This window comes from Jannaschia faecimaris, assembly GCF_900107415.1.
GTDB lineage: Bacteria > Pseudomonadota > Alphaproteobacteria > Rhodobacterales > Rhodobacteraceae > Jannaschia > Jannaschia faecimaris.
In genome coordinates this window covers 111,863-167,259 of record NZ_FNPX01000002.1, presented here as the reverse complement: position 1 = coordinate 167,259, position 55,397 = coordinate 111,863, and the positions used below count along the sequence as shown (strand labels likewise).

The window sequence follows — 55,397 nt, the reverse complement described above, 5'->3', positions numbered from 1 at the left end:
ACGATGAACTTCCACGCCGAAGCCGTGATCGCGCAGGAATTTCAGACTTTCCTGATGAACGGGCTGGTCTACCAAGGGTCCAAGCCCGTGATGTGGTCGCCAGTCGAGAAGACCGCGCTGGCCGAGGCGGAGGTGGAGTATCACGACCGTCAGGTGGATGCGATCTGGGTGAAGTTTCCGGTGGTTGATGCGTCCGCTCTTCCGATGCTCAACCGCGAAAGCAGCAAGGTGCGAATGGGATCGGATCATGCGAGTGGTCCTGCGGCGCTGGAGGAGGCTGGGTTATCTGGTGCTAGAGTCATCATCTGGACGACGACTCCTTGGACCATCCCGCAGAACCGCGGGATCTGCTTTGGTCCCGGCATTTCTTATGGTCTTTACAAAGTCACGGGAACGCCGGACGAATGCTGGACCTCGGTTGGAGACACCTTCCTGATCGCCGATGCCCTCGCCGAACAGACGTTCACCGCCGCGCGTCTGGAAACCGGGATGTGGACGCGTGTGCGCACCGTCCAGACCGACGAACTTGCCGGTCTGACCTGCGCCCATCCCCTGCGCGGCGTGGCCGAGGGCAATGGCGAATGGGACTTCGACGTCCCCCTCCTTCCCGGCGATCACGTCACCGATGACGCGGGCACAGGGTTCGTCCACACCGCCCCCAGCCATGGTGACGACGACTACCAGATCGCCATCAAGTATCGGGATCGCTTCGAAGGCGACCCAATGACCTACAACATCGAGGCCGACGGCTCCTATCGCACTGACCTGCCGCTGTTTGGCGGAGAGCAGATCCTGAAACCGAACGGCAAGCCGGGGGGTGCCAACAAGGCCGTCATTGGCGCGCTGGTCGGTGTCAGTGCCCTGCTGGCGCGGTCGCGCATCACCATCAGCGACGCGCATTCCTGGCGCTCCAAGGCTCCGGTCATCCGGCTGAACCGGCCCCAGTGGTTCGCCGCGATCGACAAGCCGGTGGGCGACGGCAAGGACACCTATGGCGATACGGTGCGCGCGCGCGCCCTGACCTCCATCGACGAGTTGGTGACCTGGACGCCGAAAACGGGCCGCAACCGCCTGTTCTCCATGATCGAGAACCGCCCCGACTGGGTTCTGTCGCGACAGCGTGCCTGGGGCGTGCCGCTCACCTGTTTCACCCGGGTCGGGGCCAAGGCCGCGGACGAAGATTTCATCCTGCGCGACCCGGCGGTCAACGCCCGCATCATCGAAGCCTTCGAGACCGAAGGGGCCGATGCATGGTACAAGGAGGGGGCCAAGGCGCGCTTCCTGGGCAGCGATCACAACCCCGATGAGTGGGAGCAGGTGTTCGACATCCTCGACGTCTGGTTCGACTCCGGCTCCACCCACGCATTCGTGCTGCGCGACCGAGAAGACGGCACCGATGACGGCGTCGCCGATGTCTACCTGGAAGGCACGGACCAGCATCGTGGCTGGTTCCATTCGTCGATGCTGCAAGGCTGCGGCACGATGGGGCGCGCGCCCTATCGCGCCGTCGTCACGCATGGGTTCACCTTGGACGAGAAGGGCGTGAAGATGTCCAAGTCCCTGGGCAACATCATCGCGCCGCAGACGATCGTGGACCAGTACGGTGCCGACATCCTGCGCCTTTGGGTGGCGCAGGTCGATTATACCAACGACCACCGTATCGGTCAGGAAATCCTGAAGGGTGTTGCCGACAGCTATCGCCGGTTGCGCAATACGATGCGGTTCATGCTTGGGTCGATGACCGACGACGCGCCGGTCGATCCGCTGGAAATGCCGGAACTGGAGCGTTGGGTCCTGCACCGCTTGTCGGAGTTGGATGACAAGGTACGCGACGCCTACGCGCGGTATGACTTCGCAGAAGTTTTCCAGACCATCTTTCAGTTTGCGACGCTGGATTTGTCGGCCTTCTATTTCGATATCCGCAAGGACGCGCTCTACTGCGATGGCGACACGATGCGCCGAAGGGCTGCGCGCACGGTGCTCGGCCTGATCCACGAGCGCCTGACGACGTGGCTGGCCCCGATCCTGCCGTTCACGATGGAGGAAGTCTGGTTGGAGGTGCATCCGGGCGAGGAGTCGTCTGTTCACCTGATGGATTTCCCCGCCCCACGGCCCGGCTGGCGGGACGACGCGCTGGTGGCCAAGTGGTCGCGTATTCGCGCGGTGCGGCGCGTGGTTTTGGGTGCGCTGGAAGCGGCACGGCGCGACAAGGTCATCGGGGCATCGCTGGAAGCGGCCCCGACGGTTCATGTCGACGCAGATACGGTGACCCTTTTGGAGGACGTTGCGTTCGAAGATGTCTGCATCACCAGCCGCATCGCCGTCAGCAGCGAACCCGCCCCGGCGGACGCCTTCACACTTGATGACGCGCCCGGCACCGCGGTCGTCTTCGCACAGGCCGAAGGCGGGAAATGCCAGCGTTGCTGGAAAATCCTGCCGGATGTCGGCCACTTTGGTCATGACGGGGTTTGCGGTCGGTGTGACGGCGCGCTTTCCTAACAGGCAAGGGCGCGGCTTGGACGTCGCGCCTTGCCTTCGGGTGCCGTCCAGTCTGCCGCCCATTTCAGGGGGCGGGCAAACTGACGCATGGCCTGTCAAACATCGCAGCGCTGACGTAAGTTCGGTCTTCCTTATCCAATTATCAACCGGATGATTGACACTCATGTGTACCGATGACGCCCGGGCAATCGACGCCGTGATCACTTGGGTCGATGGCAAGGCACCCGAACATCTGATGAAACGGGCGCAATATGTGTCTGCGGCGATCGCCCCCTTGCACGAGAATGCAGTCAATCCGCATCGCTGGGCCGATAGCGACGAGATTTTCTACTGCCTGCAATCGATCGAGAACAACGCCCCCTGGATCCGCACGATCTGGATCGTCGCCGACGGTCGTGGCCCTGATCTGTCACGCCTGTCACGCGATCTGCGCGCGAGGATCCGGGTCGTGGATCACCGCGAGATATTCAAAGGGTTCGAGGCCGCGTTACCGACCTTTAACTCCCTCGCCATCGAGAGCCTGATTTGGCGGATCGAGGGTCTGAGCGAATATTTTCTATATTTTAACGATGACGTCTTCCTGACTGCGCCACTGTCGCCCGAAGATGTTTTTCGCGGGAACAAGCCCGTTCTTCGCGGCAAGTGGGTCGACAATAGCCATTTGACCGGCGATGCCGTCGCGCGCAGTGACCCGGCACTTTTCAACCGCTTTATGCAAATGAACGCCGCGCAGATGCTCGGGGTCGATCCTTGCCGGATTTTTGCGGCGGCGCATGTCGTTCATCCGATGCGCAGGTCCGTGATGGCCGATCTGTTCGCGCATTACCCGCAGGCCTTCGCAGAAAATATCGGTCACCGCTTTCGCGATATCCGACAGTTCCTGCCAATGGGGCTACATAATCACGCGTGCATAAACCGGCAGGGCGCGGTGATGCACCCACATGGCGACCACCTCCACATTCGCAGCGGGCAGGGTCTCGATCAGGATCCGCAGATCACGGCCCTCCTGTTGCAGGGTATCGCCGATACGCAGATCAAGTTTCTTTGCGTGAATGATCTGCCGCAATTGGAGCAGGTCGTACCTGACGCCCGAATGCGGATTGCCGGTGCAATCGGCGGCACGCCGTCGGTGCCGCCTGCTTAGAACCTCGGTCAGAAGATTTCCGACGCTATTGCCATTGTAACGCGCGGTTCGGAGCTGCTTTACCCATTGGCAAAAATTAAAATTCCACGCCGGCCTGCGCCTTGACGCCTGAACGGAACGGATGCTTGAGCAGCTCCATCTCGGTCGCCAGGTCCGCCAGTTCGATAAGTTCATCCTTGGCATTTCGTCCCGTCAAAACGACGTGGGTCATCGGCGGCTTTTCCTCGCGCAGAAACGAAATCACTTCGGCCACGTCCAGATAATCATAGCGCAGTGCGATGTTGATCTCGTCCAGCAGGACCATGCGGTTCGCCGGGTCGCGGATCAGCTCCTTGGCCTTGGCCCAGGCGGCCTGCGCCATTTCGATGTCGCGCGACTTGTCCTGCGTCTCCCAGGTGAAGCCTTCGCCCATCGTATGAAATTCGCACAGGTCACTGAAGTTGTTGACGATCAGGTCGCGCTCTCCGGTGCCCATACCGCCCTTGATGAACTGTACGACGGCGCAGGGCATGTCGTGTGCGATGCAGCGGAAGATCATGCCGAAAGCCGAGGACGACTTGCCCTTGCCCTTGCCCGTGTGGACGATCACCAGGCCCTTTTCCTCGGTCTTGGTCGCCATGATCTTGTCGCGGGCGGCCTTCTTCTTGGCCATCTTGGAGTTGTGGCGGTCGGTGTCGTCAGGGGTAGCTGGATTGGTCATGCGGGCGTCTCCGGGGGCAACTCGGCTGGACCATCTTGGGAAACCGGGCCCGCGTCAAGGCGGGGCGGGGCGAGCGGAATTCGGGGGGTGATCCGCGTCGGACCCACGTCGGATATGCGTCCGACGTAACAGGGGCACGTCTATTAAGTGTATGTTAACTAATGCGAAGGCCATAATCGGGCAATGGATATCCGATTCCTGCTTCTCGTCCCGATCTCGTTGACGGCCTGCAACATGGCGCACCCGCTCGACGGTCTTGACCGCAGCGGCACCGCCAGTGCGGGCGGGCATGACTTCCGGGTGAATTATAACCTTGAAACCGCACAGGCGACACGCACCAATCCGACATGGCGTCCCGAATTGGCGGAGGTGATGCTGGCCGCGATGCAGGCCACCGAGGAGGTGACCGGCTGTGCCGTAAAACCCGGCACTGCATTGGGCGACATCGCGCTGGTGAACATGTCTTTGGATTGCCGCGTGAAGTGAAGGGCATGAAGTGAAGGGGCCGCGTCAGGCCCAGTGTCCGACCTCCGGTTCTGCGCGAACCATCTGGATTTCGCCAAAGGCCGGTGCGCGCAGCAGTCTTTTCTTCCAGGGCATATAAAGGGCCAGCGTCAACCCCGTCCGATGTTCGGCCAGAACCTTGATCGCAGGCTCTTGGTTCGCGCCGATGAAGACGCTCTCGCTGACGGCAACGGCGCGGGTGGCGGCGACGGCCGTGGATTGCCGGAGACCCTCGTGCAGAAGCGGCAAAACCTCTTCCGAAGTGGTCATGTCGTTTGCGGGCATCCCGCCCACGAGTTTGACGTCTCCTTCTGCGCCGAGCGTCGCGCCATGGGGCAGGAAACCTCCGGACTTCGTGACAAACTCGACCGAGACGTCGAAGAGCGCGTTGATGAGCGGATGCATCTCGGTCAGGGTCTGCTTTTCTTCTTCGGTCATGATCTCTCTTGATTGATCCGCGGTTGCGCGGTCAGAAGTCGGTTTAAATTGAAAAATTTAGACGTCAAGCACATGATTCTGTGCTCTCGGAGGCCCGGGATTGATCGCTGGATAAGGGCAACAACCCGGGTGACAGGACCAATGGAAAACGGGTAGGGGTGAGCCATGAAACAGGTACCCAAGAAGACGACCGACGACGATCTGATCCAAGCGTTCCTGAAGAAGGGCGGCGAGGTCAAGAAGGGCAAGACGAAGCCTCCCAAGCCCGAGCTGGGCCTGAGCAACAACGCCTGGAACGCGAAGCTGACCAAGGAAGAGAAAGCCGCGCGCGACAAGAAGTGATGGCGGGATGCGGTCCTAGGGCCGTCTGAGCCGCTCCACCAACCCGCGCATGGAATTGGACCGTGGTGTCCAAAGGCCGCGGTCGATGGCTTCCTGCAACCGGTCCGCGATATCGGCGAGGGCCGGGGCGTTGGCCTCGGCGATGAATTCCCGCGTATCTTCATCCTCCAGCACGGCCTGCGCCACGAGGTCGAAATGGTGGTCGCGGACGGCACCGGTCGTGGCGGCGAAGGCAAACAGGTAGTCGACCGTGGCGGCGATTTCGAACGCCCCTTTGTAGCCGTGGCGTTTGACGCCTTCGATCCATTTGGGGTTCACAACGCGCGACCGGACCACGCGGCCGATCTCGTCCTCCAGCGTGCGAATGACGGGGCGTTCGGGGCGGGAGTGGTCGTTGTGATACACGGGGCGCTTGGCACCCTGAAGCATCTCGACTGCGGCGGCGGCCCCGCCTTCGAATTGGTAGTAGTCATCCGAGTCGAGCAGGTCATGTTCGCGGTTGTCCTGGTTCTGGACAATGGCATCCACTTGACCCAGACGCTGGCGCAACCCGTCGTGGTCAGCGGTGCCTTCGCCAGCACCGTAGGCATACCCACCCCATTCCACATAGGCGCGCCCCAGATCGGCGGTGTCGGCCCAGAGCTTCTCGTCGATCATTGCTTGCAGTCCTGCGCCATAGGCACCCGGCTTGGAGCCATAGACGCGGGAGGGGTTTTCACCGGCGCGGAAACGGTCCGCTGCGGGATTTTCCGCCGTCGTCTCGTCCAGCGCCTGAACGGCACGGGCTGCCGCGTCGACCAACGCCATCTGCTGCGGAAAGGCGTCGCGGAAAAACCCGGAGACGCGCAGGGTCACGTCCACGCGGGGGCGGCCCAACGCGGTGGAGGGAATGATCTCGAACCCCACAACACGGCGGTTGGCTGCATCCCATCGTGGTTTCACGCCCATCAGCGCCAGCGCTTGGGCGATATCGTCGCCGCCGGTTCGCATGTTGGCGGTGCCCCAGGCGGTGACCAGCATCGTGCGGGGCCAGTCGCCATGGTCCTGAAGGTGCCGGTCGATCAGGAGCGACGCGCTCTTCCAGCCGAGTTTCCAGGCGGTGGGCGTGGGGACGGCGCGGCTGTCGATGGAGTAGAAGTTGCGCCCGGTTGGCAAGACATCGGGCCGGCCCCGCGTCGGCGCGCCGGAGGGCGCAGGGGCGACGAAGCGGCCCGCGAGGCCGGTGAGGAGGCCCTTTCCCTCTGCTGGGCCGCAGGCGCGCAGACTGGGCAGGATTTCTGCGTGGACCGCCTTCAGCACGGGGGCGGTGTGGTTCATGTGTGCGGGAGTCTCGGCCCATTGGACGGCAAGGACGGCCAGCGCCTCCAACCGCTCGACCGTGTCGCCGTTGCTGCGCCATGGATCGGCGCTGACGGCGTTCAGGAACTTGTGGCGTGGCCCGGAGTAGGGTGCCGCCATGTCGCAATCAAGCGGGTCGATGTCGACACCGCAATCCATCGCCAGGGCCCGGATCAGGGAGGCTTGACCGGGGGCATCGCCGCGCGGCAGGCGGGTCAGGGCGATCAGCAGGTTCCGCTCCAACTCGCCAGCGGGCGATTGGCCGAAGATATGCAGACCGTCGCGGATCTGCGCCTCCTTCAGGTCGCAGAGGTAGGCGTCGAGCTTGGCCAGGTCGCTTTCATCGCCAGAAAAGCCCGCGTCGATGTCGAGGCCGGTGACCGAGGCGAGCGACAGGATCTCCTGTCGCAGCAGGTCGATGCGGCGCGGGTCGACGCCGGCGGCCTCGTAGTATTCATCGACCAGCGCCTCCAGGTCGCGCATGGGGCCATAGGATTCGGCGCGCGTCAGGGGCGGGGTCAGATGGTCGATGATGACGGCCTGCGCCCGACGCTTGGCCTGCGTGCCCTCGCCCGGATCGTTGACGATGAACGGGTAGAGATGCGGCAGCGGGCCAAGCGCGATTTCGGGCCAGTCGGTGTCACCCAGGGCCACGGCGCGGCCCGGCAGCCATTCCAGGTTGCCGTGCTTGCCCATGTGGACGACCGCATTTGCGCCCCAGCCGCGCAGCCAAGCGTAGAAGGCCAGGTAATTGTGCGGCGGCACGAGGTCCGGGGAATGGTAGCTGTCGGTCGGATCGACGTTGTAGCCGCGCGCCGGTTGCAGCGCGACGACGACATTGCCGAAGCGATGGATCGAAAGAGCAAAGGCACCGCCGTTCCCGGCGGAGGAATCGAGTATTTGGGAAGCAGAGAAGAACGGGTCATCCGTGGGCTGGCCCCAGCGGTCTTCGATCTGCTGTCGGGCCTTGAGCGGGAGGGTCGCGTAGAAGGCGGTGTAGTCGGCAAGCGAGAGGCGTTCGCCACCCTTGCGGTCTGCCCGGTCGGTCAGCCAGTTCGTCGGCCCCGCCATCATCTGCGCCATGAGGGCCGCGCTGTCTGCGGGAGGCGTCGTATCATAACCCGCGTCCTGCAACAGGCTTAGCACGTGGACGGTTGCGGCGGGGGTATCGAGACCCACGCCGTTGGCCAGCCGCCCGTCGCGATTGGGGTAATTGGCGAGGACGATTGCGACGCGACGCGCGGATTCGGGCGCACGGCGCAGGGCGCACCAATTGGCCATCAGGTCGGCGACAAAGGCGATGCGGTCGCCTGCCGCCTTCCATGTGGCGATGGGGCATTCTGTGGCATCGTCGAAAAAAGCCTCGCCCTTGAAGCCCACGGCGCGGGTCAGGACACGGCCGTCGAGTTCGGGCAGCGAGACGTTCATCGCGATGTCGCGCGCCGACAGCCCGGTCAGCCCCTCGTCCCACGCCTGTTCGGTGCCGCCCGACAGCACGGCCTGGAACACCGGGGCCCCATTGGCGAAGGACGCGGCAAGCGGGTTTGCCGGAGGGTCGCCGACCGCGAAGGAAGTGAGGTTCACGATCGCTTCTGGCGGGGCATCGGTAAACAGGCTTTCCAGCGTGGCCTGACTGACCGGATCCTTGAGCGAGGCGACGAAGACGGGCATCGGGTTAAGACCCTTGCGTAGCAGCGCCTTGACCATGCGGTTCACCGGGTTGAGCCCGGCCCCTTGCAACAGCGCGCGATAGAAGATGACGGGAACGGTGGGAGCCCCGTCGGTCCACTCGTGCCGCATATCGGTCAGTGTCGTTTCAGTTTGACCGGGCCAGTAGAGCCCCGCACGCAGCAGGGGGCGGGCGGGGGCCGGGCGGTCGGTGCCATCAATCATCGCGCGGGCATGCGCCATGAATGTGGTTGCGTTCTGCGGCCCGCCTTCGACGAGGCAGGACCAAAGCGCGTCGTAGTCGGCATCCGGCACGGTCGAGAGTTCGCGCAGTTCGGCGTCCGGCTTGTCGTCGCCGGGCAGGGCGGCAAAGGGCACGCCGGCTTCGTGCAGGCGGGCGGCGTATTGTTCCAGCCCATAGGTCCAGTAGCCGCGCCCTCCTAGGATGCGCGCGACGACGAGTTTCGATTTCGTGGCGCAGGCATCAAGGTGCAGATCGACCGACATCGGGTGACGCAGGTGCATCAGGCTGGCCAGCCGCAGGGTCGGGGGGGTGCCCATCGTACCGCGCGCCTGCGACAAGGCCGCAAGTTCCGTATCGGCGGCGGTGATGACCACGAGGTCCGCCGGGGTCTGGCCCAGATCGACGGGTTCGCCGTCGTCGATGGCACCGGGCTGGGCGGCGAGCAGATGCATGGGCGGTCTCCTTCTTCGGGGGGTTTGCGGGAGGCAGGCAATGGGTGCAAGAGGGGCGCGAAATCACCGAAGAGGAAGACCGGGATGAGCGACGTGCTGATGAGTGACGAGGTGGCCACCGCGCTGGCGCAGGGACGCGCCGTCGTCGCGCTGGAATCGACGATCATCAGCCATGGGATGCCCTGGCCCCGGAATGCCGAGGTGGCCTTGCAGGTGGAGCGGGCCGTGCGCGATCAGGGCGCGGTGCCCGCCACGATCGCGGTGATTGACGGGCGGCTCTGCGCCGGGCTGACGCCGGACCAAGTTGAGCATCTGGCCAAGGATACGGCGGTGGTGAAGGCGGCCTCGCGCGATTTGGGGGCCTGCATGGTCAAGGGGCTGACGGCGGGGACGACCGTTTCGGCGACGATGCGGATCGCGGCGTTGGCGGGAATCGGGGTGTTTGCGACGGGCGGTATCGGCGGCGTGCACCGCGGCGACGGCATGGACGTGAGCGCGGATCTGACGGAATTGGCGATGACGGATGTGCTGGTGGTTTGCGCTGGGGTGAAGTCGATCCTCGACATTCCGCGCACGATCGAGGTGCTGGAGACGTTGCGGGTGCCTGTTGCGGTCTTGGGCGCGGATGAATTTCCTGCCTTCTACACGCCCCGGTCGGGTGTCATGGCCGGGGAGCGGTTCGACGATGCGCGGGCCATCGCTGCCACCTGGGCGGCGAACCGTTCCGTTGGTCTGGGGGCCGGAATGCTGGTGGCGAATCCGATTCCGGCGGCCCATGCGCTGGATGCAGGAGAAATCGGCGCGACGATCGACGCGGCGCTGGCGGCGGCGGAGGCCGAGGGAGTGTCGGGCAAGGACGTCACGCCGTTCCTGCTGGGCCGGTTGAACGCGGTGACGGAAGGCCGTGCCCTTGGTGCGAATATCGAGCTGGTGCTGAACAATGCGCGGCTGGCCGGTCAGATCGCCGTGGCGGCGGCGGGCTAGGGCCGGCGCGGGAGTCTTTTGAGCATTTACGAAGCAGAAAAGCTGCCCTCGGAGCGTTCGAAAAAGAGGCTGTGGGGGCTGTCGACGTAGTCGCCGAAGGGGCCGCATTCGGTGAAGCCGTGGCGGCGGTAGAGGCGGTGCGCGGCGTCGAGGCCGGTGCCCGTTTCCAGACGCAGGTTAGGCACGCCCTCGTGGATTGCCAGGTCGATCAGGTGGCGCAGGATGGCATCGGCGATGCCCTGACCCCGTGAGTCGGGGGCGGTAAACATAGATTTGACTTCGGAATAGCCGTTGCGGAGCGCGATTGCTCCGGTACCCAGCGTCCGGTCCCCGTCGGTCGCGTTGACGAACCGGATGTCCGACGCCGCGAGCGCTGCCGTGTCGAGGTAGTGGTTCGCCTCGGCCGGGAAGAGGCTTTCCAACAGCGCATAGCTTTGCGCCAGAAGGTCGGCAGGGCCCGCCGCACGAGGGTCGGCGGGCCCGATCTTCATTGCAGCGCCTGAGTGATGGCGGCGCGGTCAAGTCCCGCCTGACCGATCACCACGAGGCGCGATCCGCGCGCGTCCTCGCCCAGCGGTCGGTCGAAATAGTGATCCACGCGGGGGCCGACAGCCTGCACCGTCAGGCGCATTGGTTTGCCTTCGACCGACGCGAAGCCCTTGAGGCGCAGGATGTCGTGGCTGCGGATGACATCCGCGACCTTACTGGCGAAGGCCGCCGGGTCGGTCACTTCGGGGGCATCGACGACGAAGCTCTCGAAGGCGTCATGGCCATGTTCATGGTGGTGATCCTCGTCATGGTCTTCGTCGTCATCGTGGTGATGGTGGTGGTGATGCACTTCGTGGCGGGCGGAGATATCGTCTTCCGCACCCTGGCCTCGACCCAGCAGGACATCCGCCGGCAGCGCCCCCTGCGTGGCGGAGATGACCTGGACGCCGCCGCGGGCCTCCCCCCGTAGGCGGGCAACCAGAGCAGCGGTGGCGTTGCCCAGCAGATCGGCCTTGTTAACTACGATCATGTCGGCGCAGGCGACTTGATCGGCATAGAGCTCGGACAGGGGCGTTTCGTGGTCCAGCCCGTCATCGGCGGCGCGCTGGGCGTCGACCGCCTCGACATTCGTGGCGAAGGTGCCAGCGGCCACGGCGGGCCCGTCAAGGACCGTCACTACGCCATCGACGGTGACCTTCGTCTTGAGGCCGGGCCAGTTGAAGGCGCGGACCAGCGGTTGCGGCAGGGCTAGGCCCGACGTTTCGATCACGATGTGATCGGGTGGTGTTTCGCGCGCCAGCAGCGCCTCCATCGTGGGGATGAAGTCGTCGGCGACGGTGCAGCAGATGCAGCCGTTCGAGAGCTCCACCACGTCGTCGTCGGAGCAGGATTCGATCCCGCATCCCTTGAGGATGCCGCCATCGACGCCCAGGTCGCCGAATTCGTTGATGATGAGCGCGATGCGTCGCCCGTCGGCATTTTGTAGCAGGTGGCGGATAAGCGTGGTTTTGCCGGCCCCGAGGAAACCGGTGACGATGGTGGCGGGAATCTTGGCCATGGGGCCTCCGATAGAAAAAGGGCCGCCGCGAGAAATCGCGACGGCCCGGAACGGGTGAGGTGATCAACCGGCGAGTGCGGCGACGATGGGACCTTCCAGGATTTCGAGGCTCAGGAAAATGCCGACACCGGCGACCATGGCACCGGCCAGGCGCGCGTTGATCGACGCGGCCCCCGGCGCGGCGAGGACGCGGCGCATGGTGAACCCGGCGACGATCGCGATTGCGTACTGGATCATGGCGAGGCCGATCAGGTAGCCCGCGAAGACCGCGCCGCCGACGCCGCCTTCCTGACCCGCGATGGTGCCGCCGAAAGCGGAGCCGTGGAACAGGCCGAAGCCCGCGAACAGTGCGATGGCCATGGTCGGCGACAGCGCACGGCCCGAGGCGACGAGGAACCCGAGAACCAGCAGGGATGCGACGATCACGGTTTCAGCCATGGGCAGCGCGACACCGGCGGCCATCAGGGCGCAACCGGCAAGCATGGCCCCGACATAGGCCAGCGGAGCCCTGAGCGCCTGCCCGGTGTAAATGGCGGCAATGCCCATCAGGGCGACGAAGAACAGGTGGTCAAACCCCAGAACCGGATGACCGACACCCGAGAGCAGACCTTCGGAGAATGTCGTCATGGGAAGGCCGCCCAGCGGGTGATGGGCAAGGGCGGGCGTGGCGGCGAGCGCGGCACCGGCGGCGATCAGAAAACGTTTCATATGTGGTCCCCTTCAAGGTCCTGTCTGAAGGGGCTGTGGCGGGGAAGGCATGTGCGCGGCGGCACCTGGCTCACCCGGTCACGGAACACCCCGTCCGTTGCATCGGTCCGCCATGATGGCGGTGCAGGGCTGGTCTCCTGGCTCGCGGGTCGTGGCTTGGTGCCGCCTTCCCGGGTCCGCATGTCGGATCCAGTGGCTGTTGGCACCGCGCTCACCGCTTACAGTCGCGGGGGCGGCTGCGGCATCGGGTCCCTGTTTGGGTCCCCCTCACCGCATTCCCATTTCGTCCCCCGTTTGTGCTTTGAGCCGGAGGAACCTTGCGCCACTTTGATGCGCCCGGATGTCGCAGCGGTCAAGCGCGATTCCGCCGGGTTGCCGCCCGGTTACGACATCGGCGGGGACGTCGCCCCGCCCGTGCAACGTTTGGCAAGGATGGGGTGCGGAAACGACGCGCGCGTCGTGAATCTGGCAATATGTTGTGGATAAATGCCTGTGATGCGCCAGATACTGCGCGTGGCGCTTGACCTGTGCGGTGGGGCGGCGACACTCACCAAATGCGGTTTTCGCGCCTACGCCTGCAAGGGTTCAAATCCTTCGTGGACCCCACCGACCTTGTCATTGCTGACGGGCTGACGGGGGTCGTGGGGCCGAATGGTTGCGGCAAGTCCAACCTGCTGGAGGCGCTGCGCTGGGTCATGGGCGAGAACCGCCCGACCGCGATGCGCGGCGGCGGGATGGAGGACGTGATATTCGCCGGAGCGTCATCCCGGCCGGCGCGCAATTTCGCGGAGGTCACGCTGGCGCTCGACAACACGGAGCGGACAGCTCCTGCTGCTTTCAACGATGCGGACGCGCTGGACGTGGTGCGGCGGATCACGCGGGATGCCGGCTCGGCCTACAAGTTGAATGGCAAGGACGTGCGGGCGCGGGATGTTCAGATGCTGTTCGCCGACGCCTCGACCGGGGCGCATTCGCCCGCGCTGGTGCGGCAGGGGCAGATTTCTGAGCTTATCAATGCCAAGCCACAGAAACGGCGGCGTATTCTGGAGGAAGCGGCGGGGATATCCGGCTTGTACCAGCGGCGGCACGAGGCGGAGCTGAAGCTGAACGCGACGACAGCCAACCTCACGCGGGTCGATGACGTGGTGGAGCAGTTGGCGGCGCAACTGTCCACGCTGGCGCGACAGGCCCGGCAGGCCGCGCGGTACCGCGAGATCGGGGCGCAGTTGCGCCATGCAGAGGGCCTGCTGCTGTATCGGCGGTGGCGCGAGGCAGAAGAAGCGCGGGCGGCGGCGGCGGCTACGTTGCAGGCCCGTCTGACCGAAGCGGCGACGGCGGAGCGTGCGGCGGTGCAGGCCGAACAGGCGCGGGTCCGGGCCGAAGAGGCAATGCCCCCTCTGCGCGAGGAAGAGGCCGTCGCGGGTGCGGTGTTGCAGCGTCTGACGGTGCAGAGAGATACCTTGGCTGAGCGCGAAGCGCAGGCGCGGGATGCGATTCGTGCGCTGGAATCACGAATTGCCCAGCTTGCCGCCGATGCGGAGCGGGAAGAGACGCTCAATCGTGATGCGGGTGACACGATCGCGCGGCTGTCTGCGGAACAGGTGGAACTGACGGCGGCAAACGCAGGACAGGATGCGGCGCTGGCCGAAGCGCAGGCGGCGGCGCTGGAGGCGGCATCGGTTTTGGCGACACGGGAGGAGGAACTCTCGACGTTGACCGAGGATCTGGCGCGCCTGTCCGCGCGGCATCAGTCGGTCCTGCGGATGGCGCAGGATGCGGACGCACGTCTGACCAAGGTCCAGGCGCAGGCCGCTGCGGCCCGCGATCAGGTCGAGACTGCGCGCCGCACCCTTGCGGAAGTGGACGCGCAAGCGGCGGAGGCCACGGCCGCGCAGGCCCGTGCGCAGGACGCGGCGACAGCGGCGGAGGCGGCGACCGTCGCAGCGGAAGCGGCGCGGGAGGAGGCGCAGGACGCAGAGGGGCGTGCGCGGACCGAACGGGCCGAGGCCGAGGGTGTCGCGAATACGCTGGGCGCGGAGGCGACGGCGCTGGCCAAGCTGCTGACCCGTGACACGGGCGAAGGGGAACCCCTGCTGGACCGCGTGACCGTTGCACCGGGGTTCGAGGCGGCGCTGGGTGCGGCCTACGGCGACGACCTGCGCGCCTCCGAAGTGGGTGTGTCCGAGACGGAGGAGACCGGCTGGGCGCAGATGCCGCCCTATGACCGCAGTCAGGGTTTGCCGGATGGGATCGACCCGCTGGCCCCCTTCGTCGAGGCACCCGAAGTGATGGGCCGGAAACTGGGTCAGATCGGGTTGGTGGACCCCGAGCAGGCCGCGCAGATGCAGCCGCGATTGCTTCCGGGACAGGTCTTGGTGTCGACCGACGGCGACCTTTGGCGTTGGGACGGGTATCGCGTCTCGGCGGATGCCGCGCCTTCGTCCGCCGCGTTGCGCCTTCAGCAGGTGAACCGACTGGCCTCGCTCCGGCAGGACCTGGAGGAGGCATCCGCGAGGGCGGAGGGGACAAAGGCGGCGCATGAGGCGCTGCTGCTAACCCTGTCGCGGCGCAAGGCGGCGGAAGCCGAGGCGCGCGAGGCGCGGCGGGACGCGGACCGCGCGTTGACCGAGGCGGGGCGTGCCTTGGCGCGGGCCGAGGGCACCAAGGGCTCGGCGGCGTCGCGGCTGGAGTCGGCGCGGATGTCCGTGTCGCGGCTTGAGGCCGAGATGCTGGAGGCGCGCGAGGCCCAGCGGGAGGCCGAGACGGCCCGGCGCGCGCTGGCCCCGATTGACGACGCGCGAGCCGCTTTGGAGACGATCCGCACCACGGTCGAAGCCGCGCGGATGGCGATGATGGCACGGCGCGCCCAAGCCGACGAGGTCAAGCGGGACGCGGAGGCCCGGACCCGGCGCATGACGCAGGTGGACAAGGATCTGACGTCATGGCGGCAGCGTCTGGACAGTGCAGGCAAGCGGCTGCGTGAGTTGACGGAGCGGCGCGGCGCGTCCGAGTCGGAGTTGGAGACGGCCGGGGCGGTTCCTGAGGAGCTGGCCCAGCAGCGCGAAGACCTTACCGGAGAAATCAACCGCGCCGAGACGCGGCGGGCCAAGGCATCGGATGCGTTGGCCGAGGGGGAGACGGCGCTGCGCGCGGCAATGCAGGCCACGCGCGACGCGGAACGGCTGGCGGGGGAAGCGCGGGAGGCCCGCGCACGGGCCGAGGCGCGGATGGACGCGGCGAAGGAGACGCTCGCCTATGCCGAGGAGCGCATAGACGAGGCGCTGGAGTGCACGCCGGCGCAGCTTCTGGATGTGCTTGATCTCGATCCGGATGCGTTGCCCCCGGTTGAAAAGATCGAGGGGCAGGTGAATGCGCTGAAACGGCAGCGGGACGCGCTAGGCGCGGTAAACCTGCGCGCGGAAGAAGACGCGGCGGAGGTGCAGGGCGAGCATGACCTTCTGGTTGCCGAGAAAGCCGACCTCGAGCAGGCCGTGAGCGAGTTGCGTGCAGGCATCGCGACGCTCAACAAGGAGGGGCGGCAGCGGCTGCTGGATGCCTTTGAGACGGTGAACGACAATTTCTCGACTCTGTTCCGGCACTTGTTCCAGGGCGGGGAGGCGAAGCTGGAGCTGGTGGAGTCGGATGACCCGCTGGAGGCCGGGTTGGAGATCATGTGCCAGCCGCCGGGCAAGAAGCTCTCCACGCTCAGCCTGTTGTCAGGTGGGGAGCAGACGCTGACGGCGCTGGCGCTGATCTTTGCCGTGTTCTTGGCGAACCCAGCGCCGATCTGCGTGCTGGACGAGGTGGATGCCCCGCTGGACGACGCGAACGTCACGCGTTTCTGCGACATGCTGGACGAGATGACGCGCCGCACGAACACGCGCTTCCTGATCATCACACACCACGCCGTCACCATGGCGCGGATGGATCGCCTGTTCGGCGTGACGATGGTGGAGCAGGGCGTCAGTCAGCTGGTGTCGGTGGACCTCAAGAAGGCTGCGGCCCTTGTCGCTTGAAGCGGAGCCGAGGGCCTGGAAAACATACCGGAAGCGGTTGACCCGAAAGGGGGTGCCGGGCCACGCTGGGCCATCACGAACGGGGGTATTCTCATGAAACGCATTGTTCTCGCCGCCGTCCTGGCATGTACCGCTCAGGCCGCGATGGCGCAGGACAACGTTTCCGCGGCCGACCCCGAAGGCGTGATGCGCGCCATGCAGGAGGAGGGCTACCTGACCAAGATGGGCCTGGATGACGTGGGCGATCCGAAGATCAGCTCCAAGGTGTTAGAGTCGAATTTCTCGGTCTTCTTTTACGGGTGCAACAACGGCACGCAGTGCACCTCGGTTCAGTTTTCGTCCGGCTATGATCTTGATATCCCGATGAACGCGAAGCGGATCAACGACTGGAACCGGGAAAACCGCTTTGCCCGCGCCTTCGTCGACGACGAGGGCGATCCGTTCATCCGCATGGACGTCGTTCTGGCGGGGGACGGAAACAGCGTCGGCAGCTTTTCCTACAACCTGGATTTCTGGCGGTTGCTGATCGAGGATTTCGAGGATTTCATCGACTGGTAATCCCGGTTGGTCTTGCCGTGCCGATCGACTATGGGTCCGGCATGGAATTGAATATTCAAACACACCTTTCGTACGACTTCGCCCAACCCACCGATGTGATCTTGCAGATCGAGTTGGCACGCATTGCGGGGCAAGATATTGAAGAAGATGCTCTTTTTACCACTCCGGTAAAGGATTTCAGCCGAATTCCAGGGGAGCATGCGATCGGCGCGCGGGCCCGGATGCAGGCCGAGGGTCTGGTCGACATCACCTATCGCGCGAAGGTGGATGTCACGCGCCCCGACCCTGATCTTGCGGTTCTGACAGCCGGCGTGCCGCGCGGTCTGACGGCCGAGGCGACGTCTTTCCTGATGCCATCGCGGTATTGCCCCTCGGACGAGTTTCAGGCCTTCGTGTATGCCGAGTTCCAAGGGCTGGCAGGCGGCCCGCTGATTGCCGCGATGCGTGACTGGATCGAGGAGAACTTCACTTATGATTCCGGGGCCAGCACCGCATCCACCACGGCGCGCGAAAGCTTCGTGCAGCGGCAAGGCGTGTGCCGCGACTACGCCCACGTGATGATCACGTTCGCGCGCGCCGCAGGCATACCGGCACGGATGGCATCGGGCTATGCCCCCGACGTCGATCCGCCCGATTTTCACGCGGTGGCGGAGGTCTGGCTCTCCGATGCATGGCACTTTGTTGACGCGACAGGCATGGCCAAGGCCAGCGAAATCGCAGTCATCGGTGTGGGGCGCGACGCGGCGGATGTGTCGTTCCTGGCGTCTTTCGGGTTGGCCGAATTGAATGCGCAGTCCGTCAAGGTGACCCTAAGTTAAAGCGCGTCCAGCAGCGCGCGGGTTGGCCAGGCATCTGCGGGCAGGCCGAGGCGCACCTGTTCCGCTTGCACCGCGCGGCGGGTGTTGCGGCCAAGGATGCCGTCCACGGCACCCACGTCATGACCCCGGTCTGCCAACTTCTGTTGCAGGGTTTTCATTTGCGCCTCGGTCAGAGTCGCCGGGGGCGGGCCTGCGTCAAAAACCGGCGCACCCGAAAGCCGGGTCGCAAAGTAGGCGGCGGTTGTGACGTAGACGAAGCTCTGGTTCCAGTCGAACAGGATTTCGTAGTTGTGGAACGCGAGAAACGCAGGGCCACCGCGCCCCTGGGGCAGGATGAGTGACGCGGGCAGGTCCGCCGCCGCCGCGCCACCGCGCAGCGTCACGCCATCGGCCAGCCAGTCGGAGACAGGACGCTTGGTATCAAGTCCGGATTGCGCCCAGTTCAGCGTGGCCGGCACTTCCACTTCGACCAGCCAGGGCTCACCGGCGCGCCAGCCGATATCGCGAAGGAACCGCGCGCCGGAATGCAGGGCGTCCGCTTCCGAGGTCTTGAGCGTGACGCGCCCGTCGCCGTCGGCATCTACACCACGTTCCAGTATATCGACGGGCAGCATCTGGACCATCCCGATCTCGCCCGCCCAAGCTCCGGTGGTGTCCAAGTCGAAGCCGCCCTGCTCGTAGAGTTCGACCGCCGCCAGAACCTGCGGGCGAAAGAGGTCGGGCCTGCGGCAGTCATAAGCCAGCGTCACCAGCGAGTTGCGCGTGTTGAAATCGCCCTGCACCGCTCCGAAGTCCGTCTCCAGCGCCCAGAAGGCCAGCAGCACGCCGCGCGGCACGCCGTATCGTTCCTCTACCGTGTCGAAAATCGAATCGCGGGAGCGGGCAAGATCGGCCCCTTTCCGCAGGCGCGCGCCGGAGATGACGCGGCGCGCAAACTCCACGAATTCCAGCCGGAAGACACCTTGATTGCGGTCGGCGCGTAAGGTTCGGTTGTCTTGGCGCACGCCGCGAAAGAAGCGATCAGTGACAACAGGGTCGCGCCCTTGCGCCATGGCCTCAGTGCGCAACCCGTCGACGAAACTGCCGAAGTTGCCGCCGCAACTGGCCTGGGCGATGGCGGGCAGGAGAAGGGCGACTGCGAGGGCGAGGGTGCGGAGCATGTATAGTCCTTTCAGAACAGGAAAACTGCGGCAAGACCGGCAAGCAGTAGGGGCAACATGTCGATCACGACCGCCAACAGCAGCGCCCCGAACCAGGTCCGCCAGAGGACACCGCAGGCCCGGTCGATATCGTCCGGTCCCGCGTCCTTGCGACCCATGGGGTTCACCCATTGGAAGTCGGTCATCTGCCCGTCGTAGGAGCGCGGCCCGGCAAGCGACAGGTCCAGCAGGGGCGCGATCGCCGCTTCGGGCCAGCCGGCGTTCGGAGAGCGGTGCTGGCGCGCATCGTTGGGCACGCGGTGCCAGTGGTACAACGCGAAATGCGTCGCCAGTATCAGCAGGGCCGTCAGCCGTGCAGGGACCCAGTTGAGCACATCGTCCAACCTTGCCGCGCCCCAGCCGAAAGCCTCGTACCGTTTGGTGCGGTAGCCGATCATGCTGTCCGCCGTGCTGACCACCTTGTAGGCCAGCATCGCGGGCAGGCCGCCGATGGCGAACCAGAATGCGGGCGCGATGACACCGTCGGACAGATTTTCGGCCGCGCTTTCGATTGCGGCGCGGGACACCCGTGGCGTGTCCATCGCGGCCGTATCGCGGCCCACGATCATAGCGACAGCAGCGCGCCCGTCCGGCAGCGACCGGCGCAGGGCATCGGCCACGGCGCGGACGTGATCGACCAGGCTGCGCTGCGCTAGCAAGATCGCGGCAAAGATGATTTCCAACAAACCGAAATCAGGGATCCACGCGATGACCCGACCGACCACCAGTGCGACCGCGACCAGTGCGACAATCAGTGCGATACCCTTGGCGCGGCGGAGGGGGCCGTTGTTGAACCGAACGTCCAGTGCGGCGATAGCATTGCCAATGACGACGGCGGGGTGTTTGACCCGTGACCAGAGCCAGTCGGGTTCGCCCAGTACGGCATCCAGGATCATGGCGAAGGGCAGAATCATCCCAGTGCCTCCTCCAGTTGGGGCCAGCGATCTGGATGTGGCAGGCCCAGCCGCAACCAGCGGTCGGAATAAGGGAAGATACGGCTCCAGATGCGGGCTTGTCCCAATCGGTCCTGCATCGCGGCGGCGTAGGTGACGTCATACAGGCGAAACAGGTCGGTGCCGCCAACGAGGCGGCCATGCGGTTCCATCAACCTGTCGAGGCGACGGGCATCTGCGGCCAGCCGTATTCGGGTTTCGACAGCCCATTCCCGGTCGGTCAGGGCCAGCGTTCCGACGCGCAGGGCCGGTCCGCTGACGGACCATGGGCCCATCGCTTCGCGCAGCGGGGCGAGCGTGTCGGTGTGACCGATCGCAAAGCCGAGGCGCAGACCGGCGAGGCCCCAGAACTTGCCGAAACTCTTGAGCACGATGACATGCTTTTCCCGCGCGAGGCTTTCCATCGTCCGGTCCGGCGTGACGTCGCCGAAACTTTCGTCGATGACGGTCAGGCCGGGCGTCACATCGCCCCGCGACCAGAGGCGTCCATCGGGGTTGTTGGGGTGCACCAGGACCCGGGTCGCGCCGCCGGGGCCGATGTCGCGGCCCGCCGCGCGGAAGGCCGCCGCGTACTCGTTGTAGGTTGGTGCGGGAATATCCACCGGACCGGGCGGCGCGATGACCGGCAGGCGGGCGATCAGGGCCGATGCCCCGTGCACAGCCAGGATTTCGGCCCCGTCAGGTACGCGCCAAAAAGCACGGGCAGCATCCAGCAGTGCGGATTGCGCATCGCGGTCGGGCAGGGCCGTCCAATCGCGCATCGTGATGGAGGGCAGCGGGTAGGGCACCGGGTTGATGCCCGTCGACAGGTCCAGCCAGTCGTCCAGGGCCCCGCCCCAGCGGGCGCGCGCAGCGTCTATACCGCCCCCATGATCGCGCGCGGCCATCGCGTCAGTCGGCCAGTGGCGGGTGACGGGTCACGAAGTGGCCCTTGATCGGCACCGGCCATTCCCGGTACGGCACGACGCCGGTTTCGGTGGCGGCATGTTTGGTCGCGTAGTCGACGATGCCCTGCGCGGCCTCCTCGGTCGCGTCGAACCGGCCCAGCGTATAGGACATCTTGCCCTGCGCCTGAAGCGTCACGTTGCACGCATTTGAGCACCCCATCAGGCACGAATGCCGCCGCGTCATCACACCCTCGGTCATGTCAGCGGCGGCTTCGATCAGGGTGGCCAGCCTTTCCCCGTCGGTTGCACCGGTCGTGCTGTCCCAATCGTCGCGCTTGCAGGTGTCGCAGATGGTGATCGTGGTGGTCATCGGGCCTCCGCCGGGGATAGATCTGGTCTGTCCAAGCGATAGACCGACACCCCCCGAGGGGCAATCGGTGGAAAACCGCAGGCGCTTGAGCTGCGTGCCGAAATTTAGAATTTATTAGGATTTTGGCGCTTGGTTGGACGCGGGAGGGGGCTCCTACGGGGTTCTTGCGAAAGGCAACATGATGATCCGTCCCGAGCCCATCGTGCTGGTCGTCGGCCAGTGCTTCGAGACAAAGAATGACTATGACATGGCGCGCAAGACCCTGTCGCGGGAGGGGATAGAAATGCTTCGAGCCGCAGATCAGCATGGAGCGGCCCTGCGGATTTGCGAGGCCGATCCGGCCGTCGTCCTGATCGACCTGACCTTAAAAGACGGCAGCCCGCTGGCTGTCGCCGATTTCTGCAACTATCGCCGCCCTGACACACGCGTCATTCTGTTGCGCGGCGGCAACCTGATGGCTGACGGATCGCTGTTCGCTCACGTGGGCAACGCCGCGGCACTGGTCTCCGATCAGATACCGACCGGCGATCTGATGGCGCTTGTCGCGTTCCATGCAGGTCGGCGTCTTACGCCCGCCTGACGCCAGGTCAGGCTGCGCTGGCGGGTGATTTTGAACCGCGCCCGTGCGGGGCGAACCAGTCGATAATCGGGTTGATCGGAATGATCCGGTTCGGGTTTATCGTATCGTGGCTGTAGTGATAGTGCCGCACGATGTGTTCCATCCCCACCGTTTCGGCGACGCCGGGCACCTGGAACAGCTCCCGCGTATGGCCCCAGAGATTGGGGTAATCGATCAGACGTTTGCGGTTGCACTTGAAGTGCAGGTGATAGACCGGGTCGAAGCGCACCATCGTGGTGAAGAGCCGCCAGTCAGCTTCGGTCAGGCGTTCCCCCGCAAGATAACGACGCTGGCCCAGCAGGTCCTCCAGCCACTCCAATGCGTCGAACAGGGTAGTGACGGCATCGTCATAGGCCTCTTGGGTGGTGGCGAAACCAGATTTGTATACGCCGTTGTTCACCTCGTCATAAACGCGGGCGTTGATTCGGTCGATTTCGGAGCGCATGTCTTCGGGATAGAAATCCTGCCGATCGCCGGTCAGCCCGTCGAAGGCCGAGTTGAACATGCGTATGATCTCGGAGGATTCGTTGGAGACGATCATGCCCTGCTCCTTGTCCCACAGAACGGGCACCGTCACCCGGCCCGAAACGTCGGGTTTCGCGCGGGTATAGATGTCGCGCATGAAGGGCAGGCCGAACAGCTTGTCACCGGTGGCACCGTGGTCGTCGGTCTCAAACGTCCAGCCGTCATTCAGCATGTCCGGATGGACCACGGAGATGTCGATCACATCCTCCAGCCCCTTGAGTTTGCGAAAAATCAGGGACCGATGCGCCCAAGGGCAAGCCAGTGAGACATAGAGGTGATATCGCCCCGCTTCAGCCTTGAAGCCGCCTTCGCCGGTCGGCCCGGCCGCGCCATCAGGCGTCACCCAGTTGCGGAAACCGGCAGTTGATCGAACGAACTTGCCGCCCGAAGATTTGGTATCATACCAGGTGTCGTGCCATGTGCCGTCGATGAGCTGTCCCATGGGGATCTCCGCATTTGATTACCTTGCGAACAAAATAAGGAGCGTGACGTGTGCATAAACTGTGGTGATCGCGCAGGGTCTGCGCGATGTCGCGCAGCTGTCTCAGTCGAACGTGCCCGCCACACGCGCACAGAGCATAAAAGCACGCGCCGTTCGGGTGTTCGCGAAAGCCGTCAGTTCCCCGTCGGTCGCCGTAGCCGCAAAGCCTGCGAAGACCTGATCGAAGGTTCGCAGGAAGTGGTGGATCGCATCGCGGAAAACGGGATCATCCTTCATGCGTCCCGATGTCAGCGCCAGGGAGGACCGATCGCGGATGCCGCCCAGGGCCGCCACATCCGCGCCGTGGGTGCCGTCGGCGAATGCGCGCCAGAGCACGGGGTCGGCGCGGTGCACGCTCAGGTCGTCCATATAGATGCCATCTTGCGCCAAAAGCGTCAGCAGATCCTGTGCCGCGGTCACGAGGCGGGCGGTATCGTGATGCTTGAGCGCGCGGCGCAGCACGTCGAAGCCTTCCTGGTCGCGCTCGTTCTCGGGAAAGTTCAATGCGCGGATGAAGTCTTCGGTCGGGAGCGGGTCGGCTTCGGGTTCGGTTTCCAGCGCCAGTGCCGGTTGCTGGGGGAGAACGAGGGGGGGCCGGGCAGGTGCAGCAAGTTCCGCGGAGGTCTCCGGCTTTTGCAGCGCGGCAAGTTCCGCGCCGAGTACAGCCTGCGCGTGGCTCACTTGTTCCAGGCGCGCGTCGATATCGCGCTTCAGGGCGTCGCTGTTCTGTTGCAGGTTGGAGATGTAGGTGGCGCGCATCGTCTCCATCGCGGCACGCATGCGGGCGCTTTCGTCGCGCATCGTCTGTGCCGTGCGCGCGGCCGATGCGGCGACCCAGACAAGGGCCAGAGGCAGAAACGCGCCCAGAATCGTGGTCACCAAGCCCATCGAATTGCCCAGTGTTGTCCGCGACTGGTCTTCGGGCAGGCCCAGGAAGAACCAAACCACCACCCCCAGCCAAATCAGCGTGAAAACGAGCGCCCCGATTTCGATCAACGTCAGGCCCGAGGAGGAAATACGGCCCATGAAGCCACCGGATCCAACGGACGTACCGTTGTCCACGGGTTGAATGGGCCGCGATTGTGCTGGGCGCAGATGCAGCCGGCTGCCCTTGGCCGGTGCCTCCACGTCGCGGAGGGGGGCGGATAGGCGACCGGTGCCTTGGGGGGGGCGGACTGGGGCGGGCACCGGGCTACTTGTAATCGACTTTTGCGACTTCATAGTCGCGGGTTCCGCCGGGGGTGCGCACCTCGACCGAGTCGCCCTCCTCCTTGCCGATCAGTGCGCGGGCCAGCGGCGACTTGATGTTAAGCAGGCCATTTTCGATATCAGCCTCCTGCTCGCCCACGATCTGGTAGGTTTTTTCTTCCTCGGTGTCCTCGTCAATCAGGGTCACGGTCGCGCCGAACTTGATGGAGCCCGACATCTTCGCCGGATCGATCACGTCGGCCAGCGAGATCAGGCCCTCAAGCTCCTTGATGCGGCCTTCGATGAAAGACTGTTTTTCGCGCGCTGAGTGGTATTCGGCGTTCTCCGACAGGTCGCCATGTTCGCGCGCCTCCGCGATGGCGCGGATGATCGCCGGGCGTTCCACCGACTTTAGCTGTTTCAGTTCCTTCTGCAGGGCTGTCAGGCCCCGCGGCGTCATGGGAAACTTTTCCATGGGTATTCTCCTGTCGGGCGTCGGTTTCCGCCCGATGCTCTGGTTGTTGACGAGAGTATCATCGGCGCGCACGGGCGCAATGGGTGCGGACCCATCCGACGCGTGACGCAACGAAGTATTGCATCCGCGTCTCAGGGCACCGGGCCTGCCGACACGGCTCAGAAGGTGCGACTGATGCCCATTTCGACGCTGCCGGAAAGGGATACACCCGTCTGTGCCGCCGCTTCGGCCTCGGCCTCTGACGGGGGCACGGGCGCGCCCTCGACGCCACAGGCGGCCAGCAGCAGAATGACGGGCAGTATTCGGATCATGCGAGTGTCTCCTTCCAGCGGGCGACCTGCGCGCGGACGTTGGCGGGGGCCGTGCCGCCGTAGGACGTACGGGATGCGACGGAATTATGCACACCCAGGACGTCGAAGACGCCTGCGGTGATCTGGTCGCTGACCGATTGCATCTGCGCCAGTGTCAAATCCGGCAAGTCGATCCCTGCATCCTCGGCCATCTTGACCAGCGCGCCGGTGGCATGGTGCGCATCGCGGAATGGCAATCCGGCCTCGCGCACGAGCCAGTCGGCCAAGTCGGTCGCCGTCGAGAAACCCGAGGAGGCGGCGGCCTCCAGGTTGTCCTTCTGGCCCGCCATGTCGCCGACCATTCCGGTCATCGCGGCCAGCGCCAGCATCAGGGAGTCGGCGGCGTCGAACACCTGTTCCTTGTCCTCCTGCATGTCCTTGGAATAGGTCAGCGGCAGGCCTTTCATCACCATCAACAGGGCCGTCTGCGCCCCGAAGATGCGCCCGATCTTGGCGCGCAGAAGTTCGGCCGCGTCGGGGTTGCGCTTTTGCGGCATGATGCTGGAGCCGGTGGACCAGCGGTCCGACAGGCGAACAAAGCGGAACTGCGCCGAGGACCAGATCACCAACTCCTCCGCCAGCCGTGACAGGTGCATCGCGCAGATTGATGCGGCCGAAAGAAATTCCAGCGCGAAATCCCGATCCGACACCGCGTCGAGCGAGTTGGCGGCGGGCCGGTCGAAGCCGAGAGTCCGGGCCGTCATGTCCCGGTCGATCGGGAAGCCGGTACCGGCCAGTGCGGCGGTGCCCAACGGGCATTCGTTCATGCGTGTGCGGGCATCCCGGAACCGGGACAGATCGCGGGCGAACATCTCGGTATAGGCCAGCATGTGGTGGCCCCAGGTGACGGGCTGCGCGGTTTGCAGGTGGGTAAAGCCGGGCATTACCCAGTCGGCCCCGATCTCGGCCTGTGCGACCAGCGCCTGCATCAGGCGGGGCAGGGCGTCGATCGCCGCGTCGCATTGATCGCGCACCCACATGCGAAAATCGAGCGCCACCTGGTCGTTGCGCGACCGCGCCGTATGCAATCGACCTGCGGCGGGGCCGACGATCTCGGTCAGGCGGGCCTCCACGTTCATGTGGATATCCTCCAACGCGGTCGAGAAGTTGAACGTCCCGTCTTCGATTTCTGACAAGACCGTGAGAAGGCCTTCCCGGATCGCCTTTGCATCCGTATCGGTAATGATACCCTGCGCGGCCAGCATCGCGGCGTGGGCCCGGCTTCCTTCGATGTCCTGCTTGGCCATGCGACGGTCGAATCCGATCGAGGCGTTGATCGCCTCCATGATCGCATCCGGGCCTTCCGCAAAACGGCCGCCCCACATCTTGTTCGAGCTGGATTCGGACGACGTCGACATGGAGTGCCTCTTGCTGCGTAAACTTGTCCCGACCCTATACGGCCTGGCCTTCGCGCTCGCCACCCCCGCCCTTGCCGAGGTGGAGCCGGGTCTGTTCACCGGCACGATGGCCAAGATGGAGCCACTGGAGGCCTATACCCCGGCGATCACGACCTTCGTAGGTGCGGATGGTCAGTTGGCAGATCTGTCGATGTATCACGGTCAGGTCGTCGTCCTGAACTTCTGGGCGACCTGGTGCGCACCCTGCCGGGAGGAAATGCCGTCGCTTCAGGCGCTTCAGGAGGCAATGGGGGATCGGGACCTGGAGGTTGTGACCGTGGCCTTTGGACGCCACAACCCGGTCGCGATGGAGAAATTCTGGGCCGACACGGGCATAACCAGCCTGCCGCTGCATATCGATCCGGCGTCTGAAATGGCGCGTGGGTTGGGGGTGCGCGGGCTGCCGCATACGTTCATTCTGGACCGCGATGGCCGCATTTTGGCGCAGTTGATCGGGGAGGCGGACTGGGACGCACAGGAAACGCTTGCCCTGCTGGAGGCGTACCTGGAGCAATGACGGACTGACCCCCGTCGCGACTTTTCGCTGGCAGACGCAAGACTTCGCATACTTTTTCATGCAGGCAACGCAGGGCGCTTGTTCCGGGATGCTGGCCACCCGATCTACCGGGGATCCGGGATACGCCTGACCGGAATCGATCATTTTGGCGCGGGGATCTTTCTGGGATGGATATCTGGTTTGTGGGCCTTGGCCTGCTCGCATTGGTTGCGGGCGGCGGCGCGTTGGTGTCCGGGGCCGTTGCGCTGGCGCAGCGATGGGGTCTGTCACCGCTGGTGATCGGTGTGACGCTGGTTGGGATGGGAACGTCCCTGCCGGAGCTTTTGACATCGCTTCGGGCGGCGATGTCCGGTGCCCCCGGCTTGGCAATGGGCAACGTGGTCGGGTCGAATACGGCGAACGTCCTGCTTATTCTCGGGATCGCGGCGGTGTTGCGTCCCATATCAGTCGACCGGGCCACGTGGCGCAGTGACGGTCTTGTCCTGCTGGCGGTTTCCGTTGTTGGCGCGGTCGTGATCGCGTTTTCCGCCGGGGTGGACCGCACGGGGGCCATTGTCTTCCTGCTGGGTTTCGCCGCCTGGCTTATCTGGCAATTACGCACCGGTCGGGTAGAGACAGCGGAGGAGAAGTGCGGTCTATCCCTGACCCGAGCCGTTGTCTTCCTGCTGCTTGGATTTATCGGCGTGCTGGCGGGGGCCGAGTCGCTGGTGCGCGGCGCGACCGGCCTGGCGCGGGGCATGGGCGTCTCCGAAGCGGTGATCGGCCTGACGATCGTGGCTGTCGGCACATCGTTGCCGGAACTGGCGACCAGCGCGATTGCCGCGTGGAAGGGCCGCGGCGACGTTGCATTGGGAAACGTCCTGGGGTCAAATATATTCAACCTGCTGGGAATTCTGGGTGTCACCGGCCTGGTGGCCCCGATGGCGATCGGTCCTCGTTTTGCGCAGATCGACCTGCCGGTTATGGTCGGTGCGGTTGTCCTGTTCCTGGTGTTGGCGCTGCGCGGTAGTCTTGGGCGTATCGGTGGTTCTGTTCTGCTGACTGGCTATGGCCTCTACCTGATGACGACGCTTGCCTAAGGCGAAAACCGCCAGATGCCGCAGTGCAGCGGTTGCACATCCATGGGACACATTGTAGCGATCAGCCAATTGCGTTGCGCAACTTTATGACCCGGAGAATTCAATGAGCTTCCGCCTGCAGCCTACACCCGTCGCGCGCCCGAATCGCTGTCAGCTGTTTGGGCCTGGCTCCAACACCAAGCTATTCGAAAAGATGGCGGCCTCGGCGGCGGATGTCATCAACCTCGACCTTGAGGATTCGGTCGCCCCCTCGGACAAGGACGCCGCGCGGGCCAACGTGATCGAGGCGATCGGCGCGGTGAACTGGGGCAAGAAGGTCCTGTCGGTTCGGATCAATGGCCTCGACACCCCGTTTTGGTACCGCGACGTTGTCGACCTGTTGGAGCAGGCGGGTGACCGGCTGGACCAGATCATGATCCCGAAGGTGGGCTGTGCTGCCGATATCTATGCGGTGGATGCGCTGGTCACGGCGATCGAGACGGCGAAGGGCCGGTCCAGGAAAGTAACTTTCGAAGTCATTATCGAGAGCGCGGCTGGGCTGGCTCATGTCGAGGAGATCGCCGCCTCGTCACCCCGACTGGTGGCCATGTCGTTGGGTGCGGCGGATTTCGCGGCCTCCATGGGAATGCAGACGACCGGGATCGGCGGCACGCAGGAGGATTACTACATGCTGACCGGAGCAGGGGAGCGGAATTGGTCCGACCCGTGGCACTGGGCGCAGGCAGCCATCGTCGCCGCCTGTCGGACTCACGGGGTCCTGCCTGTGGACGGCCCATTCGGTGATTTCAGCGATGACGAAGGTTACCGCGCGCAGGCCCGCCGGTCTGCGGTGTTGGGCATGGTCGGAAAATGGGCCATTCACCCCAAACAGATCGCGCTTGCCAACGAAGTCTTCACGCCTTCGGACGACAAGGTCGCCGAGGCACGTGAAATCCTGTCTGCGATGGAAGATGCCAAGGCGGCCGGTGCTGGTGCCACCGTCTACAAAGGGCGCTTGGTCGACATCGCTTCGATCAAGCAGGCCGAGGTCATCGTGCGTCAGTCGGAGATGATTGTCGGCAATTGAATCGTTTCAGACCGCAGACTTAGCCTCCGATTGAGGCCTCTTCTTCAAAGCCAGTTTGCATGGGTGGGAAGTTCTGAGATGTTGGACGTTGCACGGTCATCAACTTTCCGGTTCGCTTTCGATCTTGGGGATGTTGGCTGCGGTCTATGGCGGGCTTTATCGACTGCTGCCTGATAAACATCGACTGCTCCCTGATAAACGGTTCTTCGGGCATGTTCGGGGGGGCTCTTCGGGCTCCGTGACGTTCGTGCAGATGCACAAACCCGTCGAGCCCCATCCCGGCGTGCTCGTAGATAGGCAAAAAGTGCCAATCGTTCTTGCTGTGGCGTTTCTGGGCGCGCGCGGCTTGCTTCCCTGTTTCTTGATCGCACTGCTCACCCGCCTTGGGATCGGTGGCGTCGGCACCTTGGCGGGGATTGTAGCCTTGTCACGTCCGGGGGGATCGGCCCGACCTAGATATACGTGACACACGGGACCAATCGCCGGGGGCTTTCGCTCGCTTTGCTCGGTCTCGCGATTTCGGTTCGTACGTGGGCGATTGTGTTCTTGCCGTTCGACCGTGCCAATCTGATGTTGGTACGGCAAGCCTTACCTGTGCTCGTGCTGATGAACCTGGCTCCTGTCTTCCTTGTCGGCACACTTCTGAACCGGGAGCGGCGGCAGTTCGAGCGAGAAAAGACGCTGACCCGAAACACGGACTTCACGCTAGGAAATCGCCTGATGGGGCGTGGGGCACTTGATTGGTCCCTGACGCAGGCCGCGGCAACCGGATCGTTGCGCGATGGGGCGTCGATCGTGGTTGTGCCGATCCGCTTTCTAGGGGCGCTGGCCCGCCTCTTGGGGAACGATGACGATCACCACGCGATCAAGATTTTGCACAACCGCCTGGCGTTCATCATGCCGGTAGGGGGTGTCGTCGGCTGGGCCAGGACGGATTCTGTCCGATTCGTCAGGGACAGTCTTGCCAGACCCTGCAATAAAGTCGGGGCCGTTCACAGCGCGCGCCCGTCGGACGGACTTGGCTGGATCGGCAGGTGTGGCTGTCCAAGGGCCAGTTCGTCGGGCATGGCGGCGATCTCTTCTCGACGCTTAACAAGTTGCGGGACGCAGATTTCGGCACGTGATGACGTGCAAGGGCCTTGGTTTTGACGGGCCGCTCCAGAACCGGGCGCGATGGCGGTATCGGTTATTTGGCTCGCCGCCATCTGCCGTTGATCGCAACAACTGGTGGGCTGCTGCGCCGGGGCGATGATCCAATGGCACCATTTGCTGGTGTTGCTTTCGTCATGCGCCAAACCATCCTGATTTTGGCGGTTGCCGGGCCGGGTTGCCCCGTTAGAGCGGCCAACCCGTGGTTCCGGCGATGTTGCATCGCCGGAGCAGGAGCGTCATATCGGTGCGAACTGACGTGGGGACATCGAGATGACGCAATACCTGGATTTTGAGAAGCCCCTTTCGGAGATTGAGGGTAAGGCCGAGGAATTGCGCGCCATTGCCCGGGCCGACGAAAAGGTCGACGTCGAAAAGGAGGCCAAGCAGTTGGACGCGAAGGCGCGCGAAATGCTCGCGAACCTCTACCGGGGACTGACGCCTTGGCAGAAGGCGCAGGTTGCCCGTCATGCCGACCGGCCCCACTGCAAGGATTACATCGAGGCGCTGTTCACCGACTGGACGCCGCTGGCCGGGGATCGGAACTTTGCGGACGATCACGCAGTCATGGGCGGGCTGGCCCGTCTGGACGGACGAGCGGTCATGGTGATCGGGCACGAGAAAGGTCACGACACCCGGACCCGCATCGAGCGAAACTTTGGCATGGCCCGACCCGAGGGGTATCGCAAGGCGATCCGCCTGATGGAACTTGCCGACCGGTTCGGCCTGCCGGTCATCACGTTGATCGACACGCCCGGCGCGTATCCCGGCAAGGGCGCGGAAGAACGCGGCCAGTCCGAGGCTATCGCCCGTTCAACGCAAGCGTGCCTGCGGTTGGGCGTGCCGTTGGTCTCGCTGATCGTTGGGGAAGGCGGATCGGGCGGGGCCGTGGCCTTTGCGACGGCCAACCGCGTCGCCATGCTGGAACATTCGATCTATTCCGTAATCTCTCCTGAAGGCTGTGCCTCGATTCTTTGGAAAGACGCGGAAAAGATGCGCGAAGCGGCAGAAGCCCTTCGCCTCACCGCGCAGGATCTGTTCAAGCTGTCGGTGATCGACCGCATCGTGGAAGAACCGATGGGTGGGGCCCACCGTGACCGGGCCGCGACGATCGCGAAAGTCGGCGCGGCGCTTTCGGCGATGCTGAGCGAATTCGATGGCAAGTCAACCGATGACATTCGTGCCGCGCGCAGGACCAAGTTCCTCGGCATGGGATCCAAGGGGCTCGCGGCCTGAGGCGCCGCGTTTCCTAGTTAGTTTTTCACCGACGATAGACGCCCTCGGGAAGGTTCAGGGCCGTCGCCAGATCCTGCAATTGCCCCATCGTCAGCGTTACGCTGACGGGGGTTCCATCGCGTGGGTCGGGCTGCGTGAGGGTCACGCAATCCTCGAATGCGGCAACGACGACGTCTTCGGCGGGCGGTCGGTCGTCCTCACCTTCGTCCACAAGAGTGATGACCGTGGCGTCGAAATCATGCTCGATCGAGAACAATGGCAAATCTCCGCAATTGGGGGCGGCCGGCGCACAAGGCACTGACATCCGTGTCCCGGGGGCTATAACAACGTCAGAGTATCGAACGATCAGGAAAATTCCATGCGGTCACCCATCATTGCCCTCGCCACTGCGGCCCTTTTGTCGGCCTGCGTGGTCGTGGAGCCGGCACCCACGTCTTCGGGTCAGTCCGTCCCGCCGCCGACGGCCGCAGGAGAGCCAGCGCGCCTGTCCAACTCGACTGCAAGCGCGAATTTCGCGACCGCAGTGCGGCGGGTCGAACCGGTTGCTGAAAGCCTGTGCCGACGTCGCGCGCCCAACCTGAATTGCGATTTCAAGATCTTGGTCGATCCCAATCGCAATGCGCCGCCAAACGCATTTCAGTCGCTGGACCGGTCGGGGCGCCCCGTCCTGACGTTTACGCAAGCCTTGATCGCGGATGCGCGCAACGCGGACGAGATAGCCTTCGTCATTGGTCACGAATCGGCGCACCATATTGAAGAGCATATCGCCCGTCAGCGTGAAGCCGCGACGACCGGTGCGCTGGTCGGCGGGTTGATCGCCAGCGTCGCAGGTGCCAATGCCACGACGGCGCAGGAGATCAGCCGGATAAGCGCGGGCGTCGGTGCGCGCCGGTTTTCCAAGGATCACGAATTGGAGGCCGACGCGCTGGGCACGGTCATCACCGCACGGGCGGGTTACGATCCGGTGCGCGGTGCGGCATTCTTTACACGTATTCCCGACCCAGGTGACCGGTTTCTGGGGACCCATCCGCCCAATTCGGCCCGGATCGACATCGTTCGTCGGACCGCCGCGGGTCTTTGACGCGCTTGTGACTGGCCGGGCCAGCCGCCGTCGTGCAGGAATCGGGACATGAGAATTCTAACGTTCCTTATCCTGGCCATCCTGTCGCTTGCGGCACCAGCCGCCGCGTGCACGGGGACCGAAAAATGCCCCCTTGGCGACCGCGGATACCATGTGCGTGAACCGGTCGGGTGGGACGGGCAAAGCCCGTTGCCGGTGCAGCTTCACTTTCACGGCTGGGGGCGTCAGGGGCAGGTCCCGATTCAGAGCCCGCGGACCGGCGGGGCGGCGTCCGAAGCGGGTATACTTTTCGTGGCACCCGACGGGTTGGGGCGGACGTGGGATTTCCGCCGCGCCGGATCACGCGACACCGATTTTGCGCTGGCCGTCCTGGCCGAAGTGGCGCGGCGCTACCCGGTCGCGGGCCAGCCGCTGATCGTGTCGGGGTACAGTTGGGGCGCGCTCATGGCGGCGCGCTTCACCTGTGATGGCGGGGCGGAGATCGACGCGCTGCTCCTGATTGCCGGGGCTTTCCAGCCGGGTATCGACTGCACCGGTCGCCCTGGCCGCGTCAGCCATGTGCACGGGACCACTGATACAGTGCTGGACTTCCCCTATGGCCCGGACGGCGATCCAACGCAGGCCGTTGCAATCTGGAAAACGCAGTTGGGGTGCGGGCCACAGATACGGCAGTTTGACTGGAAGAGCGTGCCTTATCTGACGCAGGATCGCCGGGAGTGGGATTGCGAGGCGGGCCTTCTGACGATGGACATCCATTCGGCCAGTCATCTGATCCCGCGGAATTGGGTGGCCCGGCATCTGGCTGAAATCCTGAATTGACGAATCCGTGGTGCGTGGTGGATCATCGTCGTCAGCGTAGGCACGGCTAGCGTCGCGGGTGCCAAAGCAGGGAGAGGCCAATGACCCATCGCCCGCAGCCCCTTGGCGATATGCGCCTCCATCTGACCCTGACGCGGGGTATGGCCGACGCGACGGGAACAGACGCGGCGGGTGCGTTTGCCGATGGACGCCTTGATAACGCCGAGTGGGCGGATGCGCTTATGACGTGTCGGGAGTGCAGTCAGGTTTTGGCCTGCCGCCGGTGGCAGGGCCAACGGGTTGAAGGGCCGCGCGCCATTCCGAAAATGTGCGGCAATCACGCGTTCTTCAAACGTTTGAAAGGCGGTCAATGGCCCCCCTAGGCGGGATCAATTTCCACGCCGGACTATAATCATCGCACGACTTGTCCCCAGAGGTCATATTCAGAGGCTTCGTCGACCTCGACAGTCACGATGTCGCCGGGTGCCAAGGCCTCGACTCCCTCATCGATGAACAGGTTGCCGTCGATTTCGGGCGCGTCCGCCTTGGTGCGGCAGGTTGCGCCGTCTGCGTCGATGCCGTCCACGATGACATCCATCCGTGTGCCAACCTTGGCTTCCAGCTTGGCGGCGGAGATCGCCTGCGCCCTTTCCATGAAACGGTCGAAACGGTCCTGCTTGACGTCATCCGGAACGTGATCGGGCAGGGCGTTCGACCGGGCCCCGGCAACGTTTTCGTATTGGAAGGCACCGACGCGATCCAGCTGCGCCTCGTCCAGCCAGTCAAGCAGGGTCTGGAATTCAGCTTCCGTCTCGCCGGGATAGCCGACGATGAAGGTCGACCGCAGGGTGATGTCGGGGCAGATGCCGCGCCACTCGGCGATGCGGTCCAGTGTCTTTTCCGCATGCGCGGGCCGCGCCATACGCCGCAGCGTGTCGGGGTGCGCGTGTTGAAACGGTACATCCAGATACGGCAAGATCGTGCCCTCGGCCATCAGCGGCACCAAGTCGCGCACGAAGGGGTAGGGGTAAACGTAGTGCAGCCGAACCCATGCGCCGAGCGATCCCAGATCGCGCGCCAGGTTCACGATGTGCGACCCTGCCCCTGCGCGATCCTTCCAGTCGGTGCCATAGGCGGACGTATCCTGACTGATCACCAGAAGTTCTTTAACACCAGCATCGACCAGTCTTTCCGCCTCGCGCAGAACCGCCTTGGCCGGGCGTGAGGCCAGTTTTCCGCGCATGTCAGGAATAATGCAGAACTTGCACTTGTGATTGCAGCCTTCGGAAATCTTCAGATAGCTGAAGTGCCGGGGCGTCAGGGACACGCCGCTGGCCGGCAGCAGATCGATGAACGGGTCGGGTGCCGGCGGGGCAACGGCGTGGACGGCGTCGAGAACCTGTTCGTATTGCTGCGGCCCTGTCACGGCCAGAACCTTGGGGTGCGCACCGGTGATGTAGTCAGCATCGGCCCCCAGGCATCCGGTCACGATGACCTTTCCGTTTTCGCGCAGCGCCTCGCCGATGGCGTCCAGGCTCTCGGCCTTGGCGCTGTCGAGGAAACCGCAGGTGTTGACGATGACGGCTTCGGCCCCGGCGTAATCCGGGCTGATGGCATACCCTTCGGCGCGCAGGCGGGTCAGGATACGCTCGCTATCGACAAGTGCCTTGGGACAGCCGAGCGAGACCATACCGATCCTGGGCTGGCCCGGACGGGCGTCGCCGGGCAGCGTTGCACGGGGGGCAAGGTCGGGGCGAACGTTCGGCGGGTTCTGGGACATGAGCGCCACATAAGCCGCCGTTTCGTGTTGCGGAACCCCTTGCGATAGATCCCTGCGCGATTCATCCTGAGGTCGGGCAGGGAGTTTTGCGCATGAAGTGGCTTTTTCGAAGCGCGGCGACGTTGATAACACTGGTTCTCTTGGCGGTTCTGGTGCTGATCCTGGTGCCGACCGAGCGGGTTGCGCAGCTGGCCGCCGATCGGTTCGCGGACACAACGGGCCGCGCGCTGACCTTTGGGGGGCCGGTGAAGGCGACGCTCTGGCCGCATCTGGGCGTGCGGGCTCAGGATATCGAAGTGGCCAACGCCGAATGGTCGGACGAAGGACCGATGCTCACGGCGCAAACGCTGGAGGTCGGCATTGCCCTTGGCTCCTTATTTGGAGGGGACATTCAGGTCGAGAGCCTGCGCATCGACGATGCAAGACTGCTACTTGAGCGACAGGCCGATGGTCGCGCCAACTGGGAGTTCGCGGCCCGGACCGGCGCGAACACGGTGTCGGCACCCGGCACGCCTGCGGTGCAGCGAAGTCTGTCGATTGATCAGGCAGTATTGACGGGCGCGGAGGTCACATGGATCGACCGCGGCACCGACACGCGGGTGCAATTGCGGGCCGTTGACCTTGAAACCCGGATTCAGGATCTGGACAGCCCGGTGCGCCTGACCGGCTCGGCCTTACTGGACGGGCAGGCGATCAGCCTGGAAATGTCGACCGAAGCCGCCCGTCCGCTGCTGGACGGGGCTCTTACACCCGTCGCGGTGACCCTTCGAGCGGGCGAAACCGCCCTGCGATTGGATGGCCGCGCCGATCTTGACCCGCTGTCGTTCGAGGGCCGGATCGAGGCGACATCCTCCGACCGGTTTCGCGTTGCACGCATTTTTGACGTCATCGTACCCGAACTTCCCGAAGGACTGGGCCGGGGCCTGATCGCACTGAAGGCAGCGATAACGCTGGCCCCCGGAAAAACGCTGCACCTGCGGGACATGGTGATTGACCTGGACCGCAACCGCTTCAACGGCGCGCTGGACATAGACCCGAACGGCGAACGCCCCCGGATCGTTGGCAATCTTGCCGCCGAGCAGTTGGATCTCACATCGCTCAGCCAGAAAGAACAGGGTGGGGAGACGGTATTGGTGTCGGATACCGGCTGGGGCCGGGAGGAGATCGACGTCTCGGGGCTTTTTGCAGCCGATGGCGAACTGACATTGTCGTCGGGTCAGATCACGCTGGGCGACGCCAGGCTGGACGAGGTGCGGGCCAGGATCACGGTCGATCAGGGGCGAATGGTCGCCACACTGCAACCCTTGCTGGCGTACGGCGGTACGGTCACGGGGGACATAATTCTCAACGCACGCGGCGGGCTGTCTTCGCGTGTGGATCTGCAACTTTCTGGCCTTCAGATGCAGCCGTTCCTGACCGATTTTGCCGATTTCGACCGGTTGGTCGGGCAGGCAGATGTGGCTGTCAACGTGCTGGGCGTCGGCCAGACAACGCAGGCGCTTATCGAAAGCCTGGATGGTACGGCTTCCTTCAAGTTCGGGCGTGGAGAAATTCTGGGCCTGGATATCGGCGGCATGGTCCGGACGCTTGACCTCGGCTTCCGGGGCGAGGGGCAGAAAACTGTCTTCGACACCTTCTCGGCCAGCTTCGACATTACTGATGGCGTGGCGCGGGGTGAGGATCTGTCGCTGACCGCGCAGTACCTCGTCGTACGAGGGGCCGGACGTATCGAGTTGGGCCCCCAGACCATCCGCTATCGTTTACTGCCGACCTTGCGGCGGGGCGAAGACAGCGAGGGTATCACCGTGCCCTTGCTGATTGAGGGGCCCTGGGCCGATCCGCGGATCCGACCCGACATGGAATACCTCGCCCGCCAGCGTCTTGAAGTCGAACGGGACGAGCTTGAGGCCCGCGCCCGTGCCGAGGCCGACGAGGCTCGCGCCCGCGCCGAGGAATCCGCCCGCAGGCGGATCGCCGAGGAATTGGATGTGAACCCCGAGACGCTCGACAGTCGGGGCGCGGTGGAGGAGGCCATCAAGGAGCGGGTAGAAGAACAACTGTTGGAGCTGCTCCTCGGTCGCTGACCTGACAGCACAAGCCGGGCAACACTCCGGCTCGCTGGACGCTTGGCGTCAGGCGCGCTATCTGGCGCGCTAACAAAGGAGCACCCCATGAGCGTCAGCCTCGTCGGAACAGTCGTCAAGCCGATCCATCCGGAGGGCCGCAAGTTCATTGCGATCTTTGCCGCCGTCACGCTGGTTTTGTGGTTGGTGTGGGCACCGCTGGGCGTGATCGGGACCGCGTTGACCATCTGGTGCTACTACTTTTTCCGCGACCCGATCCGGACCGTGCCGATGGAGGAGGGGCAGATCGTGTCCCCCGCCGACGGCGTCGTGTCCCTGATCGGGCCGGCTGTTCCACCGGCGGAACTGGGCTTGGGCGAGGCACCGCTGGTGCGCGTTTCGGTCTTCATGTCCGTGTTCGACTGCCACGTGAACCGCGCGCCCGTCGCCGGAGAAGTCACCGCCGTCGCCTATCGTCCCGGCAAGTTCCTGTCGGCCGAGTTGGACAAAGCATCCGAAGAGAACGAGCGCAATGGCATTGTCCTGACGATGCACGACGGCACGCGCCTTGGCGTTGTACAGATTGCGGGCCTCGTGGCGCGGCGTATCCTCTGCGAGGTTGATCAGGGCGCGATGCTGGAACGCGGGGACCGTTTCGGCCTGATCCGCTTCGGGTCGCGTCTTGACGTCTACCTGCCCGAGGGCACCGCCCCGCGTGTATCGGTCGGCCAGACCATGATTTCGGGGGAAAGCATTCTGGCGGTGCTGGGCGATGACCGGCCCGCCGAAGCACGGGGCGAATAGGTGACGCGGAAGCGTCAGGAAAGCCGCGAAGGCCGCTTGCCTGTTCTGTCTTTGGTGCCCAACATCGTCACGATGCTGGGTCTGTGTTTCGGCCTGACCTCGATCCGCTTCACCTTCGATGAGCAGTACCAGTTTGCCGCTGGGATGTTGATCCTCGCCGCACTGATCGACGGATTGGACGGGTTGCTGGCGCGCAGGTTGAATGCGGCGTCGCCGTTCGGGGCCGAGCTTGATTCCCTGTCGGACTTCGTGTGTTTCGGCGTAGCCCCCGCGCTGCTGGTCTATAATTTCGGGCTGCAGGGGCTGGCGGGCATGGGATGGCTCGCAGCACTTTTCTTCGTGATCTGCTGTTGCCTGCGGCTGGCGCGCTTCAATGTCGCCGCTAAAGACGAGTTGTCGGACGACAAAAAGAGTTTCACCGGCGTGCCCGCCCCCGCAGGTGCAATGCTTGGCATTTTTCCCGTGACGCTCTCGCTAGCTGATTTTGCCGACCTGCGGGATCTGCAGTTCCTGATCGCACTGTGGATGCTGGCCGTGGGTGGCATGATGGTCGCGCGGTTCAACACGGTCTCTCTCAAGTCGATGCGGATTAGCCGGGACAATGCCGTCTATGTTCTGCTGGCGGCGGCGGTGATCATCGGCATGATGCTTACCCGGATCTGGACTTTCCACGTCGGCGCGACCGTTCTCTATCTGGGACTGTTGGCCTGGGGGACGCTGCGCAAGCGGCGCTGACACAAAGGGCGCACAGGGCCACATGAAAAAAGGCCCGTCGCGGGACGGGCCTTCTGATCTTCCGGGGGGCGATGGCCTAGCGTTTGCGATCTCGGCGCGACGACATCGGCTGAAACGCGACGGACACATGGGCTTCGCAATATGGTTTGCCGGCCTGCACGGTCAGGCCGCAGAACCAGAACTTTTCCGTCGCCGGATCGCCGATCGGCCATTTGCACGTCCGCTCGGTCAATTCCATCAAAGAGATTTTCTTCGCTGTCTTCTCGACCGCGTTCACCTTGGCCAGCGCCTCGGGCGAGATTTCGTTCGCTGACGGCTGCGGCGGAAGGGGCTGACCGGCCATGAGGGGCTTGCGCAGCGCTGTGATGTTGTTGCCGGTGCGCGGCGGGACGGCGGCCATGGTGCGCGGCTCATCATCGTCGACTTCCTCTGCGACCGGAGGATCCTCGGCGGCCTTTTCATCCTCATCCGCGGCTTTCGCCTTGGGTTCGGGCCTGGCCTTCGGTTTCGCGGGCTTGGGCGCGGCGGGTGCGGGCTTGGCCTCTGCGGCGGGCTTGTCGTCAGTGTTGCGGTTCGACAGGCCAAGGCGATGCACCTTGCCGATGACCGCATTGCGCGTCACACCGCCAAGCTCCTTGGCGATCTGCGAGGCGGAGGCACCATCGCCCCACATCCGCTTGAGCGTCTCGACGCGATCGTCGGTCCAAGACATGAAACTCTCCTTAACTGCTCGTCTGCCCCGGCCCGATTGTTCGAAGGCGCACAACCCAAGGGGGTGGCGATGCCGGGGGAAATCCTATTGTAAGCATCCCAAGCGCCCGTCACAAGCGGGTGCCCAAAGGGAAAGGGCCAAGATGACACAGACCGCACACCCCACCGTCGGATCAGCTACGGAGATGCAGCAAGGCGTGCGCCGCTTCGGCGCGGTGAATTGGCTTGGCATGTGGACGCTGATCGGGCGCGAGGTGCGCCGCTTCGCTTCGGTCTGGACGCAGACCCTGCTGGCCCCGCTGGCCACCGCGGGCTTGTTCATGCTGGTCTTTACGCTGGCCGTTGGCCCCACGCGCGGCGACGTTATGGGGCTGCCGTTCATACATTTCCTGGCCCCGGGTATCCTGATGATGACGGTCATCCAGAACTCCTTTGCCAACGTGTCTTCGTCGATCGTGATCTCCAAGGTGCAGGGCAACATCGTCGATACGCTGATGCCGCCGCTGTCGGCGACCGAGCTGCTGGTCGGCTACCTTGCGGGCGGCATCCTGCGCGGTGTCGTGGTCGCGCTGGCGATCTCGCTTCTGATGTTTCCGTTTATAGGACTTGGCGTGAAGAACCCCGTGATGGCCTTGGTCTGGGTTGCGCTGGGCGGCGCGTTTCTGGGGTCATTGGGCGTGATCGCGGGTGTGTTCGCCAACAAGTTCGACCAGATGGCGGCGATTACCAATTTCATCATCACACCGCTCAGCTTCCTCTCCGGCACGTTCTATTCCATCGAGGGGCTGCCGCCGATCATGCGTGCCCTCAGCCATGCGAACCCCGTTTTCTATCTGATCGACGGGCTGCGCTCGGCGGTGCTTGGCGTCTCCGACAGCTCCCCGGTGCTGGGCCTGACGGTGGTGATCGGGGCAACCCTGTTCGTATGCTCGATCGCTTGGTGGATGTTCCGTACCGGATACCGCCTGAAGTCATGACCCGCGCGAAGGGCGGCGGACCTCCAGCCGCCCAAAGAGTAATCGAGCGGATCGCCAGAAGAGGGACGACCGCCTCTTTGCTCAGAGGTCGAGGCACCAGCGCATGATGGCCTTTTGCGCATGCAGACGGTTTTCCGCCTCGTCGAAGACGACCGACCGGGGACCATCCAGAACCGCGTCGGTGATCTCTTCGCCGCGATGTGCGGGCAGGCAGTGCATGACCAGCGCATGATCGGGTGCGGCTTCAATGAGGCGTTCGTTGACCTGGTAAGGGCGCAGCAGATTGTGACGCCGCTGACGGGAAGACTCGGCGTCGCCCATGCTGACCCAGGTGTCGGTCACGATCAGATCGGCGTCTGCCACGGCCTTGGCCGGATCGCGCTCCACGCGCACTTCGCAGCCCGCCTTGCGTGCGGCCCCCATAAGGGCGGGGTCCGGGTCAAGCTGGGCGGGGCCTGCAAAAGTGAAATCAAAGCCGAAGCTGGCGGCGGCATGCAGGAACGACTGCGCGACGTTGTTGCCGTCGCCCATCCATGCCACGCGTTTGCCCTTGATGGGGCCGCGATGCTCCTCGAAGGTCATGACGTCGGCCATGATCTGGCAGGGGTGGGAGTTGTCGGTCAGGCCGTTGATAACAGGCACGCTGGCATGTTCCGCCATCTCGGCGATGATGTCCTCGCCGAAGGTTCGTATCATGATCAGATCGACATAGCGCGACAGCACGCGGGCGGTGTCGGCGATCGTTTCGCCATGGCCAAGCTGCATGTCCGCCCCCGACAGGACCATCGTGGTGCCGCCCATCTGGCGCACCCCTACATCAAAGCTGATGCGTGTGCGGGTTGAGGGCTTTTCGAAGATCAACGCCACCACGCGCCCCTTCAGCGGCAGATCATCGTCGGGCGTGCCCTTGGGGCGGTCGCCGCGCGCGGATTTCATCGCGTTGGCGTTTTCCAGGATCGCACGGAGTTGGTCGGGTGCGGTGGTGTGGATGTCGAGAAAATTGGTCATGTCAGTCTCGCAATAGGGAGCAACAGGGGGCCAGCCCCCGGCCCCCGGAGTATTTTTGGAAGCAGAGAAATGGCTCAGGCGGGGACGAGCGAGGCAGCCGCGCGATCAAGACGCGTCAACGCCTCCCGTATCTCGTCATCGGTGATGTTGAGCGCAGGCAGCAGCCGCACGACGTTATCCGCCGCCGGCACGACGCAGGTCTCCTGGCCGTAGGCGGCCGTAACGACGTCGCCCGCCGGCACCTTGCACTTGAGACCCAGCATCAGGCCCGATCCGCGCACGGCTTCGAAAACCTCCGGGTGTGAAGCCACCAGCCCCTCCAGCCCTTGACGGAACAGACCGGCCTTGCGGTTCACCTCGGACAGGAAGTCTTCGGTCGCGACGATATCCATGACCGCGTTGCCCACCGCGCAGGCCAGCGGGTTGCCGCCGTAGGTGGAGCCGTGGTTTCCGGGCTTCATGCCGCTTGCGGCCTCTTCCGTCGCCAGCAAGGCTCCGAGGGGGAACCCGCCGCCGATGCCTTTGGCGACCATCATGATGTCGGGCGAAATGCCCGCCCATTCATGCGCGAACAGTTTGCCGGTCCGGCCCATGCCGCATTGTACTTCGTCCAGGATCAAAAGCGCGCCGGTTTCGTCGCACAGGTCGCGCAGGCCCTTCAGGCACTGGTCGGGCACGGGGACGATGCCGCCTTCGCCCTGCACCGGCTCAAGAATGACCGCAGCCACGTCGGGGGCTTTCATCGCTTGCGCCAACGCTTCGTGGTCGGCGAACGGCAGTTGGCGGAAGCCCGGCAGGATGGGGCCGAAACCGCCGACCATCTTTTCGGACCCGGCGGCGGCGATGCCCGCGCTGGAGCGTCCGTGGAATGAGCCGGTGAAGGCCAGGATGACATGGCGCTCGGGCTGGCCCTTTTCGTGCCAGTACTTGCGCGCCATCTTGACCGCCAATTCGCAGGCTTCGGTGCCGGAATTGGCAAAAAAGACCGTGTCGGCGAAGGTATGTTCCACCAGCTTGTCGGCCAGCGCCTCTTGTTGCGGAACGTGGTAGAGGTTGCTGGTGTGCCACAACTGGCCGGCCTGCGCCGTCAGCGCGGCGGTAAGGGCAGGGTGGGCATGGCCCAGAACGTTGACCGCGATCCCGCCTCCCAGATCGAGAAAGCGTCGCCCATCCGCTTCCATCAGCCAGGAGCCTTCGCCCGAGACGAAGCTCAGCGGGGCACGGTTGTAGATGGGAAGGACGGCGGGGATCATGGCCTTTTCCTCGGGTAAGGTTGCGGAAGTCCGAGGCGTGGCGGAAATCGCACGGCCTGTCAATTCACCGTGAGAGGTGCGCGGGATTTCGAATCTCACGCGCTTGTCAGGTGACCGGAGCAAGCCGGAATGCTTCAAGGTAGCAATGCTTGATAACGGGAGACTCTCATGCAACGTATCGCACTGGCCGCCGCTGCGACCTTGTCCGCCGCTCTGACCATCGGCAGTCCGGCCCTGGCGCAGGATAGCTGTGCCGTTGGCGAGGACCCGTTCGAAATGGACGAAGCTGCTGTCAACACGCTTTATGAGTGTATGTCGGACCGGATGGTCGAAGGCTACGCCAAGGAGGGGAGCGAGGTTGGAAGCCAATATCGCGACTGGCAGGTCACCGCGACCCGACCCGGCGTTGCGGGTCCGCACGGCAACCGCTTTCTGCTGACGTTCGTGAATGACATCGCGGCGGAACAGTATCTGAAGTTCGAAGAGGACATCACGATGCCGGTCGGTTCGGTTCTTGCGAAGGAGTCGATCAGCAGCAAGGACGGAACGGCCCGTGTCGGCCCGCTGTTCATCATGACCAAGGTCGATGACGCGCCGGACTATGGCAACTGGCTCTATGCGGGCGTGCAGCCCAATGGCAAGGAAATGAAGGTCAGTCAGAAGTTCTGCCATGATTGCCACGGCGGCTACGATTATCAGGACAGCATGGGATATCCGCTGGAAGACGTGCGTCTGACGTCGAACTGACAAGGTCCCAGATCGCGAAGGGCACAACGTGGTGCCCTTCGTCGTTTTTGCGGCCTTGCGGGCCCAACCGCTCGACAAGCGGCGGCCCGGCAGGCAGGTAGGGGGACATGTGGCCCCGAACCCGCGCCCTCTCCGTTCATCTGCTGACCGCCACTGGTGCGGTCTTTGCCATGTTCGCTTTGCTGGCCGCGGTAGAGACCGCTTGGTCCTGGATGTTCCTGTGGTTGCTTGCGGCCCTGATCGTCGACGGCATCGACGGCCCCCTTGCGCGCAAGTACGAGGTGACGCTGCACGCCGCGCGGTTCGATGGTGTCCTGCTGGACCTGATCATCGATTACCTGACTTATGTCTTCATCCCGGTCTACGCGCTTTATGCGTCCGGGCTGGTGCCCGGCTGGGCGGGTTGGGGCATTCTGACGGTCGTGCCCTTTGCCTCGGCACTCTATTTTTGCGACACCGAAATGAAGACCGAGGATGCAAGCTTCGAAGGGTTTCCCGGCTGTTGGAACATGGTCGCGCTGGCGGTTTTCATCCTGGAGCCGAACCCATGGATCACTTTGGTCGCGGCGGTTCTGTTGTCTGTGGCGATGTTCCTGCCGCTGCGGTTCGTACATCCGGTGCGAACGCGGCAATGGCGGCCCCTGACGCTTGGTATTACGACGCTGTGGATGGCGCTGGCGCTGGTCGCTGCTTGGGGTGAGTTCGGGCTGGGGCAGACGTTGGGCTGGATTTTTGCGGCGGCGACAGTCTACTTGCTGCTGGCAGGGCTGGTGCAACAGGCGGTTGCCGGAATGACCCGGCGCGCCTGACCTTCGGCGGCCGTCGGGCTAAAGGTCGATCGAGCCGTCGTCGTTTGGCGTCACCTCGGGCTCAGTCGGGGTCAGAGGCTCTTTCCGACGTATAATGATATCACCGTTCGGCAGGATCTCGGGGGCCTCGTAGGCGTCGAAATCCTCGACCACCTCACCCAGTGAACGCTGCATCTCTCGCAGGAAGGGTGCAGCGTCCTCGGCAAGGCCCTCAAGGTCGCGAAGCGCCGGCTCCATCTCCTCCATCAAACCTTCCATGAACAGGCGCAATCCGCGTTCCATCATGCTGTCTTCCTCCTGCTGAGCGGAGGCTGGCAAAGCGATGACGGCGACAATCAGAGCTGCGGCAAGCTGTTTCATTTCTTAAGTTTGGGTGGGCGAACCGCTCAGGTCAAGCACGACCGGAAAATGGTCCGATGCGTCCAGCAAGGCATTGCGCAGCGCCACGTCCTCAGCGGCCTGCGGGGCGTCGAAGGGATGCAGGATGGTCCACTGCGCTCGATCCCGTAAGCTTTGACTGACCATTGCGAAGTCAATCAGGGCGTTCAGGTACCGTTTGTTCCTATTGTCCCAGAACCTTGCGGTCGATGGAACGGCTGCTCCAAGGCGCGGAGGTTTGGCGTTCGGATCCCACAGGGCATTGGCACCGTCGCCCAGCACGATCTCGACGCCGGACCGGCCGAACAGCGTCTCGAATCGGTCCAGCCCCGGTCCGTCGTTGAAATCCCCCGCCACGATAAGGTCGCGCCCCTCGGCCAGGCGCTGATCCACGCGGCGGCGCAGCCAGATGCACTGGGCCAGTTGTTTGCGTCGGTTCAGGATATTGATCCTGAGCGCGTCCTGCGCGTCGGTTGCCCCGTGCGCGGCCTTGGATTTCGCGTGCACGCCGATCAGGTGCAGCGGCCCCGCAGGCGTTTCGAGGTCAAGCTCCAACGGTGGTTTCGACCAGACCAGCCGTTCCGCCCGCAGATCGGTGTCGAGGTCCATGCCGAGCGTGCGATCAAAGCGCGGGGCGTCGTCGCTTTCGCCCGGCTTATGGCGCGGGATGACGCGCGCCGGGTCATACATAAGCGCGATTTCTTGACCGGTGGCATTGGAAAACCCAAGGACCGCCCGCGACGTGCGCAACCCGGCCCAATCGGCGAACCGCTCCAGCGCGACGCGGGTGGAGCGGTCGCGGGTGTCGTCCGGGGCCTCGATTACAAGCATCGCGTCGGCATCTACCGCGCGCATCACCTTGCCGATGGCATCAAGTTGCCGCGCCTTCGTCACCTTGTAGCGGGAAAAGGCCGCGGTCGTGTGATCAATGGTGTCGTCGTCGTGAAACAGGCGGTTGAACCACTCCACGTTCCAAGTGGCGAACCGAAAGCTCACGCGGTCCCGGCCTGGATGTTCTCCCATGCGCGATTGATCGCGACGAGGCGTTTTTCGGCCAGCTTCACCGCCTCCTCGGGCAGGCCCCTGGCCATCAGGCGGTCGGGGTGCGTCTCGCGGACGGCCGCGCGCCATGCGGCTCGGATTTCGCGCATCGGCGTGTCGGGCGTGACGCCCAACACTTCGTAACAATCGGGCTCAACCCCTGGAACGAAACGGGTCTTGAGCGACCGAAATTCACGCTCTGGAAGGCGGAAGATCTGCGCGACGCGGCTCAGGAAGTCATCCTCGGCGGGGTGATAGGTGCCGTCGGCCATTGCGATGTGGAACAGCCCCTCCATCAGATCGCGCAGGATCTGCGGGTCTCCGTCGAACATGGTGCGGATTCGCCGCGCGTAATGCTCGAACCCGGCGACATCGGTGCGAGCCAGGTCGAATACGCGCGCGGCATTTTCGATCTCGCTTGGCGGAATGGTGAAGACTTCCCGAAAGGCGGAAACCTCATCGCGGGTGACATGCCCGTCGGCCTTGGCCATTTTCGCGCTCAGGGCGATCACCGCGATGGTGAAGGCGACGGAGCGTTCGGGCGGGCTGCGCAAGCGATCGAACAGGCCGGATAGAGCTTCGCCGGGGGCAAGGCTCGCCAAGAGTTCAAGGATACGGGACCAGAGCGACATAGGCGATATCCTATCCCGAAGTCAGGGCGACCAGAACCGCGATTTCCGACAATTGCTGCACTGTTCCCAGTACATCGCCGGTCTGCCCCCCGATCTTGCGGCGCGCCAGCCAACCGATGCCCAGCAAAACGACAGTCACCAGCACGGCTGCCACGATGCCTCGTGCGCCCATCGGTGCCAGCGCAAGCGCGGCAATACCGGCCCCAATCAGGCAGGCACCGGCTGAGGGCCGACCGGCCCCGCGCGACAGCCCGTCTTCCCGCGCATGAGGCAGCCAGCGCATCAGCAGGGCCATTGGTGCACGACTGACGACCGCCGCGATTACCAGCGCCAGCGGCGTCATCAGGATCATTGTCGTGGCGATCAGCGACCAGCGGATGGTCAGGGACAGGACGAGCGCGATCACGCCGTAGGCCCCGATACGGCTGTCGCGCATGATCTCCAGTCGTCGCGCGGGCGTGAAGCCGCCCCAGAACCCATCGGCTACGTCGGCCAGCCCATCCTCGTGCAGCGCGCCGGTCAGCATCACCAACGAGGCCAGGGTCAGTGCTGCGGCGACAGCCGGTGTTACGCCCAACCAAAACGCGATCCATCCGATCGCGCTGGCCATCATCGCAACCAGCCCACCCACCAACGGCCAGGCCCAGGCCGCGGCGGCGGCGGGGGACGTCGGTGTACCGCGAACAGGCAGGCGCGACAGTAACATGATGGCCGAGAGGAGGTCCGAAAAGGCGCGGGCGCTTGGGGGCATGTCGTTCCTGCACTGGCGATTGGCTCTGACGTCGCTTATCGCTCGGGGCGACAACGGTAAAGACGACACCCGAGGGCCAGATGACCGACTTGAACACACTGACAGCCATCCGTGCCGCCCTCGCCGCTGGCCCGGGTCCAGATGTGATGGCCCGCGACGGGGCTGCCGACCGGAACGCACAGCTGACCAAACCGCCGGGCGCACTGGGCCGGTTGGAAGATCTGGCGCAATGGTATGCGGGCTGGGTCGGCGATGCGCGGCCGCGCATTACCGCGCCGCAGGTTCTGATTTTTGCGGGCAACCACGGCGTCGCGACCCAAGGCGTCAGCGCCTTTCCGGCGGAGGTAACGGCACAGATGGTCGCCAATTTCAGGAGTGGCGGCGCGGCCATCAATCAGTTGTCTGATCTTGCCGGCGCGACGCTCGACGTCCACGCGCTCGACCTGGCTACACCCACCGCCGACTTCACCCAAGGCCCCGCGATGACCGAGGCGGAAGTCTGCGCGGCGTTCACGACCGGCTGGACCGCGGTCGATCCGATGGCCGACCTTCTGGTGACCGGCGAGATGGGGATCGGGAACACCACGTCCGCTGCCGCCATGGCGACGGCCCTGCTGGGCGGTACCGGCTGGGCCGGGCGCGGCACTGGGGTCGATGACGCAGGGCTGGCGCGCAAAGAGGCGGCGATTCAGGCAGGCTTGGCCGTCAATTCGGGGCGGTCCGGTTTGGAGGTTCTGGCGGCGCTGGGTGGGCGCGAGTTGGCCGCCATGGCGGGTGCAATCGCCGCCGCGCGGGCGCACCGAATTCCGGTCATCCTTGACGGGTTCATCTGCTGCGCTGCTGCGCTGTGCCTGAATGCGGAAGACGAAACGGCGCTCGATCACTGCGTTGCCGGACACCTGTCTGCCGAAGGGGCGCATGCGCGGATGCTGCACGCGCTGGGCAAAGCACCGCTTCTGTCGCTGGGTCTGCGGCTGGGAGAGGGGTCGGGCGCGGCGCTGGCCATTCAGATCCTGAAAGGTGCCTTGTCCTGCCATTCGGGCATGGCGACCTTTGCCGAGGCGGGTGTCGCGGGCGGCTAGCGCGGCGGCCCGTCGCGTGCGGCGACCATGAACGACAGAGCGTCGGCCACGATCTTGGTGTCGGCCCCGCCTGTCACGCCGCCGATGCCGACGCGACGGCCAACACGCCACCACATTCCCGGCACCCATGCTCGGCCCGCCGGCTCCCGCAGGCGGATCAGGAAGCCGTTGGACGGCTTGAAGCTGAACAAGGCGCGATCGACCGACGCGATGTTGTCCAGCGGTGCGATCGGGGTGCCGTCCTCCTGGAACAGGCCGTCGTCGCGCAGGGCAATGGCGACCGCTGATCCGCGCCATCCCCTTTGGCCCAAGGCCAGTGCCGCGACGCCAATCGCGATGAGGAAAAGCTGCCACAGCACGTTCGCAGGCGGATGCATCACCGCCAGCCACAAGAGCAGCGCGCCCAGTATTAACTGGATCGCCAGGCCCATGACGCGGCGCGGGGTCGAAGGTCGGAGGATGTGCATGGTTTCAGTCATGCCCCGCACTAGCGACCCGCGCGGCCCTGCACAACAACGGTTCGCGCCTGTGTGTTGTCGCACATTGCGCGACTGCCTATCTTGGATGCAACAACACACACGAAAGGCCACGCCATGTCCCTGCGTCCAGTTCTCGAAACCCGCCGCGCCCAACCGCATATCGAAGGGGCGGGCGTTCACCTGCACCGTGCCTTCGGCTTCGGCGACCCGTCGGAGCAGGATCCCTTCCTGTTGTTCGACGATTTCCGCGGCGATCACCCCGACATGTATTCCAAGGGCTTCCCTTGGCACCCGCACCGCGGGATCGAGACGATCACCTATGTCCTCGACGGGGAAGTCGATCACGGCGACAGCCTGGGCAATCGCGGCACGCTCGGGGCCGGTTCGGTCCAATGGATGACGGCTGGGTCGGGCATCCTGCATCAGGAAATGCCGCGCGGGAACGCCAAGGGGCAGATGCACGGATTTCAGCTTTGGGCGAACCTGCCGGGCAGCCTGAAGATGACGGCTCCGCGATACCAAGACATTCAAGGCTCCGATATTCCGGAAGTGATCGATGACGATGGCACCGCTGTTAAGGTCATCATGGGCGAACTCTGGGGCACCAAGGGTCCGGTCGACGGGATTGCCGCCGACCCGCAATACCTCGATATTTCGGTCCCGCCGGGGGTGAAGAAGACATTCAAGGTCGACACCTACCGACAGACATTCGCTTATGTCTTCGCCGGGGCCGGCGCGTTTTCGGACGCCAGCGCACCCGCGGGCGTGCTGATCGAAAAGGACATCATGGGCCAGGAAGTCAACATTCGCGACATGTCGGGAAACCGCACCCTGGTACGTTTCGGAACCGGAGACGAAATCACCGTGCAGGCGGGTGAGGAAGGGGTGCGCTTCCTTCTGGTTTCGGGCGCGCCGATCAAGGAGCCGGTGGCGTGGCATGGTCCGATCGTGATGAACACGCGCGCCGAACTGGAACAGGCGATGCGCGACCTGCGCAACGGGACGTTCATCCGCCCGGCGCACTGATTTCGGAGGCTGGGGGCCAGCCCCCAGACCCCCGGGATATTTCAGGCAAGAGGAAGGGGCGGTCAGCCGCCCTTTCCAAGCCGGGCACGTCGGTCGCGTATGCCCTCGGCGCGTTCCTTCTCGTCCCAACGACGTCCCGACAAGCTTTGGGTGTTGAAGGTGTCCTCGGCAACAAGAACCTTCCACCGCTCCACCCGGTCCGGATCGATGTCGCCCGCCGCGAGTGCCGCCTTGATAGCGCAGCCCGGCTCGACCGTATGGGCGCAATCTCGGAACTTGCAGGTCGTGGCCAGCGCCTCCAGATCGGCGAAGAGCATTGCCAGCCCCTCGGCCGTATCGGTCAGCTGCAACTCCCGCATGCCCGGCGTATCGACGACCAGCGCGCCCCCCGGCAGCCGGTGCATCTGTCGGTGCGTGGTGGTGTGACGGCCGCGATGGTCGGCTTCGCGCGCGGGCTGTGTCGCAATCTCGGCTCCGTCCGAGAGGGCGTTGACCAGCGTCGACTTGCCAACTCCGGAGGAGCCGAGGAAAGCGACCGTGCGACCCGGCGCGCACCATTGGGCGAGTTTGTCCGCCGGTTCCGCCCCCCGCGCGTCGAGCGTGACGATCGTCACCTGGTCCGAGATGCCTCGCGCGGCCCGTTCGAGCGCGGCAACATCGTTGCAGAGATCCGGTTTGGTCAACACGATCACCGCTTCGGCCCCAGCTTCCAGCGTGAGAGCGACGTAGCGCTCCAGACGCGCCACGTTGAATTCGCGCGTGCATGACGTGACGATGAAGACCGTGTCCACGTTGGCGGCAATAGCCTGTACGTCGTGCCCCTTGCCGGGCGCGCGGCGTTTGATCAGGCTGAACCGGTCCAGCACGTGCGATTTCGCTGGCAGCACGGGATCGAACAGCACCCAGTCGCCCACGGTCGCATCGACGCCAGGTGGGATGCGAACTTCGCCTTCCGGGCCGAGCGCCTGCGCGCCGCTGCGGTGCACTTCCATGACACGCGCGGGTACAGCCGCGTTGTCAGTGACCTGATCGGCGAAAAAGACCTGCCAGCCGAGGGCGGCCAATGTCGGGTGATCGGGGGCGGCGCTGTCGGACATTCTGGAGCTTTCGCAGGAACGCCGTCAGTTGGCACGTGCCAAGCGCCGGGGGCAAGCCGTCAGGCCCGAATGCGCCGATCCGTGGTGCCGGCGATGCCGGGCTTCCGGGTTGGGCTGACGCCCGCGCGTCTGGCAATTCTGACGGGGGCGGGATAATCTGGTTGCATGCTGAATACGATCCGCCACGGCGCGCCCTCCGACCGTCCTCCGCTTCTGATCGCGCATGGCCTGTTCGGCTCGGCGCGCAACTGGGGTGTCATCGCAAAACGCTTGTCCGTTGATCGGGAGGTAGTGGCCGTCGACATGCGCAACCACGGTGACAGCCCATGGTTCGAGGCGCAGACGTATCCCGAAATGGCGGTGGATCTGGCGCAGGTGATCGGGGACCAGCCGCATGACGTTCTGGGTCACTCGATGGGCGGCAAGGCGGCAATGGTCCTGACCTTGATGCAGCCGCAACAGGTTAATCGCCTGATCGTCGCCGACATAGCGCCTGTGGCCTATTCCCACACGCAGGCGCATCTGATTGCCGCGATGCGGGGCGTGGATCTTTCGAAGGTGACGCGCCGGTCCGAAGCCGCCGAACAGCTCGGGCAGGTGCCCGACGATGGTACGCGATCGTTCCTGTTGCAGTCGCTGGATGTCAAGGCAGGACGCTGGATGCTGAACCTTGATGTGTTGGAGGCGGATATGGCTGCGATCATCGACTTCCCGGACATAGCCGGGCCGGTAGATGTGCCCGCGTTTTTCCTGTCGGGGGGCGCGAGCGACTACGTCCGCCCCGAACATCGCGCGCCCATCAAGGCGCTGTTTCCGCAGGCACGCTTTGCCAAGATCCCCGATGCGCATCATTGGCTGCACGCCGAGAAACCGCGCGAATTCGAGGCCGCTTGCCGCGCGTTTCTTGACGCCTAGGCCGTAAGGCCCTCGGGCTCGGCCAATCCATTCGCCCGGCAACAGGCCGTCAGCGTGTTGGCCAGCAGGCAGGCGATGGTCATCGGGCCCACTCCGCCGGGCACCGGCGTAATCGCCCCGGCCACCGCCGCACAGCTTTCGAAATGGCAATCGCCGACAAGGCGTGTTTTGGGTGAGCCATCGTCCTTGAGGCCGGCACCGATCCGGTTGATGCCCACGTCGATGACGGTGGCACCGGGCTTGATCCAGTCGCCCGTCACCATTTCCGGGCGGCCCACGGCGGCGACCACGATGTCGGCGCGGCGCACGACATCTTCGATATTCTTCGTGCGGGAATGGGCTATGGTCACGGTGCAACTGTCGCGGAGCAGAAGCTGCGCCATCGGTTTGCCAACGATGTTCGACCGCCCGACGACCACGGCGTCCATGCCCGACAGCGATCCGTGCAGGTCGCGCAGCATCATGAGACACCCCAGGGGCGTGCATGGGACCATTGCCTTTTGCCCCGTGGCCAGCAGGCCGACGTTGGAGACGTGGAACCCATCCACGTCCTTGGCCGGGTCGATGGCGGCGAGAACCTTGTCGGCGTCGATGTGATCGGGCACCGGCAATTGGCACAGGATGCCATGCACCGCGGGGTCGGCGTTCAACGTGGCAATCAGGTCCAGCAAATCCGCCTCGGACGTGTCGATGGGCAGCTTGTGTTCAAAGCTTTCCATGCCGACTTCCAGCGTCTGCTTGCCCTTGTTGCGTACATAGACCGCGCTGGCCGGGTCTTCGCCGACCAGCACGACGGCAAGGCCGGGCACAATACCGGCGGCCTTCACGCGCGCCACCTCGTCGGCGACGCGCGCGCGCATCTTGGCCGCAAAGGCCTTTCCGTCGATCAGTGTCGCGGTCATGAAGTCGTCCTTCTTGATCAGTCGAGGAGCCATTTGGTCGGGGTCAGAGGTCAGAGCCGCCCTTGCCAAGAACGGCTTCTTCCTTGGTAATGAAATGATCGATCATCGTCTGCCACAGTGCCTCCGCCAAGTCGGCATCGACGCCCACATCCAAGGCCAGCTGCCGGGTGCGTTCGATGACGGCGGCGGCGCGGGTCGGGGCGGCGGCTGCGACACCCTCGCGCGCCTTGATCCCCACGACCTGAGCGACGTGGGCCTGCCGCTCGGCGAGCAGTATCATCAATTCTCCGTCGATCGCGTCGATCCCCGCACGGCAGTCCGCAAGTGTTTTCAGCGTGGCTGGGTCCGGTCTGGGGCTTGTCATGTCGCGCTGCTCCGTCGGGCTGGGGCGGCGATTTTCGCGCCGCAGGGCGTGGCGCGTCTTACACGCTAATGGTTGGTACGCTCAACCACATAGGAGAGGTGGCGCACCGGCCGCACGATCAGAAGAGCCCTTCGACCTCGCCTGCGTCGTTCAGGCGGATATTTTCGGCCGATGGAACGCGGGGCAAGCCTGGCATGGTCATGATATCCCCACAAACCGCCACGATGAAGCCCGCCCCGGCCGAAAGGCGCACCTCGCGCACGGGCACGGAATGGCCCGTCGGCGCGCCGCGCAGGGTTGGATCGGTGCTGAAGGAATATTGCGTCTTTGCCATGCAGACCGGGAGGTTGCCGTAGCCTTGGTCTTCCCAGGCTTTCAACTGATCGCGGATCTTGCTGTCGGCTATCACGGCATCGGCGTGATAGATGCGCTTGGCGATAGTCTCCATCTTCTCGAAGAGGGGCATCTCGTCGGGGTAGAGCGGGGAGAAGTTCGATACGCCGGAATCCGCGATCTCGGCGACGCGGGCGGCAAGGTCGGCAGATCCGGCGGAACCGTCGGCCCAGTGACGTGACACGATGGCCTCGGCCCCTTGGCTGGCAACATAGTCCTTGACGGCCTGCACCTCGGCCTCGGTATCGCCGGTGAAGTGGTTGATCGCCACGACAACGGGGACGCCGAAGCTTTTGATGTTGCCGATGTGACGGCCCAAGTTGGCGCAGCCCGCGTTGACCGCCGCCACGTTCTCGGCCCCCAGGTCCGCCTTGGTGACGCCGCCGTTCATCTTCATCGCGCGCACGGTGGCGACCAGCACCACGCAGTCGGGCGCGATGCCGGCCTTGCGGCACTTGATGTTCATGAATTTTTCAGCCCCGAGGTCGGCCCCGAACCCGGCCTCGGTCACCACGTAGTCGACCAGTTTCAGCGCTGTTGTCGTAGCAATGACCGAGTTGCAGCCGTGGGCGATATTGGCGAATGGCCCACCGTGCACGAAGGCTGGATTGTTTTCCAGCGTTTGCACCAGGTTCGGCTGCATCGCGTCCTTGAGCAGGACGGTCATCGCGCCGTCGGCCTTGATGTCGCGGGCGAAGATCGGCTTCCTCTCCCGCGTGTAGGCCACGATCATGTCGCCCAGCCGCCTTTCCAGATCCTTCAGGTCAGTCGCCAGACACAGGCAGGCCATGACCTCCGACGCCACGGTGATGTCAAAGCCGGCCTCGCGTGGGAAGCCGTTGGCGACCCCGCCAAGCGACGCGGTGATTTGGCGCAGCGCGCGGTCGTTCATGTCGACGACGCGCCGCCAGACGACGCGGCGGGTGTCGATCTCCAGCGCATTGCCCCAATAGATATGATTGTCGATCATCGCCGACAAAAGCGAATGGGCCGACGTGATGGCGTGGAAGTCGCCGGTGAAATGGAGGTTCATCTCCTCCATCGGCACGACCTGCGCGTATCCACCGCCCGCGGCCCCGCCCTTCATCCCGAAGTTCGGCCCGAGGGAGGCTTCGCGAATGCAGATCATCGCCTTTTTGCCGATCGCGTTCAGCCCGTCGCCCAGACCCACGGTCGTCGTGGTCTTGCCTTCGCCCGCCGGTGTCGGGTTGATGGCGGTCACGAGGATCAGCTTGCCGCTAGGCTTGCCCTTGGTGGAGTTTATGAAGCTCTGGCTGACCTTCGCCTTGTCATGGCCGTAAGGCAGAAGGTCGTCGGCCCCGATTCCGAGCTTCTCGCCGATTTCGAGGATCGGTCGTTTCTTGGCCGCGCGGGCAATCTCGATATCGGTCTTGTGGGTCATGGCGGTCGATCTCCTCTTCGGGCCGGCGTGTCACAACGCCTAGGGGCAAGGGCGGGGGGGTGGACGTGCGAAACCGACATTCCAAGTCATTCTGACGCCGTGCCGCAAGGCGATGCCGAAGATGGGATTACCCGCAGATCGGATGACGCGGCGGTATCACAATGATGAAGCGCGAATCACGGAACTGAAACCATTTGTTAAGTGTTAGGTCTGCAAGAATGAGTTACACTATCGGCAAGAAACTGCCGAACACCTAATTATTGGAGCCTGCCATGACTGCCACCAGCCTGTTTATCCATGTCGGTTTTGTCGCCGGGCTCAGTCTCGCTCTGATCACAGGTTTAGCCTTGGGCTGAGTCCCACGCGGCGATCTGAACCTTGGAGCGCCGGGCCGAGAAAGCCCGGCGTTTTTTAATGCCCGCGCCAAGTGCGTTGATCCGGAACGTGTAGACGCACTTCGTCGCCGATGCGCACGATACCTTCGCGCTCCACCCAAGCCGTCACGCCACGCCGCCCCCTTGCGGCCGCCATGAACGTGCGCCCGTGCCCCGGCGCGTCTGCCTCGATCACCTGAACCGGCAGGGTACAGGCGCGGTTTTCCATATCGACCGTGATCGTGGCCCCGTCTTCAAATTGTAGACGCGATGACGGTGGCAGAAAAGTAAGGTCCGGGATCCCGGATACCACCATGGTCGCGCCGATCCATCCGGGGTCGAAAA

The 55,397-nt window shown here is 64.4% G+C and carries 56 protein-coding genes and 1 riboswitch (2 of these 57 running past the window's edge); of the genes, 26 read left to right on the top strand and 30 right to left on the bottom strand.

What is annotated here, in order from left to right; all coding sequences use genetic code 11:
* On the top strand, window positions 1–2,499 hold the 3' portion of the coding sequence (gene ileS / locus BLV27_RS03620; protein ID WP_092642539.1) for an isoleucine--tRNA ligase. It extends 492 nt beyond the left edge of the window; only the last 2,499 of its 2,991 coding nucleotides appear in the window; the start codon falls outside the window, past its left edge; its stop codon occupies window positions 2,497–2,499.
* Window positions 2,500–2,662: 163 nt separating this feature from the next.
* Complete coding sequence (locus BLV27_RS03615; protein WP_244504518.1) at window positions 2,663–3,643, top strand: hypothetical protein; 981 nt, start codon at window positions 2,663–2,665, stop codon at window positions 3,641–3,643.
* Window positions 3,644–3,719: 76 nt separating this feature from the next.
* On the opposite strand, the gene cobO is transcribed toward BLV27_RS03615, so the two are convergent.
* On the bottom strand, window positions 3,720–4,343 hold the full coding sequence (gene cobO, locus BLV27_RS03610; RefSeq protein WP_092642536.1) for a cob(I)yrinic acid a,c-diamide adenosyltransferase: 624 nt from the start codon (window positions 4,341–4,343) through the stop codon (window positions 3,720–3,722).
* 183 nt (window positions 4,344–4,526) lie between these two features.
* Here cobO and BLV27_RS03605 point away from each other — a divergent pair, with 183 nt between their 5' ends.
* Window positions 4,527–4,829 carry a hypothetical protein gene (locus BLV27_RS03605; protein ID WP_092642533.1) on the top strand — a complete coding sequence of 101 codons (303 nt, stop codon included), beginning with the start codon at window positions 4,527–4,529 and terminating at the stop codon, window positions 4,827–4,829.
* Window positions 4,830–4,853: 24 nt separating this feature from the next.
* Here BLV27_RS03605 and BLV27_RS03600 read toward each other — a convergent pair whose 3' ends face one another.
* Complete coding sequence (locus tag BLV27_RS03600) at window positions 4,854–5,285, bottom strand: hypothetical protein (RefSeq protein ID WP_092642530.1); 432 nt, start codon at window positions 5,283–5,285, stop codon at window positions 4,854–4,856.
* Between the two features lie 165 nt (window positions 5,286–5,450).
* On the opposite strand from BLV27_RS03600, the gene BLV27_RS19270 reads away from it, so the two are divergent.
* A complete protein-coding gene (locus BLV27_RS19270) occupies window positions 5,451–5,627 on the top strand; it encodes a hypothetical protein (RefSeq protein ID WP_170831340.1) in 177 nt (58 codons plus the stop codon).
* A gap of 15 nt (window positions 5,628–5,642) precedes the next feature.
* Here BLV27_RS19270 and cobN read toward each other — a convergent pair whose 3' ends face one another.
* Entirely contained in the window at window positions 5,643–9,329 is a 3,687-nt protein-coding gene (cobN, locus tag BLV27_RS03595; protein WP_092642527.1) for a cobaltochelatase subunit CobN, read from the bottom strand.
* Window positions 9,330–9,413: 84 nt separating this feature from the next.
* On the opposite strand from cobN, the gene BLV27_RS03590 reads away from it, so the two are divergent.
* Window positions 9,414–10,313 (top strand): pseudouridine-5'-phosphate glycosidase, encoded by a 900-nt coding sequence (locus tag BLV27_RS03590; RefSeq protein WP_092642524.1) that lies wholly within the window; start codon window positions 9,414–9,416, stop codon window positions 10,311–10,313.
* 26 nt (window positions 10,314–10,339) lie between these two features.
* Here BLV27_RS03590 and BLV27_RS03585 read toward each other — a convergent pair whose 3' ends face one another.
* From BLV27_RS03585 to BLV27_RS03575, 3 genes are all read right to left on the bottom strand, one after another.
* Window positions 10,340–10,804, bottom strand: coding sequence for a GNAT family N-acetyltransferase (locus tag BLV27_RS03585; protein WP_092642521.1), 465 nt, complete (start codon window positions 10,802–10,804; stop codon window positions 10,340–10,342).
* Window positions 10,801–11,859, bottom strand: coding sequence for a cobalamin biosynthesis protein CobW (cobW, locus tag BLV27_RS03580; RefSeq protein WP_092642518.1), 1,059 nt, complete (start codon window positions 11,857–11,859; stop codon window positions 10,801–10,803). Before cobW ends, BLV27_RS03585 begins: the two co-directional genes overlap by 4 nt.
* 63 nt (window positions 11,860–11,922) lie before the next feature.
* Window positions 11,923–12,567, bottom strand: coding sequence for a HupE/UreJ family protein (locus BLV27_RS03575; RefSeq protein ID WP_092642515.1), 645 nt, complete (start codon window positions 12,565–12,567; stop codon window positions 11,923–11,925).
* Between the two features lie 110 nt (window positions 12,568–12,677).
* Window positions 12,678–12,902: riboswitch (cobalamin riboswitch) on the bottom strand.
* Between the two features lie 219 nt (window positions 12,903–13,121).
* Here BLV27_RS03575 and smc point away from each other — a divergent pair.
* The 3 genes from smc to BLV27_RS03560 all read left to right on the top strand — a co-directional run bounded on the left by smc (window position 13,122) and on the right by BLV27_RS03560 (window position 17,959).
* Window positions 13,122–16,583: a chromosome segregation protein SMC gene (smc, locus tag BLV27_RS03570; protein ID WP_092642512.1), complete on the top strand. Its 3,462-nt coding sequence runs from the start codon at window positions 13,122–13,124 to the stop codon at window positions 16,581–16,583.
* Window positions 16,584–16,676: 93 nt separating this feature from the next.
* The gene (locus BLV27_RS03565; protein ID WP_092642509.1) at window positions 16,677–17,141 is read left to right on the top strand and encodes a YbjN domain-containing protein; all 465 of its coding nucleotides are present in this window, start codon (window positions 16,677–16,679) and stop codon (window positions 17,139–17,141) included.
* Between the two features lie 41 nt (window positions 17,142–17,182).
* Window positions 17,183–17,959, top strand: coding sequence for a transglutaminase-like domain-containing protein (locus BLV27_RS03560; RefSeq protein WP_092642985.1), 777 nt, complete (start codon window positions 17,183–17,185; stop codon window positions 17,957–17,959).
* Here BLV27_RS03560 and BLV27_RS03555 read toward each other — a convergent pair.
* From BLV27_RS03555 to BLV27_RS03540, 4 genes are read right to left on the bottom strand one after another with little or no spacing between them, the layout of a single operon-like run.
* On the bottom strand, window positions 17,956–19,119 hold the full coding sequence (locus BLV27_RS03555) for a lytic murein transglycosylase (protein ID WP_092642506.1): 1,164 nt from the start codon (window positions 19,117–19,119) through the stop codon (window positions 17,956–17,958). The two genes, BLV27_RS03560 and BLV27_RS03555, sit on opposite strands and share 4 nt — an antisense overlap.
* A gap of 11 nt (window positions 19,120–19,130) precedes the next feature.
* Window positions 19,131–20,072 (bottom strand): adenosylcobinamide-phosphate synthase CbiB, encoded by a 942-nt coding sequence (cbiB, locus tag BLV27_RS03550; RefSeq protein ID WP_092642503.1) that lies wholly within the window; start codon window positions 20,070–20,072, stop codon window positions 19,131–19,133.
* Window positions 20,069–20,998: a threonine-phosphate decarboxylase gene (locus BLV27_RS03545; RefSeq protein ID WP_092642500.1), complete on the bottom strand. Its 930-nt coding sequence runs from the start codon at window positions 20,996–20,998 to the stop codon at window positions 20,069–20,071. Before BLV27_RS03545 ends, cbiB begins: the two co-directional genes overlap by 4 nt.
* 4 nt (window positions 20,999–21,002) lie before the next feature.
* The gene (locus tag BLV27_RS03540; protein WP_092642497.1) at window positions 21,003–21,368 is read right to left on the bottom strand and encodes a DUF1636 family protein; all 366 of its coding nucleotides are present in this window, start codon (window positions 21,366–21,368) and stop codon (window positions 21,003–21,005) included.
* A 181-nt stretch (window positions 21,369–21,549) separates the two neighbouring features.
* Here BLV27_RS03540 and BLV27_RS03535 point away from each other — a divergent pair, with 181 nt between their 5' ends.
* Window positions 21,550–21,948, top strand: coding sequence for a hypothetical protein (locus tag BLV27_RS03535; RefSeq protein ID WP_139176548.1), 399 nt, complete (start codon window positions 21,550–21,552; stop codon window positions 21,946–21,948).
* Window positions 21,949–21,955: 7 nt separating this feature from the next.
* Here BLV27_RS03535 and BLV27_RS03530 read toward each other — a convergent pair whose 3' ends face one another.
* The 5 genes from BLV27_RS03530 to argH form a co-directional block, all read right to left on the bottom strand.
* A complete protein-coding gene (locus tag BLV27_RS03530) occupies window positions 21,956–22,954 on the bottom strand; it encodes a glutathione S-transferase family protein (RefSeq protein ID WP_092642491.1) in 999 nt (332 codons plus the stop codon).
* A gap of 102 nt (window positions 22,955–23,056) precedes the next feature.
* Window positions 23,057–24,019: a hypothetical protein gene (locus tag BLV27_RS03525; RefSeq protein WP_092642982.1), complete on the bottom strand. Its 963-nt coding sequence runs from the start codon at window positions 24,017–24,019 to the stop codon at window positions 23,057–23,059.
* A gap of 166 nt (window positions 24,020–24,185) precedes the next feature.
* The gene (gene greA / locus BLV27_RS03520; protein WP_092642488.1) at window positions 24,186–24,656 is read right to left on the bottom strand and encodes a transcription elongation factor GreA; all 471 of its coding nucleotides are present in this window, start codon (window positions 24,654–24,656) and stop codon (window positions 24,186–24,188) included.
* Between the two features lie 158 nt (window positions 24,657–24,814).
* A complete protein-coding gene (locus BLV27_RS18990; protein WP_139176547.1) occupies window positions 24,815–24,967 on the bottom strand; it encodes an argininosuccinate lyase in 153 nt (50 codons plus the stop codon).
* Entirely contained in the window at window positions 24,964–26,364 is a 1,401-nt protein-coding gene (argH, locus tag BLV27_RS03515) for an argininosuccinate lyase (protein ID WP_092642485.1), read from the bottom strand. The genes BLV27_RS18990 and argH overlap by 4 nt, the downstream gene beginning before the upstream one ends.
* A gap of 10 nt (window positions 26,365–26,374) precedes the next feature.
* On the opposite strand from argH, the gene BLV27_RS03510 reads away from it, so the two are divergent.
* The 5 genes from BLV27_RS03510 (at window position 26,375) to BLV27_RS03485 (ending at window position 31,450) form a co-directional block, all read left to right on the top strand.
* Complete coding sequence (locus tag BLV27_RS03510; RefSeq protein ID WP_170831339.1) at window positions 26,375–26,920, top strand: TlpA family protein disulfide reductase; 546 nt, start codon at window positions 26,375–26,377, stop codon at window positions 26,918–26,920.
* A 167-nt stretch (window positions 26,921–27,087) separates the two neighbouring features.
* Complete coding sequence (locus BLV27_RS03505) at window positions 27,088–27,999, top strand: calcium/sodium antiporter (RefSeq protein WP_092642480.1); 912 nt, start codon at window positions 27,088–27,090, stop codon at window positions 27,997–27,999.
* Between the two features lie 103 nt (window positions 28,000–28,102).
* Window positions 28,103–29,065, top strand: a complete 963-nt coding sequence (locus BLV27_RS03500; RefSeq protein ID WP_092642477.1) for an L-malyl-CoA/beta-methylmalyl-CoA lyase — start codon at window positions 28,103–28,105, stop codon at window positions 29,063–29,065.
* A gap of 546 nt (window positions 29,066–29,611) precedes the next feature.
* The gene (locus BLV27_RS03490; protein WP_170831338.1) at window positions 29,612–30,214 is read left to right on the top strand and encodes a hypothetical protein; all 603 of its coding nucleotides are present in this window, start codon (window positions 29,612–29,614) and stop codon (window positions 30,212–30,214) included.
* 273 nt (window positions 30,215–30,487) lie between these two features.
* Entirely contained in the window at window positions 30,488–31,450 is a 963-nt protein-coding gene (locus BLV27_RS03485; RefSeq protein WP_092642469.1) for an acetyl-CoA carboxylase carboxyltransferase subunit alpha, read from the top strand.
* A 25-nt stretch (window positions 31,451–31,475) separates the two neighbouring features.
* Here the strand turns inward: BLV27_RS03485 and BLV27_RS03480 are convergent, their stop codons facing one another.
* On the bottom strand, window positions 31,476–31,706 hold the full coding sequence (locus tag BLV27_RS03480) for a hypothetical protein (protein ID WP_092642466.1): 231 nt from the start codon (window positions 31,704–31,706) through the stop codon (window positions 31,476–31,478).
* A gap of 102 nt (window positions 31,707–31,808) precedes the next feature.
* Between BLV27_RS03480 and BLV27_RS03475 the strand changes: the two genes are divergently transcribed.
* The 3 genes from BLV27_RS03475 to BLV27_RS03465 all read left to right on the top strand — a co-directional run bounded on the left by BLV27_RS03475 (window position 31,809) and on the right by BLV27_RS03465 (window position 33,712).
* The gene (locus tag BLV27_RS03475; RefSeq protein ID WP_092642463.1) at window positions 31,809–32,531 is read left to right on the top strand and encodes a M48 family metallopeptidase; all 723 of its coding nucleotides are present in this window, start codon (window positions 31,809–31,811) and stop codon (window positions 32,529–32,531) included.
* Window positions 32,532–32,579: 48 nt separating this feature from the next.
* Window positions 32,580–33,350 carry a CE1 family esterase gene (locus tag BLV27_RS03470; RefSeq protein ID WP_092642460.1) on the top strand — a complete coding sequence of 257 codons (771 nt, stop codon included), beginning with the start codon at window positions 32,580–32,582 and terminating at the stop codon, window positions 33,348–33,350.
* A gap of 80 nt (window positions 33,351–33,430) precedes the next feature.
* A complete protein-coding gene (locus tag BLV27_RS03465) occupies window positions 33,431–33,712 on the top strand; it encodes a DUF6455 family protein (protein WP_092642457.1) in 282 nt (93 codons plus the stop codon).
* Window positions 33,713–33,741: 29 nt separating this feature from the next.
* Here the strand turns inward: BLV27_RS03465 and rimO are convergent, their stop codons facing one another.
* The gene (gene rimO, locus BLV27_RS03460) at window positions 33,742–35,109 is read right to left on the bottom strand and encodes a 30S ribosomal protein S12 methylthiotransferase RimO (protein ID WP_170831337.1); all 1,368 of its coding nucleotides are present in this window, start codon (window positions 35,107–35,109) and stop codon (window positions 33,742–33,744) included.
* A 92-nt stretch (window positions 35,110–35,201) separates the two neighbouring features.
* Here rimO and BLV27_RS03455 point away from each other — a divergent pair, with 92 nt between their 5' ends.
* From BLV27_RS03455 to pssA, 3 genes are all read left to right on the top strand, one after another.
* Entirely contained in the window at window positions 35,202–37,193 is a 1,992-nt protein-coding gene (locus BLV27_RS03455; protein WP_092642451.1) for an AsmA family protein, read from the top strand.
* Window positions 37,194–37,280: 87 nt separating this feature from the next.
* A complete protein-coding gene (locus tag BLV27_RS03450) occupies window positions 37,281–37,976 on the top strand; it encodes a phosphatidylserine decarboxylase (protein WP_092642448.1) in 696 nt (231 codons plus the stop codon).
* A complete protein-coding gene (gene pssA / locus BLV27_RS03445) occupies window positions 37,977–38,711 on the top strand; it encodes a CDP-diacylglycerol--serine O-phosphatidyltransferase (protein WP_092642445.1) in 735 nt (244 codons plus the stop codon). It abuts the gene before it with no gap.
* 76 nt (window positions 38,712–38,787) lie between these two features.
* Here pssA and BLV27_RS03440 read toward each other — a convergent pair whose 3' ends face one another.
* Window positions 38,788–39,423, bottom strand: coding sequence for a GcrA family cell cycle regulator (locus tag BLV27_RS03440; RefSeq protein ID WP_092642441.1), 636 nt, complete (start codon window positions 39,421–39,423; stop codon window positions 38,788–38,790).
* Between the two features lie 142 nt (window positions 39,424–39,565).
* On the opposite strand from BLV27_RS03440, the gene BLV27_RS03435 reads away from it, so the two are divergent.
* Entirely contained in the window at window positions 39,566–40,399 is an 834-nt protein-coding gene (locus tag BLV27_RS03435; protein WP_244504517.1) for an ABC transporter permease, read from the top strand.
* A gap of 81 nt (window positions 40,400–40,480) precedes the next feature.
* Here the strand turns inward: BLV27_RS03435 and argF are convergent, their stop codons facing one another.
* Window positions 40,481–41,407, bottom strand: coding sequence for an ornithine carbamoyltransferase (argF, locus tag BLV27_RS03430; protein WP_092642435.1), 927 nt, complete (start codon window positions 41,405–41,407; stop codon window positions 40,481–40,483).
* 74 nt (window positions 41,408–41,481) lie between these two features.
* Complete coding sequence (locus tag BLV27_RS03425; protein WP_092642432.1) at window positions 41,482–42,660, bottom strand: aspartate aminotransferase family protein; 1,179 nt, start codon at window positions 42,658–42,660, stop codon at window positions 41,482–41,484.
* Window positions 42,661–42,828: 168 nt separating this feature from the next.
* On the opposite strand from BLV27_RS03425, the gene BLV27_RS03420 reads away from it, so the two are divergent.
* Window positions 42,829–43,407, top strand: coding sequence for a cytochrome P460 family protein (locus BLV27_RS03420; protein WP_092642429.1), 579 nt, complete (start codon window positions 42,829–42,831; stop codon window positions 43,405–43,407).
* Between the two features lie 107 nt (window positions 43,408–43,514).
* Entirely contained in the window at window positions 43,515–44,216 is a 702-nt protein-coding gene (locus BLV27_RS03415) for a CDP-alcohol phosphatidyltransferase family protein (RefSeq protein ID WP_092642425.1), read from the top strand.
* Between the two features lie 18 nt (window positions 44,217–44,234).
* On the opposite strand, the gene BLV27_RS03410 is transcribed toward BLV27_RS03415, so the two are convergent.
* From BLV27_RS03410 to cobS, 4 genes are read right to left on the bottom strand one after another with little or no spacing between them, the layout of a single operon-like run.
* Entirely contained in the window at window positions 44,235–44,576 is a 342-nt protein-coding gene (locus BLV27_RS03410) for a hypothetical protein (RefSeq protein WP_092642422.1), read from the bottom strand.
* A 3-nt stretch (window positions 44,577–44,579) separates the two neighbouring features.
* Complete coding sequence (locus BLV27_RS03405; RefSeq protein ID WP_244504516.1) at window positions 44,580–45,590, bottom strand: endonuclease/exonuclease/phosphatase family protein; 1,011 nt, start codon at window positions 45,588–45,590, stop codon at window positions 44,580–44,582.
* Window positions 45,587–46,267: a molecular chaperone DjiA gene (locus BLV27_RS03400; protein WP_092642416.1), complete on the bottom strand. Its 681-nt coding sequence runs from the start codon at window positions 46,265–46,267 to the stop codon at window positions 45,587–45,589. Before BLV27_RS03400 ends, BLV27_RS03405 begins: the two co-directional genes overlap by 4 nt.
* Window positions 46,268–46,277: 10 nt before the next feature.
* Window positions 46,278–47,018 carry an adenosylcobinamide-GDP ribazoletransferase gene (gene cobS / locus BLV27_RS03395; protein WP_092642413.1) on the bottom strand — a complete coding sequence of 247 codons (741 nt, stop codon included), beginning with the start codon at window positions 47,016–47,018 and terminating at the stop codon, window positions 46,278–46,280.
* 80 nt (window positions 47,019–47,098) lie between these two features.
* Here cobS and cobT point away from each other — a divergent pair, with 80 nt between their 5' ends.
* Window positions 47,099–48,100 carry a nicotinate-nucleotide--dimethylbenzimidazole phosphoribosyltransferase gene (gene cobT / locus BLV27_RS03390; RefSeq protein WP_092642410.1) on the top strand — a complete coding sequence of 334 codons (1,002 nt, stop codon included), beginning with the start codon at window positions 47,099–47,101 and terminating at the stop codon, window positions 48,098–48,100.
* On the opposite strand, the gene BLV27_RS03385 is transcribed toward cobT, so the two are convergent.
* Window positions 48,097–48,579, bottom strand: a complete 483-nt coding sequence (locus BLV27_RS03385) for a hypothetical protein (RefSeq protein WP_092642407.1) — start codon at window positions 48,577–48,579, stop codon at window positions 48,097–48,099. The genes cobT and BLV27_RS03385 overlap by 4 nt on opposite strands.
* Before the next feature lie 114 nt (window positions 48,580–48,693).
* Between BLV27_RS03385 and BLV27_RS03380 the strand changes: the two genes are divergently transcribed.
* Window positions 48,694–49,605 carry a pirin family protein gene (locus BLV27_RS03380; RefSeq protein ID WP_092642404.1) on the top strand — a complete coding sequence of 304 codons (912 nt, stop codon included), beginning with the start codon at window positions 48,694–48,696 and terminating at the stop codon, window positions 49,603–49,605.
* A 62-nt stretch (window positions 49,606–49,667) separates the two neighbouring features.
* On the opposite strand, the gene rsgA is transcribed toward BLV27_RS03380, so the two are convergent.
* Window positions 49,668–50,702, bottom strand: a complete 1,035-nt coding sequence (rsgA, locus tag BLV27_RS03375; RefSeq protein WP_092642401.1) for a ribosome small subunit-dependent GTPase A — start codon at window positions 50,700–50,702, stop codon at window positions 49,668–49,670.
* 165 nt (window positions 50,703–50,867) lie between these two features.
* On the opposite strand from rsgA, the gene BLV27_RS03370 reads away from it, so the two are divergent.
* A complete protein-coding gene (locus BLV27_RS03370) occupies window positions 50,868–51,617 on the top strand; it encodes an alpha/beta fold hydrolase (protein WP_092642397.1) in 750 nt (249 codons plus the stop codon).
* Here BLV27_RS03370 and folD read toward each other — a convergent pair.
* From folD to BLV27_RS03350, 4 genes are all read right to left on the bottom strand, one after another.
* The gene (gene folD / locus BLV27_RS03365) at window positions 51,614–52,519 is read right to left on the bottom strand and encodes a bifunctional methylenetetrahydrofolate dehydrogenase/methenyltetrahydrofolate cyclohydrolase FolD (protein WP_092642979.1); all 906 of its coding nucleotides are present in this window, start codon (window positions 52,517–52,519) and stop codon (window positions 51,614–51,616) included. The two genes, BLV27_RS03370 and folD, sit on opposite strands and share 4 nt — an antisense overlap.
* 43 nt (window positions 52,520–52,562) lie before the next feature.
* A complete protein-coding gene (locus BLV27_RS03360) occupies window positions 52,563–52,883 on the bottom strand; it encodes a chorismate mutase (RefSeq protein ID WP_092642394.1) in 321 nt (106 codons plus the stop codon).
* Between the two features lie 118 nt (window positions 52,884–53,001).
* Complete coding sequence (locus BLV27_RS03355) at window positions 53,002–54,678, bottom strand: formate--tetrahydrofolate ligase (protein ID WP_092642391.1); 1,677 nt, start codon at window positions 54,676–54,678, stop codon at window positions 53,002–53,004.
* 411 nt (window positions 54,679–55,089) lie between these two features.
* On the bottom strand, window positions 55,090–55,397 hold the 3' portion of the coding sequence (locus tag BLV27_RS03350; RefSeq protein WP_092642388.1) for an MOSC domain-containing protein. Its footprint extends 274 nt past the window's final position; only the last 308 of its 582 coding nucleotides appear in the window; its start codon lies off the right edge, out of view; the stop codon is at window positions 55,090–55,092.

Bases quoted from the DNA above. Each gene is read 5' to 3' on its own strand.
- BLV27_RS03455 (WP_092642451.1), top strand. From the start codon at position 35,202: ATGAAGTGGCTTTTTCGAAGCGCGGCGACGTTGATAACACTGGTTCTC.
- BLV27_RS03540 (WP_092642497.1), bottom strand. From the start codon at position 21,368: ATGACCACCACGATCACCATCTGCGACACCTGCAAGCGCGACGATTGG.
- argH (WP_092642485.1), bottom strand. From the start codon at position 26,364: ATGTCGACGTCGTCCGAATCCAGCTCGAACAAGATGTGGGGCGGCCGT.
- BLV27_RS03525 (WP_092642982.1), bottom strand. From the start codon at position 24,019: ATGGGCCGTATTTCCTCCTCGGGCCTGACGTTGATCGAAATCGGGGCG.
- BLV27_RS03555 (WP_092642506.1), bottom strand. From the start codon at position 19,119: ATGCTCCGCACCCTCGCCCTCGCAGTCGCCCTTCTCCTGCCCGCCATC.
- BLV27_RS03505 (WP_092642480.1), top strand. From the start codon at position 27,088: ATGGATATCTGGTTTGTGGGCCTTGGCCTGCTCGCATTGGTTGCGGGC.
- BLV27_RS03415 (WP_092642425.1), top strand. From the start codon at position 43,515: ATGTGGCCCCGAACCCGCGCCCTCTCCGTTCATCTGCTGACCGCCACT.
- BLV27_RS03475 (WP_092642463.1), top strand. From the start codon at position 31,809: ATGCGGTCACCCATCATTGCCCTCGCCACTGCGGCCCTTTTGTCGGCC.
- BLV27_RS03585 (WP_092642521.1), bottom strand. From the start codon at position 10,804: ATGAAGATCGGGCCCGCCGACCCTCGTGCGGCGGGCCCTGCCGACCTT.
- BLV27_RS03590 (WP_092642524.1), top strand. From the start codon at position 9,414: ATGAGCGACGTGCTGATGAGTGACGAGGTGGCCACCGCGCTGGCGCAG.
- BLV27_RS03535 (WP_139176548.1), top strand. From the start codon at position 21,550: ATGATCCGTCCCGAGCCCATCGTGCTGGTCGTCGGCCAGTGCTTCGAG.
- BLV27_RS03360 (WP_092642394.1), bottom strand. From the start codon at position 52,883: ATGACAAGCCCCAGACCGGACCCAGCCACGCTGAAAACACTTGCGGAC.
- cobW (WP_092642518.1), bottom strand. From the start codon at position 11,859: ATGGCCAAGATTCCCGCCACCATCGTCACCGGTTTCCTCGGGGCCGGC.
- BLV27_RS03435 (WP_244504517.1), top strand. From the start codon at position 39,566: ATGACACAGACCGCACACCCCACCGTCGGATCAGCTACGGAGATGCAG.
- BLV27_RS03565 (WP_092642509.1), top strand. From the start codon at position 16,677: ATGAAACGCATTGTTCTCGCCGCCGTCCTGGCATGTACCGCTCAGGCC.
- cbiB (WP_092642503.1), bottom strand. From the start codon at position 20,072: ATGATTCTGCCCTTCGCCATGATCCTGGATGCCGTACTGGGCGAACCC.
- BLV27_RS03545 (WP_092642500.1), bottom strand. From the start codon at position 20,998: ATGGCCGCGCGCGATCATGGGGGCGGTATAGACGCTGCGCGCGCCCGC.
- BLV27_RS19270 (WP_170831340.1), top strand. From the start codon at position 5,451: ATGAAACAGGTACCCAAGAAGACGACCGACGACGATCTGATCCAAGCG.
- greA (WP_092642488.1), bottom strand. From the start codon at position 24,656: ATGGAAAAGTTTCCCATGACGCCGCGGGGCCTGACAGCCCTGCAGAAG.
- BLV27_RS03355 (WP_092642391.1), bottom strand. From the start codon at position 54,678: ATGACCCACAAGACCGATATCGAGATTGCCCGCGCGGCCAAGAAACGA.
- BLV27_RS03400 (WP_092642416.1), bottom strand. From the start codon at position 46,267: ATGTCGCTCTGGTCCCGTATCCTTGAACTCTTGGCGAGCCTTGCCCCC.
- cobN (WP_092642527.1), bottom strand. From the start codon at position 9,329: ATGCATCTGCTCGCCGCCCAGCCCGGTGCCATCGACGACGGCGAACCC.
- BLV27_RS03530 (WP_092642491.1), bottom strand. From the start codon at position 22,954: ATGGGACAGCTCATCGACGGCACATGGCACGACACCTGGTATGATACC.
- smc (WP_092642512.1), top strand. From the start codon at position 13,122: ATGCGGTTTTCGCGCCTACGCCTGCAAGGGTTCAAATCCTTCGTGGAC.
- BLV27_RS18990 (WP_139176547.1), bottom strand. From the start codon at position 24,967: ATGATCCGAATACTGCCCGTCATTCTGCTGCTGGCCGCCTGTGGCGTC.
- BLV27_RS03500 (WP_092642477.1), top strand. From the start codon at position 28,103: ATGAGCTTCCGCCTGCAGCCTACACCCGTCGCGCGCCCGAATCGCTGT.
- BLV27_RS03605 (WP_092642533.1), top strand. From the start codon at position 4,527: ATGGATATCCGATTCCTGCTTCTCGTCCCGATCTCGTTGACGGCCTGC.
- folD (WP_092642979.1), bottom strand. From the start codon at position 52,519: ATGACCGCGACACTGATCGACGGAAAGGCCTTTGCGGCCAAGATGCGC.
- BLV27_RS03440 (WP_092642441.1), bottom strand. From the start codon at position 39,423: ATGTCTTGGACCGACGATCGCGTCGAGACGCTCAAGCGGATGTGGGGC.
- BLV27_RS03370 (WP_092642397.1), top strand. From the start codon at position 50,868: ATGCTGAATACGATCCGCCACGGCGCGCCCTCCGACCGTCCTCCGCTT.
- BLV27_RS03470 (WP_092642460.1), top strand. From the start codon at position 32,580: ATGAGAATTCTAACGTTCCTTATCCTGGCCATCCTGTCGCTTGCGGCA.
- cobS (WP_092642413.1), bottom strand. From the start codon at position 47,018: ATGCCCCCAAGCGCCCGCGCCTTTTCGGACCTCCTCTCGGCCATCATG.
- argF (WP_092642435.1), bottom strand. From the start codon at position 41,407: ATGACCAATTTTCTCGACATCCACACCACCGCACCCGACCAACTCCGT.
- rsgA (WP_092642401.1), bottom strand. From the start codon at position 50,702: ATGTCCGACAGCGCCGCCCCCGATCACCCGACATTGGCCGCCCTCGGC.
- BLV27_RS03425 (WP_092642432.1), bottom strand. From the start codon at position 42,660: ATGATCCCCGCCGTCCTTCCCATCTACAACCGTGCCCCGCTGAGCTTC.
- BLV27_RS03420 (WP_092642429.1), top strand. From the start codon at position 42,829: ATGCAACGTATCGCACTGGCCGCCGCTGCGACCTTGTCCGCCGCTCTG.
- BLV27_RS03410 (WP_092642422.1), bottom strand. From the start codon at position 44,576: ATGAAACAGCTTGCCGCAGCTCTGATTGTCGCCGTCATCGCTTTGCCA.
- BLV27_RS03465 (WP_092642457.1), top strand. From the start codon at position 33,431: ATGACCCATCGCCCGCAGCCCCTTGGCGATATGCGCCTCCATCTGACC.
- BLV27_RS03575 (WP_092642515.1), bottom strand. From the start codon at position 12,567: ATGAAACGTTTTCTGATCGCCGCCGGTGCCGCGCTCGCCGCCACGCCC.
- BLV27_RS03450 (WP_092642448.1), top strand. From the start codon at position 37,281: ATGAGCGTCAGCCTCGTCGGAACAGTCGTCAAGCCGATCCATCCGGAG.
- cobO (WP_092642536.1), bottom strand. From the start codon at position 4,343: ATGACCAATCCAGCTACCCCTGACGACACCGACCGCCACAACTCCAAG.
- BLV27_RS03485 (WP_092642469.1), top strand. From the start codon at position 30,488: ATGACGCAATACCTGGATTTTGAGAAGCCCCTTTCGGAGATTGAGGGT.
- BLV27_RS03600 (WP_092642530.1), bottom strand. From the start codon at position 5,285: ATGACCGAAGAAGAAAAGCAGACCCTGACCGAGATGCATCCGCTCATC.
- BLV27_RS03615 (WP_244504518.1), top strand. From the start codon at position 2,663: ATGTGTACCGATGACGCCCGGGCAATCGACGCCGTGATCACTTGGGTC.
- BLV27_RS03560 (WP_092642985.1), top strand. From the start codon at position 17,183: ATGGAATTGAATATTCAAACACACCTTTCGTACGACTTCGCCCAACCC.
- BLV27_RS03385 (WP_092642407.1), bottom strand. From the start codon at position 48,579: ATGACTGAAACCATGCACATCCTCCGACCTTCGACCCCGCGCCGCGTC.
- rimO (WP_170831337.1), bottom strand. From the start codon at position 35,109: ATGTCCCAGAACCCGCCGAACGTTCGCCCCGACCTTGCCCCCCGTGCA.
- BLV27_RS03380 (WP_092642404.1), top strand. From the start codon at position 48,694: ATGTCCCTGCGTCCAGTTCTCGAAACCCGCCGCGCCCAACCGCATATC.
- cobT (WP_092642410.1), top strand. From the start codon at position 47,099: ATGACCGACTTGAACACACTGACAGCCATCCGTGCCGCCCTCGCCGCT.